This is a genomic window from Oceanospirillum multiglobuliferum, assembly GCF_900167095.1.
In the GTDB taxonomy this organism is placed as follows: Bacteria; Pseudomonadota; Gammaproteobacteria; order Pseudomonadales; family Halomonadaceae; genus Oceanospirillum; species Oceanospirillum multiglobuliferum.
On sequence record NZ_FUXG01000011.1, the window covers coordinates 2,253 to 59,923 of the forward strand.

Consider the following 57,671-nt stretch of genomic DNA (forward strand, 5'->3'; position numbering starts at 1 on the left):
CACAACCCCGTTACGTAGGGTGCATAAGCGTAGCGCCATGCACCATTCGGTGGATTCGGTGGATTCGGTGGATTCGGTGGATTCGGTGGATTCGGTGGATTCGGTGGATTCGGTGGATTCGGTGCATGGTGCATGACGCTTCGCTTATGCACCCTACTAGAAATACCAATCTATACCAAGGCTTGCACGAGTTGCGGTGTAACTGAATAGCACAATGTTACTGCTCTGCTCTATTTGCTGTACGCTGGCTGATACACTCAGCTTATCGGCAATGGGTCGGCGGTACTGTAGGCCATACTGCACGCTGTCAACGTGTCGTGGTCGATTATTATCAAGCAAGGCATTGTAACCATTTTCATCTTGCGTTTGATTTTGCCTAACACTGGCGCTCCACTCGCCTGTGTTGTCAACACTATTGTCACGGTATTTTAAAACGATAAGCGCATCTAATTGCTGTCGATTTCCACCTGTACGCTGACCTGTTGCTTGGTTGACCGCCGCCCCTAGTTGAACAAATAGCCGGCTACTAGGACTAAGATGACAGGCTAGTTTGGGCTGTAAGCTTAACTCGACAGCATCTGAGCTGTTATCTATCAAATAAAACTGACGGCTGAACTGTAGCTCATGTGTAAGCTGACAACTAGAACTTAACGTTTGCCCTAAACCAAATTGTAGTTGTAATGACCGGTATAAACTTTGGCTGTTGTAGTTAAATTGCTTCAAGCCAACTTCCCAACTCCAGTCTGAGAAAAGTGGCACATTTGATTTCAATACACGTGGGCGATAGCTTCGGTTGTAGGTTAAATCGAGTTGTTGCTGGTCATGGCGACTACTGACATTGATACCTGTTCTGCTATATAGGTTGACTTGCCAATACTGCTGTCCATTGCTACGTAGTTTTGTATGACGCGCGCTTAGGCTAACATCACTGGCGTAGCCACTTACGGGCTGATCTTGTTGCGCCACAATTAGTGTGGTGCCTAACCCATCAGTTAAAGTCAGTCGATTCAAATCAGCCGCTGTATTAAGGTTTGTGTCATGACCTAGAGATAAGCTTATGCGGTAGTCTGTGCGCTCAAAAATTTGAGACCATTGCGCTTGACGCATCTGCAAATGGGTGCGAACAGCCTCTGGTAAATCAGTTTGTAATAGCAGTTGTTGATTTAAATCGTAAGCAGCAAAGGGCTGTCTTAATAAGTAAAGCACTTCAGCATAGTCAACCAGCGCTAATCCTTGCTGCGGATTCAGCATTAATGCACGCTCTAAGCTATCCTGCGCATCTGATAACTGCCCTGTACGTAGCTGCACCGAGCCTAAATAAGCTAAAAAATCAGCACTGTTATAACAGGCCATTTGTTGAGATTTAAGCTGTTGATAAAGACGACCACTCTGTTCACGAGGCACAATGCTTTTCAGAGATTCATTGATAGACAATATCAAAGCTTGGCACTGTGTATTACTTAAGAGGATTGCTGATTGATGATTGGCGGATATGTTCGGTCTATTCGCCGAAATATCAGCAATATCTAATAGAAAAACCGGGTTTGAATTAGCCCACGAAACAGTGCCTAACAGAAAGACTGAAAGACTAATAAAAATGAGCATAGGTACTTTTATCAATGACTTGTTACGTATTAAGTCATTTGTAAACCCTGTACGCGTAATTACCCGCAATGCACTTCCACCACTACTTGCTTCACTCACTTTAAAAGGCTCGACATTATGCCTGAATATTAATCAAAACAAACGGCTTTCAATCTTAATTTTTGATAAAGCAAATCAACCTAACAAGGGGCAACATTAATTATGTGAACTGTATCACAATGATACATTGGGGATGTTAGCGGATAAGGCTTTTAGCCTGAGTGTTCGCTTTTATGCTCTGGAAATAACTGCGCCACTTTGCCAGAAGTTTTGAGGCTATACAGTGCTCTAGGTTGTGTTAAGCCCTCTAAAAGATAGCGTCCTACATTTTGTTTTTGGGCAACAGGTAGTAATTTGGCAAAACTGTCATTGCATAAGGTGGGGTACGCTAGTTCTGCGGTCATACTTTGAATGCGCAGTGCAAGGGTGACGGTTTCACCTAATAGCATTTGCGTACGTCGACCTGCTGCACCCAAGGTGCCTTCGGTAACGCTACCTGCTGCAATACCAACGCCTAGTGCCAATGGTTCTAGCGTCTCTGGGAGAGGGCGATCTAATAATGCTTGCAATGATTGATGCAGCTGCTGACTGGCTTGATAAGCATGCTGCCCTTGAGCGACATCAGCAGGATTATTGTTTGAGGGTTGAGGTACAGCTACAAGCGGTGCCTCTAAAGGCCAAACGGCCAGCAGAGAGTCAGCATGTAGTTCATATACAGTGCCTTTATTCTCTTCAATTACCCGCGTGGCAATACTAAAAAAGCAGTGTAGCAATAATGCCGTTTCTTCTGCTGGGCGCTGTTGTTGATAAGCCGAGAAATTACGTAAGTCTGCATTCAGCACTATAAAGTGACGCTCACGGGCTTGCACTTGTTCACTAGGCGCATGAAAGGCAATTTCATTGGCTATAGACTCAGGCAGGTAGCTGCTCAGGTTGTCGTATAACCGTTGACGCTCTTGTCTATTGCGCAAGTACTCTAGCGCTATAATAGACAGTGCTGCGATAGTACCGAATAACGCAGAGGGTAGCCAACCCAGCCAAAGCTGATAGCTGATCATCCATTGGTGCAAGGCTAGTACTAACAATGGCAATACTATCGGTGTGCTCAGCAGGCAGGCTCTAGCAAATGCATAGCGATGCTGGCCAATTAAACTGGCCAAAGCGATGAGTAATACCGCTTGTAACAGGCCCAATACGCCATGATATAAGGACTGAGCAGCAGGCGTGTAAGGTATTTCTTGATCTAATAGGCTGGTGATCAGTCTGGCTTGTATCTCTATACCAGGGGTTAGGCCACTATGGGGGCTAGGCACTAAGTCACCTAGGCTAAAGGCAGTCGCACCAATTAATACCCAGTTGTTTTGCAGCCATTTGGGGTCAATACGTTGTGCTAAAACATCAGCGGCAGATAAGGTGATAAAGCTGCTAGGGCTTTTGGCATAGTTAACCCTCATCTCACCTAGGGTGTTCAAAGGTACTTGCAGCAAGGGGTAGTTGGGTGCCACTAGAGTCCAATCAGGCTCTAGCGAGAACAAGCTTGGTGCTTTTTTCCACTCAAGCTGATCTATTTGTAAGTTATGCAGTAAGGCTGCCAAAGCTAAAGAGGGATAGGCTTGGCCTTGGTAGCATATAAAAGGGGCTTGAAAACGAACCGCTCCATCGCTGTCAACTGTTGGCGTAATATGCCCCGCAGGAATGCTCATATTGTCTTGCAGATTTGAGCGATAACTTAGACTTGAGCTGTTGCCTAAAATACCAGTCGCAACAGGCATTGCTTCGTGGCATTGCGCTGAAAATGCTGTACTGGCAACACCTGTTTGTTGGGTGCTGTTCAGTAGTGGTATTTGGGCGATAAGCGCACGATTCTTTTTAAAGGTCTCTGCAAGCAGTGCATCATCTGTGCGCGCTTCCGGAAAGACTAGGTCATAAATCTGGCTACTTGCACCATAGGCTTGTAGCTGATCAGATAGCTTTGCAAGCGTGGCTCTAGACCAAGGCCAGCTTCCCACTTCTTGCAGGCTCTTCTCGTCAATAGCGACAATAATTAAACGACGCTCTGTCTCTGTATCAGTGTTGAGCTGCCAATTCAAACTACCTAGGCGCTCGTCTAATATATTCAAGGGTGTTTTCAGTAAAAACTGTAGTAAACCCACCAGCAGAGCTACCAGCACAAGCACCACAATGCGCGAACCCAATGGGGTTACGCTTAAGGTGTATACCCGTGAAGCGGGTAGTTTTGATGAGAGGTGCTCGTTTTTTAGGGGCATAATGCTAACTACAGTCGATAGAGAAACAATTCCTTACATATTTGTAGTTTAGCGGATTGATAGCAAGACAACGTGATGAGGGTCACACGGTTAAGCTGACCCTTATATCCAAAGCTGTATTTATTGGTTTATTTTACAATTTTACCTGTTTATTTAACCCAGTACTTTACGCTGTTCTTTAACTGCAAAATTGGTTGTTCACTGCATCTAGCCTTGCAAGCATTGAGCTTCAAAGCAGAGATCACCTAAAATCAGTATCAGCACCCAACATCCAGCAGTGGCCTTTTATTTGCGAGACTAAGGGGACATCTAAGCCTGCTGCGGGCAGTGCCATATAGCCTGCATGCTCAACTATTGACTCACCTTTGCATTGTAAACTTTCTGCATGACGCTGTAGCTCATCTGTTGCGATACGTGTGCCCCATGCAGCGGTTTTACTTAAGCCTACTTTACAACCGTAGTTGATGATGGCTGCAATCAGTTTTTGAGCACTATGTGGATGTCGATCCGTTAAGGCTAAGTCCATTATTTCTATGGTTTCAGCAGTTGTTTGGACAATAGCAACTCCAGCCAGTCGCCCCCAACGAAAAAGACGTACTATTGAATATTTTTTCTCAGTATTTTGAGCAAAGCGCTGCTGCCAGTAGGCACCACTTTTTTCTAGCCAAAAGTAGCCTTCAGGTTGTGCCATAAAGGGTTTTAACCCATCAACCCAGTGCCAGTTTTTTTGTGCGGCACATTTCTGAACACTAACCTGCCAGCCAATACCCAATCGGTTGTATTGATTACTGTATTGCCAATAGGCAAGTTCGTCACCTTGCTGATAAAGCTCCAGCCTTATGCCTAAGTGCAATGCGCGTACTGTAGGAAAGCCAAAGGCCATTTGATAAGTGCGAGCTTGCCCAAGCTGTTCTTGTAAAAATAGTCGACTGACGGAGGCGAAAACACCATGACGCTTTGTAGAAAAGCGATAATGACTGGACACCATCACGTCAGCTTGCTGCGCAACATTTAGGGTTTTGTTCTGCCAAAATGCCCGCCGAGAGAGGGCGCCATAATAGGCAATTATTGCTTGGTTCTCATTTACCGCAACGGTGCCGGGAACTGTTTCTTGACCATATTTACTAGGCCACCAATCAGAGGACGGGGTGTGCTGAAAGACGTCAATAAATAGCTGTCTAAGGGCGTCAGCATCTTGCGCTGTGGCATAACGTACATGGTAACGTTGACGCAAAGATGAATCATATGGACACACTTCACACCAGTCTAAACCGTAAAAAGCTTCAGCATATTCGCCTTGGGCGGCAAGATTACCACTCAGCAGGCTTCTATAGGCGGCAAGTGCTTCTGTTGCCCTTAGGTAGTCGCCGCAGGATAGCGCTGTTTTATGCTGTTCAAGTGCTTTCTGCTTTTTAGGCCAGACCTGACTAATATTTAAGATTAAATTAGCTGTAAGTGGTGTCCATACTTCGTAAAAAAGTACACCTTGGCTTAACGGCCTGTCTTGATGGGCGCGTAAAGCTGCATACCCTGTTGCGGCATGGTCTGGGTGCATATCCTGCATCCAAGGGGCAACTAATACGCTGGGCTGAAAGCGATCAATACTCGCTTGTATTTTAGCCTGCAATCCTTCTACTTGACTCAAGCTGCCGTCGGGCAAGCCTAAGCACTCATAAGTGATGCTTGCACCTAAAACATTAAGAGCCTGAGACAGCTCATGCTGCCTAACCAGTCCTGCACCTTCTGGTAAACCGCCAGCCCCAGAACCGTCACTCACTAAAACAACGTGCACAGGCGTGCCACGCTCAGCTAATAGGGCAAGCAAACCTCCACAACCAATACTCTCATCATCGGGATGAGGAATCAGTACTAGTGCCTTGCGAATATTTTCAATATTTAAAGGCTGTGGTGGTTTAGCTACAGGTTGACTAAAGAGAGAGTAAGAGGCGTTCATAATCTTCTGAGAGTTGGTTCCATGTAGGCCAGTGTTTAGACTCTTCCAGAGCCTTTGTCTGCCAATATTGTTGTTGCCCAGGATTCTGAAGTATATCTGCAATGGCTGCCGCTATGTTGTTGGCACTGAGCGGCTGTAAACACGCGCCTATACCTAACACCTCAGCGCTGCCACCACTAGAGGGGGCTAAGGTTGCTACCCCTGCGGCTACAGCTTCTCTGTTCGCTTGCCCGTAAGACTCATAGGCACAGGTGCTGACATAAAGGTCAGCAGCTGCCAAGGGCCAAGCGATATTAGACTCAAATTGTATAATGGGCTTAAGCTGTAACGTATGCTTCTCTGCCTGCTGCAGAAGAGGTGCAGGATCTCCACCTCCTGCAATCAATATTTGCACAGGCAGCTGGTATTGCTGCTGTAATATCGCAGCAGCATCTATTAATAGGTCAAAGCGCTTCACAGGTGTAAGCCGACCTATTCCTAAAATGATCGGCGCATGAGCTGCCGCCAACCCAAAATGGGCGCAGGCTTCTGATTTATTAGGTAGGTTAATTTCAGGCTTGCCATATCCCATCACATGAAAATGTGCCGGTGTTTGACTTAGGCAAAGATCTCTTACCAGCGCTTTTCTGGCTGTATCAGAGGGTGTAAAAACCGCATCAACCGATAGGAGTATCTTACACTCTTGCTTAAGTAAGGCACGATAGAGTCGATCTGACATGGGCAAACCATCTTGCGTAACTGCCCATGCAAAGCTACCCAAACCATGTTCCGATACAATTAACTTAAAGGGCTGCTCTCGCCAATAACCAAAGCGTTTTAAGCCTAGTTTTACTCCCCAGACTAACCAGGGGTCATGCACCCAAACGTGTGTGCTTTTTTCACTCAGCGCTTTTCTCACCGCAGCAATGCCCTGCACAAGTCTCTCTGCAATTGCAGGGGCTAGGGTAGCATTAAAATAACTGAGTAAATGACTAAAACGCTCATGCCATTTGATATGAGCATCTTGGCAATCCATTTTGCAAAAGTATTCGACCTGATGTCCACGACGACTCAGAGCATCAGCTATTGGCTGTAAAGTTTTACCTAAGCCGTAAGCTCGATCTTGCTCATTCTCCCTTGTAACAATTAGAAGACGCAGCGTCATTTTTTCAGCTCCAGGCTTGGCGCGGAACTCCATTGACGCGCTAAGTGAACAATACCCTGCTCTAACTGAAATGCAGGTGATTGCATTTTAAATCGTGCAGCGGGGATCTGCTGGTCGTAAAACAGTATGCCTTGGTCACATAACAGGTAAATTTCAATCCAGTACTCACCTTTTAACAACGCCAAGTGTGGAAAGCTTAATGTCACAGATCCTTGTCCATTTTCATTCTGGGATATAGATGCTAGATCAATGTGAGACCCTGCACTAGCAACCATCCGACCATCACTTGAATGTAAAGTGGCAGCAAATGATGGGGCAGGCTGCCCTGCGTTACCTTGCCAGCTAGCACTGATACTGAGTGTACTCTCACCTGTTATTCCAACGGGAATTTTGGTCTGTGTTGTTTGCTGCCCATCTAGGCTAATCCAAACACTCTTGAACTGTGGCCGACCTGGATCAGGTGCGATATCAGGCACTGGCGCATCATTTTGTCCCTGTTCTATACCATAAAGAAAGCCTTCATAGCGATGCACAACTTCTGCGGGGCTACCTTGAGCAATAACCTCTCCTTTATGCAGCCAAAGTGCTCGATTACAGATCGCTTCTATCTGGTATAAGTTGTGTGAGCAGAAAAGGATGGTTTTACCCGACTCTTTGAGGCGCATAATACGGTCGAATGATTTCTTAGCAAAAGCGCCATCCCCTACGCTCAGTGCTTCATCAATGATTAATACATCAGGGTCTACGCAGACGGCAACAGCAAAGGCTAATCGCACAAACATACCGCTGGAATAGGTTTTAACAGGCTGCTCTATGGCATCGCCAATTTCTGAGAATTGATGAATCTCTTCAAACCTATCCTCTAGCTCTTGCCTGCTCAACCCTAGTATCGCACCGTTAAGGAATACATTTTCACGCCCAGTAAACTCTGGATTAAAACCAGAGCCTAGTTCTAGCAAAGCTGCAATACGACCATGAATTTTAACTTCACCTTGACTAGGCGGTAATGTGCCACAAATCAGTTGTAGTAATGTTGATTTACCCGCGCCATTTCGTCCGATTAAGCCGACAACCTCGCCTTTTCCAACTGAAAGACTCATCGGCTTTAAGGCATTAAAAACTCTTGAGTTCACTTTTTTAAAAGGGAGAGACTCTAATAACCTATCCGATGGTTTTTGGTAAATTCGATATACTTTAGCGACATCTTTTAGCTCAATGACCGCTTCGCGTGGACTGCTCTGTGCGCTATTTGTCATGAATGGTAATACTCTTTTGGGTAACAACGAGTCGACTATACTTGACGTGTGTCAGGCTATCATAGTGTGTAATATTCCACTGACAACTAGAGCACATCCGCAAATCCTTTACGTAATTTCTGAAAGCCAGATGCCCCCAGAACACCCACTATTAGAGCAGCAAGCACGTAAAACAGCATATTCTCAAGAGAAGGCCAAGAGGTGCCTAAGGCGCTGGCTCTTGTCGCTTCAATAATTAAGGTCAGCGGATTCAAGTTAATCCAGCCTTGCGCCCAGTCAGGCAGCATAGATACCGGATAAAATACTGGCGATAAAAACATTAACGGTGCAGTGGCCATTGCGGTTAGATGCTGGGTGTCTGGCAGATAAACCCCTAACGCCGCCAACCCCCAAGCCATACCTAAAAGCAAAGGTAAGAAAACCAAGATTATCAAAGATATATATATAAATTGTACAGAAATCTCCCCTCTTAGAATCAGAGTGCCCAGCGCCAGTATTCCTAGGCTAATGACGGCTTGAAACAATGCAGAGAGTACAACTACCCAAGATAATAAATGTAATGGAAATACCACTTTTTTTACTAAATTAGGTTGCTGAGTAATGGTGCTTGACGCCCTTGTCATGACGTCACTAAACAAGGTAAAAAAGATTAATCCCGCAAATAGGTTAAGCGCAAACTCCAATCCTTGACCAGTTTCTGCACCAGGCCAACGGGCTTTGAAAACAAACTGAAAAACAAATGTATATACCGATAACATGATAAGAGGCGTGATCAGTGACCAGCCCATGCCCAGCCATGACCCTTTGTAGCGTTGGCGTATATCACGCTGAACAAGTTGATATAGTAAGCCAAAATGCTGTTTCGGCCAGAAATATGCAAGCACTGGTCTCTCCTGAATAAGTTTAACGGCTAAAGCTAATGGGTATTGCCTTTCATTATGAGCTGCATGCTCAACAACCTCATGCACCTACTACTTTTCACTGGTATTGGAGAGTGCATATAACTTCTCTGGTTGCTTAATAATCAAGCTGTTTGTACCGTTACGCTGCACGATATCCTCAGCTAATAAGGTTTGAAAAACCCTAGTAACCGTTTCTCGACTGGTATTAAGCATGATGGCAATTTCTTGATGAGTCGGCGGATAAATAATTTCTATCTCATTACTAGGTATGTTATCTGCTTTTAGTCCTGTTAACTGCCACAATTGACGATGTATACGCTGAGGAATACTAGGCAATGAGAGAATAGATCGTTGCTCAGTCAACTCACGCACCCTATACGCAAGACGCTGACTCAGCGCCTTTATGAGCGATTTGGATTCGTACATCACTGACTCCAAAGCACTATAGGGTAATATCACAACCTGAGACTTAGAAAGTGCAATCACAAACTCTGGATTAGCGCCTGCATCAAAAAGAGCAACCTCGCCACAAAAATCTCCAGGGCGAACAAAATACAAACCCACTTCTCGACCGTCTAAAGTAAAGTCAACGCCCTGTAAACTTCCTTCAAAAAGAAAGCACAGAGCAGACTTCTGCTCACTTGGGTCAACAACTATTTCTCGACGCGAAAACTTTCGCAGCACAGCCTGAGACGCCAAGAGTAACAAGGTGGGTTCTGGCAAGTCGCGCAATATGCTAAAGCGTTTTAACAGTTCAACTGTAATGGCCATTGCTATACTGGTTCACTGCTTAAGCACATAAAATATCTTTCTCATTCCTTTGCAGACAGAAATTAATGTGAATTCAAATATTACAGTTTCACATTTAAGCATAAAAAGCTGGCATAACATGTGACTGTCATCACGTAAAATTGACCCTGATTTGTTATTATAACCAACCTAGCATGCAGATATGCTAGGCAATTACGGCAATAGACTTTTTTTGGCGCGTTATTTTGCCAGAATTTCGCCAAGATAAATATTTGAGTTTCATCAGTATAGCGCTCGATAATATGCGTCTAAGGGTCAGCTTATGCTAAATCAGCCGGAACAACTTTCCAACTCAAAGCCTTTCGACAAGCAAACTATTGAAGGTTCAGCACATTTGGTTATAAGCCCTAAACAATTGTATTTGAGCCTTCTCATTTTTTTGTTGGTCATTTGGCAAGCTAGTTTTGCGGTGCATGCGAACACCTCAGCCGCCAAAGTCGGAAGCATCACTCTTGCATTAGGTGATGGCGAAATACACCGACAAGATGGCAGCAGCATAGCGATAGAAGCAGGCTCTCCGCTATACATTGGCGATAAAATAATCACCTATACCAGTGGCTATGTGCACCTGCGCTTTGTTGATGACGCCTTGCTCAGCATGAGACCCAATAGCCATCTAGTGATTAACACTTATGAGTACTATCCTGATAGCCCACAAAAAAGTGCCGTGCACTTTACTTTAAAAGAAGGCATGGCTAGATCTGTTTCCGGCGGTGCTGCAAAACAAGATCACTCTCGTTTTCGCCTGAACACACCTATAGCTGCCATAGGTGTAAGAGGGACAGATTTTACAGTACTTGCTGACGAAAAGACCGTTCGGACTATTGTTAGCGAGGGTGCTATTGTTGTATCTGCGTTTTCAGATAAATGTGAAGCACAGTCTCTTGGGCCTTGCGCAAGCGAAGGTATTGAGCTCGCCAGTGGTAACAATCAACTTTTAGAGCTTGATGACATTTCGGTTAGCCCACGTCTCTTACAACTTGCTTTAGAGATGAATATTAGCTCGAACTTATTATTCAACGATCAGCTATTGACACAGCTTGACAGCCCTAACAGGCTCAATAGCCAACCTGCTAGCACAGCGTACATAGCAAAAGCTGACCAAAAAGAACCTACAAGCCAACCCTCCCCTTATAAAAGTGAGAGCAAGGATGTAGCTGTAGTTTCTACAGTAAATACGGCGGAACCAAGCTATGTAATTGCAGAAAATACCGTTACGCAACCTAAGCTTAACAGTACTTATACGCCACCAGCTCAGAGACCAGAGGCACTTCCAGTAGCACCCTACAAACCTGAAAGTAGGCCAAACAGTAGCAATACCACCACAAACATTCCAACTCAGGTTACCCCTATTATTGAACAAAAACTACCTACTGAGGTTACTGTGGCGGCACAGGTAAATCGACCTTCTGTAATTGAAACAGTACAAGTTGAAACGCCGATCACTCCCCCGTCGTTAGACCTATCAGATAACGTAACCTCTGACAGTTATTTTGAACCCATTAGCAGTCCCAGCCTGAACGATTTACTACCTAAGTTCAGCATGCAGGGCCAGCAGCAGTTACTGTGGTCATACACGTTAGATAAGGATTTCGAGGCTCCAAGCTTTACTTATCCAGATATGCAAGTGCAGCAAGCAACAAGCACAGGAAAACTTGATAAACACAATATTGTTAGCGCTGAAGGCTTTACGCTCTACCGTCCAAATGAGCTATTTTTACAGGTCAATCCATACATTGGCAAAGTCAGTTTCGAGCTACAACAAGCAGCTGCTTTTTATTACGCCAAAGGCAAGCAGTTCAATCTTGAAGTTGATAGCAGCATGCTTCAGATAGACTTTAGCAAAAGCAAATTCTCTACAGCATTGCAGTTAGAACATGAAGAAACAGGCTCCATTAGCTTTAGTGCATCCGGTGACTTGCTGCCTAACGGGCAGTTTTCAAGCATTACCGCCAACCAAAAGCTTGAAGGCGCAACCAGTTTAGACACTAACGCAGCTGGCTATTATTTCAAACAAAATGTTCCACACTTAGATAACAGCATTGATGGGATTACTGTTTGGAAAGCACCTGAAAAGTAATCACTTTTAAAATTTATTTATCAAATAAGAGGATGACATGGCTAAGTTTGCTCCACTCATGCACAACGTACACCAATACTCAGGCTGGGAAAAAACCCAAAGCTATGACTTTACAGCAGCAGATGCGCTTGCGCCTATTTCTGTCGCAGAACTATCTCAATTAGTCCCTCGCTATGCTACTGCCTTTTATCGAGCAGACTCAGATCAAAGCTTTCAATATGTGGCTATTTTAGGTCTATACCCAGGACATAACCTTTACGTAGCTCCAAATGGCCAATGGATTGGTGGCTATGTGCCTGCTGTTTACCGCGGCTATCCATTTCGAATCTTGCCTGTTCAAGAAAGCGATAAGCTAGCACTTTGCATTGATGAAGAGAGCACTAATTTTCAAACAGAAATCAGCGACACAAGCGAGCGCTTTTTTAACAATGAAGGCGAGCTAAGCGAACTGATGGTACAGGTTAAAGCTTTTTTACAAGCTCAATACAGTAGTCGTGCGCTAACAGAGGGGCTGATAGATCTATTAAATGAATACGGCCTACTCTCTCCTTGGTCCATCAAAATCGAAGGCTTACCTGAACATATTCCACCACACACTAATTTATATCACATCAATGAAAAAGCGCTTAAAGAGCTTGATGCAGATAAGCTAAAAGTATTGAATTTACGCGGAGCATTGAGCCTTGCTTATGGCCAAATGTTTTCTGAACACCGAATGAAAGAGCTAATAGCCTTGTATGATATTCGTGCAAAGCAAAGCTCAAAGTCTGAAGAGATCAATTTGGACGATGTGTTTGGTGAGCAAGAGGATGACTTGTTCAAATTCTAAGCTCAACTGAAGGGTTATAAAACGAATATCTGCTTAATCATGACAGGCTCAATGGAATAGTTTTAGCCTAAGCAATATTGCTTATTATTTAATTATTATATTGAGCCTAAAAACATTGTTGACGCTCTTGAGTTTTACTTGATTAGCCCCATTATTCCTTATCTGCCTTCATCTTCTTTGCTGCGTTCAATTTATCTAGGCGAACATGCAAAGAGCCAATGAACACGGGTTCAGACCTACTATATCTTTAAGAGAATGTTTATGAATACCGAAAGTTTAGCCAGCGATTTGAAAGATGCGCTGCGTACCAGTAGAAAAGGTTTTATTGCAGCTGGCGTGTTTAGCTTATTCATCAATATTTTGATGCTGACAGCACCTATATACATGCTTCAAGTTTATGATCGTGTTGTAGCAGCTCGAAGCTTTGATACGTTGTTTTATTTAACACTTATCATGGTAGGTATGTTTACCGTCATAGGTTTACTGGAGTGGGTCAGGTCTCGTGTTTTAGTGCGCATAGGAAACCAACTTGATCACTCGCTAAGTCCTAGGGTTTACTCTGCCATGTTTGAGCAAGGCGTAAACAACCCTTCTAAGCGTAACGCTCAAGCTTTGTCAGATCTAACCTCGTTACGTCAGTTTATGACTGGAAACGGTCTATTTGCTTTTTTTGACGCGCCTTGGATGCCAATTTATATCGGCTTATTGTTTGTATTCCACCCTGCTTTCGGTTGGTTTTCCGTTGGCGCTGGTGTGATTCTTTTATTAGTTGCGATACTCAACGAAAAAGGTACTCGCAAGCCAATTACTGAAGCCAGTACAGAAAATATCATTGCTCAAAATCTTGCTAACAGCAATATTAACAATACTGAAGTGCTACATGCCATGGGCATGCTGCCTAATATTCTCAGACGCTGGCACCAGAAGCATCAAGACTTTCTTGAAAAGCAAACTATTGCCAGCGATAAAGCAGGGGTTTATTCAAACCTCAGTAAAATTTTACGTATGATGTTCCAGTCTCTCATTCTAGGATTAGGGGCTTTCTATGTAATTCAAAATGAAATGAGCCCTGGAATGATGATTGCCGGCTCTATTTTAATGGGACGGGCTTTAGCTCCTCTTGATTTACTTATTGGTACTTGGAGTGGCTTTAACAATGCTCGCTCAGCCTATGGCCGTTTAAATCAGCTTCTTCTTAACAACCCTCAGAATCAGCGTAAGATGTCTCTGCCAGAACCTAAGGGTACACTGAGCCTAGAGAATGTGCATGCTATCCCTCCAGGTTCTAAAACACTGGCTCTTAAGGCTATTAACATCAGTATTCCCGCAGGTTCTCATGTAGGTGTAGTTGGTCCTAGTGCGGCAGGTAAGTCAACACTAGCACGTGTAGCGCTTGGTTTATGGCCTATTGCCAATGGCGTAGTACGATTGGATGGCGCAGATATTAATCATTACAACCGTGATGAATTAGGCCCTCATATTGGCTATCTACCACAAGATATTGAGTTGTTTGAAGGCACTATAAGTGAAAATATTGCTCGTTTTGGCCATGTTGATTCCTTGAAGGTAGTAGGTGCAGCTCAAAAGGCAGGCGTACATGAGCTAATTCTTGCGTTACCAGACGGTTATGATACTCGCATTGGTAGCACAACAGGCGCGCTTTCCGGCGGGCAAAGACAACGTATTGGTTTAGCTAGAGCCTTATACGGCAACCCTAAATTCATTGTACTAGATGAACCAAACTCAAACTTAGACGATCACGGTGAAATGGCGCTAGCGAACACGATGCAGCTACTTAAGGCTGAAGGCACTACCGTACTAGTTGTCAGTCACCGTCCTTCTATTCTGAGAAATATTGATCTGTTGCTCGTGCTAAAAGAGGGTGCTGTGCAGATGTTTGGCAGTAAAGAAGATGTTATGCAAGCACTTGCTCAGCAGAAGCAACAACAGCAAGCATCTTAAAATATAGCGTCTATTAGCCAGAGATTCATGATGAAACCAAATATTGATAATCAAAAAAAAGAGCCTAAAGATACTAAGTCAGTATCTAAGGCTGCCGCTATAGCTACACCTCAAAATAACAGTAAAAGCGCAGCGGATAAGCCAGTTAATAAGCTACCGTCATCTGTGCCTATGAATGATCGTTTCTACATTATCGTAGGTACTTTGATACTCCTACTTAGCCTAGGTACTTTTACTATCTGGGCAGCCTTTGCACCTCTGAGCAGTGCAGTTATGGCTCAAGGAGAGGTTATGGTTGACTCCTACAGAAAGTCGATTCAACACCTTGAAGGCGGCTTAGTGGCAAACATTTATGTTCGAAATGGCGATTTAGTACAGGCTGGTGATGCACTAGTCCAGCTGGATACGACAGTTTGGACAGGGGAAACCGAAAGCAATCGCAAGAGAATGTTCAGTACTCTGATGCAGCTAGAGCGCTTACGCAGCGAACAGATTTCAAGCCAAGATGTGATTTTTAGCGAAACCGTGCTCTCTGCGTCAGAAAATGATAGTGATTTGAAAGGGGTACTAGAGCAAAATCGTCAACTATACCATGCAAGAGTTAAAGCTCATAAACAAGAGCAGGAAGCACTTCGATCACGCGCGGCACAAGCTAGAGAACAAATTGAAGGTCTAACTGACCAACAAAAGATCATCAGCGAACAAATTGCACTGCTAGAAAGTGAATACGAAGCCTATACAACACTATTAAATGAGAAGCTTGGCGATGGGCAAAGAGCACGTGAGCTTAACAGGCAGATACTTTCATCTAAAAATGAATATGCTCGCTTACGCTCTGAGATTGCACGTACAGAGTTAGTTGCATCTGAATACGATGTACAGTTAATCAACAGTCAACAAAACTATCTAAAAGATATTGGTGAGCGTATTCAGGCCGCACAGGCGGACTATTTTGACACTCAAGAGCGCTATAGAATTTCTCTTAATCGCTTAAACCGTGCTGTGATTCGCGCACCAGAATCTGGCTATATTGTGGGCATGAAGATACATACTATTGGTAGCGTCATTCGCCCAGGAGACACACTAATGGACTTGGTACCAGAAAAAGACAAGTTCGTAGTAGAAACACGCGTTGCCACAAATGACATCAATAGCCTACATCAAGGACAAAAAGCAGATATTCGCTTCTCTGCCTTCAACCAGCGTACAACCAAAGTTATCGAAGGTGAAGTTGTCAGCATTTCAGCCGACCGCCTTATAAATGAAAAAACGGGTGAAGCGTATTACTTAACTCGTATCAAAGTCACTGAGAAGGGGCGCGCTGATATGGACAAAGATATGAATTTAATCCCAGGTATGCCTGCTGAAGTTATGATTCGCAGGGAAGATCGCACTATGTTTAGCTACCTGTTGAAACCTATAGCAGACAGTTTTGCTAGAAGCTTCAGGGAAAAATAGAACAGTCTTGTACGAAACAGTATAAAGATGAACAACAAGATACGCAGAGCTTAACCTAAAAGCTCTGCGTCAACGTTTACTACTTTAGGAAATAAGATGCCTCATAGTACCTTAATGCATAAAGCAATTTTAACCGCTGTGCTTTCATGGGGGCTATCATTCACGCCTGCTTATGCTGCTAAAGAGCTGACATTTCAGGAGGCGGTGAAGACAGCTTTGCAAAACGATGCAGAGTATCGTGCATCACAAAAAATATTTGAAGCAGAGCAAGAAGAAACGTCTATAGCTAAAAGTCGCCTTTTACCTCAAATATCATTGTCTGCTAACTATAGCTACGAAGACTCGGATAATATTTATACTGATAGAGACAGTGGTTTCTATGACCCCAAACAACCAAGGTCCAATGGTGAGTTAACAGATACTGCTTGGCAGGTTTCTTTAAACCAACCCCTGCTTGATTACTCTGCAACCTTTAGTTTAGATGCTGCTCGTGCTTCAGTTGAGGCATCAAGCTATCGTTTCAGAAAAGCAGAGCAGGATCTTGTGTACAAAACAACCGAGCTTTATTTAAGAGTGCTATATAAAGCCCAACTTGTGTATCTAAATCAAAATATTTTAGATGCTCTAAGTCTAAAGCTTGAACAATCACAACGCCGATCTGAACTAGGTGTTGGCGATAATTTAGAGCTACTTGAAGTACAGGCTAGGAAAGATCTTGCTCACACGGATTTATTACAGGCTAAAAGCGAATTAGAAGATGAGCAAACAAAACTAAGCATTATAACAGGCGTGCAATTTACTCCTCCTCTAGCTTGGGTTAAAAATGCTCACAATATAATACCTCCTAAGCAGGTGCATACCGAGGAGAAAATATTAGAGTTAGCACGTAATAACAACGACTATCAAGAACGGCTATCTAAAGCCAGTCAATCAAGTTTCACTCGAAAAGCCAATAATGCTGAGCACTATCCAACCTTGTATTTAGGGTTAAGATATAGTGATCGGAATTCTGATGATCCACTTAGAGAAAGTGAAACGATGAGTGCATCACTCAATCTCAATGTACCTATTTATAGTGGCGGTAAAACAAGTGCGTCTATCAGACAATCACTTGCTAGATTTTACGCTGAACAATATATGGCAGAGAGTATCCTGCTGGATACTCAACAAAAAATAAGTTTAGCTTACGCAAAGAAACGTAATACAAACGAAAGATTGCAAGCATTAAAGCATTCAGCATTTTCTAGTGAACGCTATCTAAATGCAGCAGAGCGTGGAGTAGAGCTTAACCTAAGAAGCCAAGTTGATGTACTAGATGCACGCACTCAGATGCTAGATGTACAACTGCGTTTAGCAGATGCTCTAAATCAATACCTGCTTGCTGACTTAACTTTGCAATACCAGGTTAGTGAATTGACACCTGAGTATACTCATTTTTATGATGAACTTTTTAAACAAACTACTGCACCATAATAGTCTATGACTTTTATGTAAAAAATATAAAATCAAAGTGTACAATAGAAACCAACAACACTCTGATTAAAAACACTATTTGACAAATTCAAATAAGTATAAACAAGCCAATTAAGTTAACGATGAGTCCCATGATAAGCGAGCCTAAAAAAGCGATTAAAGCGCCATTAGTCAGTGTCTTGACCCGAACAAAAGATCGTACCTCTTTATTAAAAAGAGCGGCCTTATCTGTGGCAGAGCAGACTTATGAAAATATTGAGCTAGTTATCGTAAATGATGGGGGAGTTAATGTCTCTGAAAAAGAAATTATCACTCATATCACAAAACACAAGAGAGCAGAGGATATAAAATTAACTGTTATCAACTTATCTGAAAATATTGGGCGCAGTGCTGCTGCAAATAAGGCTTTAGATTTAGCAAAAGGCCAATACTTAATCTTCTTAGATGATGATGACTGGATCAACCCAGATCATATTTCAAAGCTTGTAAATAAATTAGAAAGCAATAAAAGTTATATTGCAGCCTACAGCGATACTGCTTGCGTACCGTCATACCAAGAAAAAGATAATATTATTAGGATTTACAGTACTCCTTATTCTGAAAATGCGTTGCTCGCGAGTAACTTTATGCCGATACATTCTGTTCTATTTAGATCAGAGGCTATTAAGCTCGGCTGTCAGTTTGATAGTGAATTATCAACCTATGAAGACTGGCACTTTTGGTTACAAATTGCAAATCATGGCCTATTCTTGCATGTCCCTGGCGTAAGTGCATTCTATTCTGGAGAGCACAGTGGTATTGGCTTTTTGGATAACAAAAAAGACTACTTTCTAGAAAATGCTCTTTTTTTCAAAAAATCTATCCCATTTTTGTCTCCCCAGCAGATTGCAAGCCTACAGTATAGCTACAGAGAGTTTAATAAACTTTCAACTTATAACAATAAGTTAGAAGCGGAAATCGACCAATACAAGAGCATGAAGGACATTATAGCTCAAAAACACGCCGAGCTGATAGAACTAAACAATACACTAAAAAAAGAACACAATAGAATAATTTCAATTATAGAAAGAATAGAATTATCTGCAATAAACAACACTGACAGCATAAACAAAGCCATCGGAATAAATTCAGATATAGTAAACAGAAATTCCAGTATAAATACAGAAAGCATACACAAAATCATACACAATCAATCGACAGATATAAAAAAATCTCTATTATCATTAGAAAACAGCAATACAGAAAAGACAAACGCAACAATATCAAAAATTGAAAGCCTTATATTAGAACAGGCCGAGCTGTCACACAAAAATACTACCGAAAGACTAGAAAGCCAAAAAGCTCTATTAGACAGTTTATTCCATATACTAAGAACAACAAACCAAAGAATAGAAGGAATTGACTATAAAATTTCAGCATTAGAAAAAAAGGGGTTAATTCAGATTACCAAACGCCTTATATCAAAGACAAAGACACTTATAAAGCTTGCGATAAATGGCGACCTGAAGTCTATAAAAGAAAGAACAGCACGTAATTTTCCTAAATTTTCAGGCTTAATTAGAAAGATAAAAAACCGCAATAAAAGCATATTAAAATCAACAGAGAATAACATAGTAAAAACCTTTGAACCAGTTCAGGAAGCCACTGGTAACACTGAAATAGAACAGAAAAGACCTTGTATTAATATTGTGACACCTAGACACACATTATACATTGCAAATCTATTGAAAAAGCACTTAGATTTCTTCGGGTTCAATGTAGAGCATATTGTTGATAGTAGCGAAACAAATTTCACCGACGACCTATATATTGTAATTGCACCGCAGATATGTGAAAAACTACCTGGTACTTATATTGCCTATCAGTTAGAGCAAACAGTTAGCACACGCTGGTTTACAGAAAAATACTACAATATTCTTGAGCATTCTTTTGCTATATTGGATTATTCAAAAGACAACATAAAGTACATACAAGAAAACTCAAATATACATTATAAACAAATGTATTACGTCCCTATTTCAAACAATTCTGACCAATATTTGTATTCAACGGAAGAAAAAGAGTATGACGTAGTATTTTATGGAGACCCAAATAATGAAAGACGACGCCAGTTTCTAGATGCAATATCAGGTAAATATCGTACGTTGATTATTAGTGAAGTTTTTGGGGAAGAGCTTTATGACAAACTGTCTAAAGGCAAAATACTTGTTAATATTCACTACTATGAAAATGCGTTATTAGAAACAACAAGACTATATGAAGCACTGTCTCTAGGTATGACTATTGTTTCAGAGTCAAGTTCAGACATTGGTAGACATCAGAATATAGCCAACAACATCACCATTACACCTATTGGTGATATAGACTCCATGATTGATGCTATTCAAGGATTGTTAGAAAACTATAATAAAAAGACAGTTTGCTTACCAGATGATATTGAAAACTTTCGTTTTTATTTAGGTCGAATGCTTATTGGAACAGGATTAATAGATTCAAGCTTTTCACCCTTGCTACCTAGCCCTGTATCAAAACAAGACTTAGCTTCTGGAGTTGGCTTATCACTACCTGAGTCTTGGGAAAGAAATGAAAGTTTTTGTGTAGACTTTCCAGAGAAGGTCGCTTTTCCTGGACTCAGACATCTTGATGGCTGGAAAGGCTGTGCTTTAAGCTATAAGTATTTAGCCCAGCAAGCAATTAGCCATCAACTGCAGCATATTGAAATTTTTGAAGATGATGTATCTTTAACCCAAGAAAATCGAACCAGCTGGGAGAAGGCTAAACTTATTTTCCACAAGTTAGAGTTTACTGAACAGCACTGTGACTTACTAAGTGGTATTCTTGCTGATGTTTCTGACAACACAAAAGTAATTGCCGTACTCTCTGTTGATAACAAAGAGTATGCCGTTATTGACAGAATGATCAGTGCTGTTTGCAACTACTATGGTGAACATCCAATTAAACTTATGTCTAATTGGGATGATAAAAATGACAATATTAATACTAATACGATGGACCGTTACTTAGAAAGCTCACAATTCAGAGTTCTAGTACCACTTCCATTTATTGCTGGCCATAAGCCAGAAAAAAGCTCTACTTTATGGAACTTTAAAAACAACACATACGATGAGATGATAGCAAAAAGTGAGAAAAAACTTTTAAACAAAGTAAAGATTTATAAAGAGAGCAACTCTGTCAAAGAAATTAAGTTATGAAAAATAGCCCTGCCCACCTAAAATAGGCAGGGCACACCCTACTATAAACGTCATATGACCTAAACAGTAGAAAGGATACCAAACTATTAGGCGGCTATATTTTTGAGAAGCATAAAATCGAAAATAATATTAAATTTTTCTAGTACTGTATTACCTATGGCGGCGGGCTTAGTCACCATCCCGCACCTTATTGAGGCAATAGGTGTAGAAATGTTTGGTATATTATCTATTGCATGGATGGTTGTAGGATATTTTGGCATTCTAGATATGGGGCTTGGCAGGGCTCTAACTCAAAGGCTTGCTTACAACCTTGGTATGGATCGCACTCAATATATTAAACCTCTAGTTAATACCGCAATTTTAATCCTATTACTATTAGGTGGGCTAGGTAGTATCATCGTTCATTATTTTTCCGAGGATCTTATTTACAGCATACTTAATATATCAGAACAATACAAGTCAGAAGTATTAAAAGGTACTTTTTGGATTATAATAACAATACCTATTGTTATTATATCCACTGCTCTCTTTGGCGTTCTTGAAGGACAACAATATTTCGGCTGGACAGCAATTGTTCGCACTCCTTTGAATTTACTTATGTTTTTTTCACCCCTCTTTATAATTCAGTGGTCATCAAAACTAGATCATATTCTACTATCACTGTTTTTAGTTCGCCTTTTTGGGCTTCTATCACTAATCACTATAGTATTTAACACATTAAGACCCTATCCTAAAGGGGTGTATGAAAAAACTGAGTTGCTAGCTCTTTTACACTATGGCAGCTGGATCACAATTAGTAATATTATCAGCCCTATTATGGTCTATTTTGACCGATTTTACATCGCAGCAGCGCTAAGCGCTTCTATAGTCGCATTTTATACAACTCCCTTAGACTTTTTAACCAAAATGCTATTATTACCATCTGCGTTAGTAGGTGTTATGTTCACCAGTTTTTCTAATGAATGGAGTTCAAAGAGAAAGTCAGCTATTGATAAATATAGAAAAAGCATTTTGGCAATATTTTTATCCATGTTGCCAACATCTATTATTATCTTCTTATATGCTGATACAGGTCTGTCTATATGGCTAGGGGCAGAATTTGCTAATCAGAGCTATATGTACGCTCAAATACTTATAATTGGCATATTTTTCAATTCGATGGCAATGGTCCCTCATGCATTGATACAAGGCGCTGGACGCTCTGACATAACGGCTAAGTTTCACTTATTAGAGCTGCCTATTTTTATTCTTTCTCTTTGGTTTTTCATTGAGCATTACGGCCTAATGGGGGCAGCAATTGCTTGGGCAATCAGAACATTTATTGATTCTGTACTGCTATTTATATATGCAGAAAGGTTAATTCGTACTAAGTAATTATCCCTATCTGAATATTTTTATTATCTATAAACTAAGATAACAGCACCCAAATAGAGTAGACAATAACACTCAGTATGGCGCTGCGTTGCAACAGATCAGCCAAGTTTTTGAGCCCCTCTTCTTTCTGCTCAGAAAAGCGTGATTTTAGGTAGAGCGCATCTCCGGAGTCTTGGTACTGCAATTTTTCACCTAAGACACAAAGCACCATACGATAAAGCGGCTTTTCTTCGGTTTTATTTTGCAGAGAAGACTTGAACATCAAAAGCTGTTTTAACCATTCATTAAGACCTCTAAATGACTGGCTTAGTATGACCATAACCAGACCCAATAAACGTGCAGGAAGCCACTCTATAAGCACCACAAAAAGTTGAGCATTGCCGCTTAGCTTATTACCGTCATCCGCTACGGGTTGACTAAAAAGCTGGGTCAAACGTGCCAACATTGCGCCTTCTGCGCCCAACAGTACAAACCAAAATATCACTGTAAAATATTGTGTGAAATTGACATATAAAAGGCGGGCATAAATACGGTTATAAAGCTCTGTCTCTGTATTAGGGTGGTGCTCCGGTAAAATTTCATTGGCATAACGGTAAGCACCTTGTATATCGCCTTGCCGCCACGCTATTTGAAAGCGTTTGAACCAATGGCAGTGCTCTTTTCGCCCTAAGCTATAGAGCAAAATTGCCACTGATAGGAAAAATGCAGGTATACCCAAAATAAGCTGCTCAAGCCAACTAATCAGCAGGCTTAAGCCCACAACAGGTAGGATAACCGATACACCCAGCACAATAAGCCCGAGCGGCTTGGAGCCTGAGGGAAATTCAGCTTTTTCTCCTCTTTTACTTTGAAACCATTGCTGGGATTTGCTCTTAAGCCCATAAAACCAGCCGTCATAATGAGTAGACGGCATTACACCCACCAAAAAGTAGGCTATTAAAGCCAATATCAGTACCACAAAGTCCATAATAGATATCCTTTATCTAAAATTATCGCTGCGTTAGTTGCTTGAAATAGTATGCCCAGTTAAAGCTATCACCAGGATCAGTTTTACGCTCAGGGGCGATGTGGCAATGCCCAACTACTTGCTCATCTGTGATCATCGGATAATGGTGCTGTATCTGCTGAGTCACTGCAACCAGTTGCTGATATTGTTCTTCAGTGTAAGGCAGGTGATCAGCTCCCTCTAGCTCAATGCCTATGGAAAAATCATTACAGTTCTCTCGATTTTGGTGACATGATCTTCCTGCATGCCACGCACGCTTATTAAGCGGAACAAATTGTATCAGCTCACCATTTCGGCGTATAAAAAGGTGTGCAGAAACCTCTAAATGGGTAATTTCTGCAAAATAAGGATGCTCGTCAGGAGAAAGTTGATTTGTAAAAAACTGTTCGACATAAGTGCCTCCAAACTGATTGGGAGGCAAGCTAATATTATGAATCACCAATAGATTAACCTGCTGATCAGGCCTTTCATTAAAATTGGGTGATTTAACAATTCGAGCTTGCGTTAGCCAAATATCGTCTAATGTCTGCGTCATATGGAGCTTTTTTAAAATAGGGCTGATCTTTTTGCTTTAAGCATTCTAGCGGGAAGAAAATTCACTGGCTATGGCTTATAATGCGCCAAACTGTTTCTCTGTTTGTTATTCCTTTATCTGCCATTGAGGTTGTTTATGCCAATGCATCCACTGTTAGAACAAGATATCCCTGTTCAGGTCGCCCGTGCGATTGCTGAGGATGTGGGTAACGGTGATATTACTGCTCAGCTTATTCCTGCTGACCGGATGGCGCGCGCTCGTGTGATCACCCGCAATGATGCCGTGGTTTGTGGTACTGCATGGGTAGATGAGGTCTTTAAACAGATTGATCCTGCGGTTAAAGTGATCTGGCAAGTGAAAGACGGCGAGACGGTTATTCGCAATCAGGTCTTGTTCTATTTAGAAGGGGCTGCACGCTCACTATTAACGGGCGAACGCTGTGCTTTAAATTTTTTACAAACTTTGTCAGGCACTGCTACTACCTGCCACGAATATGCTGGCCTTGTTGCAGACACTGATGTCAAACTGCTGGATACCCGCAAAACTCTGCCGGGCTTACGTTTGGCGCAAAAGTATGCCGTGACTTGTGGTGGCTGTTATAACCATCGTATTGGTTTGTATGATGCGTTCCTGATCAAAGAAAATCATATCACGGCTTGTGGTTCTATTGAGGCATCGGTAGTACGCGCCCACGAAATTGCACCGGGTAAGTTAGTTGAGGTTGAAGTTGAAAGCCTTGATGAGTTACAACAAGCGCTCAATGCAGGCGCTGACATTATCATGATCGACAATTTTACTTTGGATGAAATGCGTGCTGCGGTCAAAATCAACAATGGCCAAGCTAAGCTTGAAGCTTCTGGTGGTGTGACTCATGAAACCTTACGGGATATCGCACTGACGGGTGTAGATTATATTTCTATAGGTGCATTGACCAAAGACTGTATCGCGGTTGACCTATCAATGCGATTGGTTGAGGTTTAATCCAAATAGCAACCTCTGTCAGTCCACAGAGGTTGCTCCTGCCTATTTATTTCTACCTTTTATTTTCGCTACTGTCGTTGTTACGCTTTCGCCAACTAAGCGTAAAGTTAAGTTAATTCTGCTTATTTCCCCTGCTCAAACACAGCCTCAGATGCTAAAAAACTTTATGATAGTGTCCTGCCCGTGACTGAGGAGCCTTTATGTCCAGCGAAAACATTCTATTGGTCGATGATGATATTGAGCTATGTGCATTGCTCAAAGACTACCTTCAAGCGGAAGGCTATCAAATCGAAGTAGCACACAATGCCCATCAAGCATTAGAGCGCTTACAAGGCAACGGCAATCTGAGTTTGATGATATTGGATATCATGATGCCAGGCATCAGCGGTTTAGAGCTATTACAACAAATTAGGCCGCGCTATCCGTTACCTATCATTATGCTAACGGGACGGGGTGATGAAGTAGACCGTATTATAGGCTTAGAAATGGGTGCAGATGACTATCTGTCTAAACCTTGTAATCCCCGTGAATTACTGGCACGTATTAGAGCTATTTTTAGGCGGGCAAATCCTCAAACATCCCTCGAAGGTACACTACAAGATCAAGTACTACGCTATAACGGTATTGAGCTAAATCCTGCAACACGGGAAGTTCGAGTACAAGGCCAACTCATTGAGTTAACCAGTGCAGAATTTAATGCCCTTGGTTATTTAATGCAGCATTCAGGACGGGTATTGAGCAAGGAACAGCTGACGCGTTGGGTCTTACATCGAGAGTTTACGCTCTATGATCGAGCTATAGATGTACATATCAGCCGAGTACGGCAAAAATTAGGTCAAGCTTTAGAAAACCCCGCAGAGATCATTAAAACAGTCAGGGGGCAAGGTTATATTTTTGTCCAACAGCCAATGAGTGACAGTAACAGTTAACCCATTATGATTAAGCTACCCCGCCAACTGCACCAGTTATTCTGGAAAATATTCGCCACAATATGGGCTGTCAGCATTATCAGTATGACGCTGGTTTTCTTGTTATTGGCAAACCGTAATGAGGAATCTCGCTGGCGTGAAGTGATGCAAGCAAGGCTGTCAGAGCGCGCTAAAACTATTGTTGAGTATTATGAAACTGAAGGTCGCCTTTCCAAACGAGACTTAAGATATTTATTGCCAACTAAGCCTTGGGAGCAAGAAAGAAATGATCGACACCCTAGGGATGACGGTGATCATCATAAACCTGAGGATAGACCAGCACCACTGCCTCCAATTTGGATTGATAAGCTTATTTTCGATCAGACAACACGCCAGTTAGTATCGACTGAACAGATCCTTACCAACCCCAGAAGCAAACCCAAAAATACGCTGCAACTCGATATCCAGTCTCAATCTGGTGGGCAATATAGATTTTCCATAGCCCTTCCGCCAACGCTCAAGCATTACACCGGATGGGTTACGCATATTTTTTCCATTCAAATGGTACTGATTTTAACCGTCGCAGTGCTATCTGCTCTGCTACTGAGCTTTTTGATTGTACGCCCTATTCGCGCGCTCAGTTGTCATGTGAAAAAGATCTATCATGAACAAGACTTCAGCACCCGCGCTGATCGAGCACTCAGCCAGCGCCAGGATGAATTAGGGGAGTTGACCCGAGAGTTTGATCTAATGGCCAGCTATGTTGAGCGCACGTTGCTTAGCCAACAGCGCTTACTGCAGGATGTATCTCACGAATTTCGCGCGCCGCTTGCTCGCTTACAGATTTGTGCAGGTCTAGCAGAGCAACAACTGGGTAACGACAATCCTTTAGTTGAGCGTATCGACCGAGAATGTAACCGTTTAGATCAGCTGATCTCTGAGGTGCTATCTTATAGCCGCTTAGACACAGCATCAGACGAAGGGGAAAGCTTTAAGGTTGTAGATTTATTTGAAGAACTGCTGCTTGATGTGCAATTCAGTCAGCCAGAGCGGCCATTAAAAATAACGATTCAACCTGAAGCACTCGGCCTGTTAACTAATAGAGACTTACTGACAAGGGCTTTGCGTAATGGCTTAGAAAATGCCCTAAAATATACTGCCCCAAACAGTTTGATAGAGCTGACTGCTTACGAAAGTGAGCAACAGATCAATATTGTTTTACGTGACCATGGCACTGGCATAGATGAAACTCTGCTGTCGTCTATCTTCACGCCTTTTGTGCGCGGGCATAATGAACAGTGGCAGGGCTACGGGTTAGGCATGAGCATCGCCCAGCGGGCAATGTCCCGACTTAAAGGCAGTATCAAAGCGGAGAACCACAGGGAGGGCGGTTTGCAGCTTAGCTATTCATTGCCGAAAAAAAACGCAGCGAGTTAACGCTACGTTTTCAATACGGCCAGCCAAAAGCAAGCACGCTATATTGAGTGTCTGATCGACTTACTTAACCAACGTCAGCCACTCAGGGTGCTCCGCACGCTTGCCTGTGACTTGATCAAAGTACAAAGTTTGTAGCTTTTCAGTGATAGGGCCTCGACGACCTGTACCAATTAGGCGACCATCTAGTTCACGAATCGGCAATACCTCTGCGGCTGTACCCGTAAAGAAAGCTTCATCAGCAATATAAACTTCATCGCGGGTGATACGTTTTTCGATGATATCCAGACCTAGCTCTTCTTTAGCCAGCTCAATCACGGTGCGACGGGTAATACCGTCTAGGCAGGAGGTCAGCTCAGGGGTGTAAAGTTTGCCATCACGAATTACGAAGATGTTTTCGCCGGAGCCTTCAGCCACATAACCTTCGTTGTCCAGCAACAGTGCCTCTTCACAACCGCTACGCAGTGCTTCGCTCAGCGCCAGCATCGAGTTCATGTAGTTACCATTGGCTTTGGCTTTACACATGGTGATGTTGACATGGTGACGAGTATAAGAAGAGGTTTGCACCTTGATGCCAATCTCTTTCGCCTCAGGAGACATATAAGATGGCCACTCCCAAGCTGCCACCATGACATGCACTTTCAAGTTATCGGCACGTAAACCCATGCCCTCTGAGCCAAAAAATACCATTGGACGCAGATAAGCATGTGGCAAATTATTATCACGTACTGCGGCAATTTGCGCGGCGTTAATTTCGTCTTTGCTGAAAGGCATTGGCATATTCAGGATATGGGCAGAGCGGAACAAGCGATCGGTGTGCTCTTGTAGACGGAAGATCTGTGCGCCCTTGTCTGTTTCATAAGCGCGCACGCCCTCAAAACAGCCCATACCGTAATGCAGGGTATGCGTTAGGACGTGAACTTTAGCGTCTTTCCAATCCACCATTTTTCCATCTAGCCAAATTAAACCTTCACGATCGGCCATCGACATAGGGGTAATTCCTTAAACTGATCTATCTTATTTTCTACGGACTAGACACTAAGCCTAGTCCGCGCGTGATTAGGGTTCGAGATTATTTTCTAAGCGCCAGATCAGATCCAGCGCGTCTAACCAATTAGGATTCGAGCAAATTATGCCAAATATTGCTGACCGCTTCCCGATAGTCAACAAACTGGCTAGAGGGTACTTGGCTTGGTGTCATCTGCATTGATGCCTCATGGGCGGCTTGGCGATACGCCAAATAGGCCGCACTTAGTTGTGCAATCTGCTCAGTCGGTAAAATATTCACCTGCTGCATAGTCTCAAGAATGCGCATATTATCGGTCCACTGTAGCAGTTCAGGATGCTGTGCACCGTAGCGTAGTACGCTGTATTGCGCGATAAATTCAATATCCACCATGCCTCCTGCATCTTGTTTCAGATGAAAGAGAGGCCGTTCGCCACCGGCTTCAGGCTTAGAACCTAAGTTGTCGCGCATTTTAATGCGCATAGAAACCACATCTTGACGCAACGTCTCAATATCACGAGGTTCTGACAATATTTCAGCCCGCGCCTGTTCAAACTTTTCTGTTAATTCAGAACAGCCTGCCACTACCCGTGCGCGGACAAGGGCTTGTTTTTCCCAAGTCCAAGCTTCTTTTTGCTGATAGTCTTTAAATGATTTTAAGGAGCTGACCAACAGCCCTGAGTTACCGGAGGGGCGTAAACGCATGTCCACTTCATAGAGCTGACCGGAAGAGGTCATCGTGTTCAAGATATGAATAATGCGCTGACCTAAACGCGCAAAAAACACCGCGTTATCAATGCTGCGCTCACCATCGGTCACCCCTTGAGGCGCCGCATCATGCAGGAAAACCAAATCAAGGTCAGAGCCATAACCCAGTTCAATACCGCCCAGCTTGCCATAACCGACAATAATGAAAGCAGGATCACAAGCTGTACCATCCTCTTTGGCGGGACGGCCATGTTTGTCAGTGAGTTTCTTCCATGCCATCTGTAGCACTTGCTCTAAGATGGTTTCAGCAATAAAGGTTAAATAATCGCTAACCTTCATTAACTGGCGTGTACCCATAATGTCAGAAGCGGCCACCCGTAAGACATGGGCACGCTTGAAGTAACGCAACGCTTCCATTTGCGCCTCTTCGTCCTCTTCTGGCAAGCGCAACAACTGCTGACGTAACTCATCCCGCAGCGGTTCACGCTCTGCGGGAGTGTAGAGTGTAGCGGTATTTAATAATTCATCTAACAAAATAGGGGTACGGGCTAAATGTTCGGCAATCCAAGGGCTAGCAGCACACAGCTTGACGAGCTGTTTCAATGCCGCAGGATTTTCCATCAAAAGTACAAAATAAGCACTTCGACGTAATACCGATTCAACCAACTGTAAAATGCGCTCAAGAGTACGCGAAGGCGTTTCAGACTCAGTAACCGCACTGAGCAAGATAGGCATAAAGGCTTCTAAACGATCACGCCCTTCCCGCTGCATACTTTGTACCACTCGCCCTTCACGCAGGCGTGTGATTCGTTCAAAGGTAGCGCTTGCATCCTCGTAGCCCTGTGCGCTTAATAACTCTGCACCAGACTCTGCGTCGTATTGGCCCTGCCATAAGGCTGCCAGCTCAGCACTGATATTCAGCCCGCCTGCCTCCTCATCCTCTGGGGCTGCAATCACATTGGCAAAATGAAAGCTAACTTTAGCACGTTGACGCTCCAACTCCGCTTCAAAAGCAGACCAGTCAGGGAAGTTCATAATGTGCGCCATGCGTGCTTGAGCAAAGGCTGCATCAGGCAGGGTTTGTGTCTGCTGATCAGCGACCCCTTGTAGGGCATGCTCTGCATTACGTAGGAATAAGTAAGCCGCCAATAGTTCATCGGTCACTTGCTGTGGCAGCAAACCTAGGCCGCTGATAATGGGCAATACTTTGCGAATCGAACGCTCTTGCAGCTCGGTATCCCGTCCACCGCGAATCAGTTGGAAAACCTGAGTGATAAACTCAACCTCGCGAATACCACCAGAACCCAGCTTAACGTTATTGCTTAAGCCTTTGCGGCGCACTTCGCGGTTGATCATCTCTTTCATATCGCGCAGTGAGTCAATGGCGCTGAAATCGACATATTTGCGATAAACAAATGGCCGCAGCTTTTCTAATAAGCTGTTGCCAGCCTCAAGATCACCTGCAATCACCCGCGCTTTGATCATGGCGTAGCGTTCCCAGTCGCGTCCCTGATCATGGTAATAGTCGATCATGGCAGGGAAACTCAGTGACAGCGCTCCGCTTTGACCATAGGGACGCAAGCGCATATCCACACGAAAAACAAAACCATCTGCGGTGTTATTATCTAAAGCCGCAATCAGCTTTTGGCCAAGACGCACAAAGAAATCTTGGTTATCTAAACTGCGTTTGCCACCTTGGGTTTGGCCGTGTCTAGGAAAGCAGAACATCAGGTCAATATCTGATGATAAGTTCAGCTCATAAGCCCCTAGCTTACCCATACCAATCACGATCATGCGTTGCGGCTGTGGTTCTTTATTGGCTTCTGCTCTGGAGTAAGGCGTCCCCCACTGTGGGCAGTAAAAGTCATATAGCCAGTTCAGTGCTTCATCGACGCAAATATCTGCTAAGTGGCTCAATTCTGCAGTGGTTTGCCACATGTTGGCTTGAAAGGAAAAATCTCGCCAAATGATGCGTGTCATCATCTGGCGGCGGAACTGACGCAATACACGGTGTAGGTCATTTTCAGTACTTACTACACTCAGTTTTTCTTTCAGGATTACACGTAGCTGCGCAGCGCTCAATGGAGACTCAAGCCAGTTGTTTTCCAATAGCTCAGTGAGCAAAACCGGAAAGCGCGACAGACTATCAGTAACATAGTCACTACAGGGGATAATTTTCTCAGCCGCAGGTAAGGCTTTCAGTTGTGCAAGTAGCTCGACAGGCAGCTGATCCTCAAGGCGTTGCCAGTTTTTTGTTGCGGTGTCTTGCAATAAATCAGGTAAAGGCAGAGAGGTGGGCAGAGTCATAGGGCATCCTTATCGCATATCAGCAGCTAAGCATTCAACAAACATAAAGGCAAAATATGTAGAGTAGGCCTGATTAAGGCCTAATCAGAAAAAACGACTATACGCCAGCGTAATCCAAGTGATCCCCGCAAGCGCTAAGGCGATAAATACGGCGGCTGAGCCAATGTCTTTAGCACGACCTGATAGCTCATGAAACTCGGGGCCGATACGATCTACCACCGCTTCTACCGCAGAGTTCATCAACTCCGTAATAAGCACTAAGAAACAGCAGCCAATTAACAACAAACGCTCTATCGCTGTTTGTCCCAGCCAAAGGGCTGTTGGAATTAGAATTAAGCATAACACCAGCTCTTGGCGAAAAGCAGCCTCGTGCTGAAAAGCAGCCTTTAAACCTTTAATTGAATAACCTGTAGAGTGAATAAGGTGCTTAAAGCCAGTGTGTCCGGGTTTCATGCTGAGCATCCAAGTCAAAGGGTCAATAAGCCTGTCCGCTATTACGAACATAGCTGGAAAATAAGTCGCAAAATAATATCAGATTTCCCCCCCATAATTCAGAGCCAATCAGGATTAAATAATTTGGTAGGCTTTCATCTCTTTAAACAATGTCTCGATAACCACTTTAACAATAACAATCACAGGTACGGCAAACAGCATACCGATGAAGCCCAATAAGATAGAGCCGCCCATCACGCCAATAATCACAACCAGTGGATGCAAACTCACGGCATTACCCAAAACAATGGGTTGATACACGGCATTATCCAACAGCTGTGTAACGGCTACGACAATGCAAACCCAAAGCACCATATTGTCAGCGTCAATTATGCTGAAAAAAGGCGTGAAGGTTTCAACAATTAAGGCATAGCCTGCACCAATCAACAAACCAATGGCGGGGCCAAGAAAAGGAATGGCATTGGCTAGACCTGCAATAGTGCCAATGACAAAAGCCCACTTAGCTCCCAAGCCAATCAGGTACAGGCCAAGCATTAAGGTAAAGCCCACTAAGGTGCACTCTAAAAAAGTACCACGTAAATACTTGCCAAGGGCATCATCCACATTGTTCAAAACTGTTAGCACCATCTCAAAATAGTGATTAGGCACTAACTGCACCACACTGCGCTTAATCTCACCTTCATCTAATAGCAGGAATAAAAAAACAAAAGGTGCGGCCATCCAAAGCGAGATCACGCCACCTATCACCCCCAGCAAGCTCTTTTGCTCAGTATTGAGATTAGTGGAGGCGTTAATCTCGGATACGGCAGCCTTTGCCTGCGAGCCTGTGTTAGGCTCACCCTCATCCATAGTCAGGTCACCCCCCCTCTTTTGGTATTGCGCTAAGTTATGTAAGAAATAGCGATAAAAGGTTTGATCAAAACGCTGAACAGAATAGTGATCAACGTAGTAACGCTCAAAACTGGCTCTCTCTTCTGGATTGAGCATAAGCAAGCGGTTCAGGCGATCATAAAACGGCTCAATTTCAGCACCAACCAAGCGGTGCAACAGGTTGCCTTTTCCCTGCTCGTCAATCTGCATAAGGGCCTGATACTTATCATCAAGCTTGTACTGAATACGTACCCGTAATTCGAGTTTGCCTTGTTCATCAGGTATTGCATCTCGAATCTGTGAGGACGCCAAACTGATCAGAAAGAAAAAGCCTGCAAACAAAGTCAAAATGGCCAAACCTTTAGGAATACGCCAGCGACGCATTAACGCTAACAAAGGGTGGCAAAGATAAGCTGCCAAGGCACCCACAATTGCGGGCAAGGTCAACTCTCTTAACGTCCATATCAGAACGATAAATAGCGAAAAACCAAGCAGCCCTGTAACAACATAAAAACGCTGGCGTCGTTTAGCCCGTGATAAAGCGTCGTAAGCAAAATTCAAAATAAAACTCTCTTTCTGTCGACTGACAGCCGTCCTGTGTCAATTCTAAAAGCAGCCTCTAAAAAGACAGCTGGATTTATTATGCAGATTTTGACATCTGCGCCTGTGCAAGCTGCTGATTAGTCAGTTTTAAGCGTTGACCAATGATTAACGCCAGTGACTTTAGAATTTTACTACCCAAGCTAGCCTCTGTTTCTAAAAGCTTATTTAGGTCCGAACGAAATAAAGCGATAGCTTGCGTATCTTCAACCGCAATAGCAGAGGCTGAACGTGGGCTATCATCCAACAAGGCCAACTCCCCCATAAAAGCACCGGCACTCAAAGTAGCCAAAACCAAGCCATCAGACTCACTGGGTATCACAATATTGACCCGACCTGTGCGAATAATAAACATTGCAGCGCCTGGGTGACCCATATGAAAAATTTTTTCACCCTGAGCATAATGTCGTTGATGAGTGATTCGCGCGACACGCTTTAATTCTCGATGATTAAGATCTGCAAATAGCGGTACTTGAGCCAATATATTGACTAAGTCCTGCTTGCTAGGGTCTCTTGACCGATCAAAGATGTTGTCCCATAACGCGCTCAGTTGCTTCTGAAGAGGTAATGTCATACGTAGCTACTCTCAGGCTAAAAGGTCAAGTGCTTGTAGGTACTGGCAATAAATGTGGCGAATATCGAAAAACAATGAAAGATTCTATTTCAATAAGCCTTTTCTTGTTAAGAAAAGCTCAGAAAACCTACCAAAAATTGAGCTGACATTAAAAAATCACTTCATAAGTAGAACATACAACCGATATAACAGCGGCAACAATCACCAGACCAGAGACTGTGTTTTTATAGCATCTGTGTATAATGCCTGCGCTTGACCCTGTAGTGCAGGGTATCCCGTGAATAATAAGCACACTCAAACAACACGGGATTTGTCAGCAGTCTTGAAACCTTGACCTTACTCTCTTGATGTAAAAAGGACCTAAAAAATGGCTCAGACCATGACCCAAGGCTTTTTGCGTAACTTTCTTGGTAACTCACCGTTGTGGTACAAGAAAGTCATCCTCGCATTTTTGATTATTAATCCTATCGTATTTTTTATGCCCGGTGCTGGCCCCTTTGTTGCGGGTTGGTTACTGATTCTTGAATTTATCTTCACATTAGCAATGGCGCTGAAGTGCTATCCATTACAACCCGGTGGCTTATTGGCAATTGAAGCCATCGCCATTGGATTAGCATCACCTCAAACGGTAATGCATGAGGTTGAAGGTAACTTAGAAGTAATTCTGCTACTGGTCTTTATGGTGGCAGGTATTTATTTTATGAAACAGTTGCTACTACTGACCTTTACCAAAATTCTGCTAGGTGTGCGCTCTAAGACGATGCTGTCACTGCTGTTTTCTATCACAGCAGCGGCCTTATCAGCATTTTTGGATGCCTTAACAGTAACAGCTGTAATCATCAGTATTGGTGTGGGCTTCTATTCGGTTTATCACAAGGTGGCCTCTGGTAAGAGCTTTTCACACGACCACGACCATGGTGATGATGCGTCATTAGCCGAGCAGATGCTGAATGACTTAGAGCAATTCCGCGCCTTTTTACGTAGCCTGTTAATGCACGCTGCGGTAGGTACTGCTCTGGGTGGTGTTTGTACTTTAGTAGGTGAGCCACAAAATTTATTGATAGCCAAAGTTGCAGGCTGGCAGTTTGGTGAGTTCTTTATGCGTATGGCTCCTGTCACAATGCCAGTGCTTGTAGCAGGCTTACTCACGTGTATCGCATTAGAGAAAACCAAACTCTTCGGTTACGGCTCATTGTTACCTGATTCTGTACGCCAAATTTTAGAAGATTTTGATGCCCACCAATCAGAAAAAAGAACCATGCGCGACCGTGCGGCCTTATTAGTACAGGCTCTAACCGCATTTTTCTTGATTTTTGCTTTAGCCTTCCATATCGCGGAAGTGGGCCTGATTGGTTTAACCATTATCGTGCTACAAACTGCCTTTAACGGGATTACTGAAGAGCACCAAATAGGTAAAGCCTTTGAAGAGGCACTGCCTTTTACCGCTTTATTAGTAGTATTTTTCTCCGTGGTTGCGGTAATCCATGAACAGCATTTGTTCCAGCCCTTCATTCAGATGGTGCTACACATGGAAACCAGCCGCCAGCCCGCTATGCTATTTATCGCTAACGGTTTATTGTCCGCCATCAGTGATAACGTATTCGTAGCAACGGTATATATCTCTGAAATAAAAGCGGCTTTAGACGCTGGTGAGATCACTCGTGAGCACTTTGACGTGCTAGCAGTGGCTGTTAACACAGGAACTAACTTACCAAGTGTTGCAACACCTAATGGCCAAGCAGCCTTCTTATTTTTGCTAACCTCTGCTTTGGCGCCTTTAATTCGTCTCTCTTATGGTCGAATGGTCGTTATGGCACTGCCTTACACTATTGTGATGTCTGCAGTAGGTTTGTACGCTGTTGTTAACTGGGTACATTGAGAGCCATTCTTAAAGTCAAACCCAATACATTAGGTTTTTAAATAAGCGCTAAGGTATTGAGTTAAAAACAATTACTGTTTTGGGCGAGCATTATGCTCGCCTTTTTTCTTGTCAATCAATCATTCAGATCTACAGCACTCTTGCTAGCACTAAGCTCCCACCACCGCCATTACTGATTCTCAATAGTTTGCTTTTACTTTTGTCTAACGCTTGAATGATTCAAACGTATGTTTTAAATTCCATCACCACCTATACAAACATCACTCTCGCACTTGGCACTAACAACAGCGTTAATAACAACAATAGGAGCTGCACAATGAGCCTTTCCAATCTGGCTGAATGGTTTATACCCGACAGCGTTCGGCAAGACCCAACAGGATTAATTCATGCCCGCACCGTGGTAACAGTTGCACTACTGGCAAGTGTAATTGCACCCATTTTTGCCATGAGTTACTTCAAACATCAGCACCCTGCTATGGGCTGGGGCATTATCCTTGGTAGCGCGGGAATGTTACTGGCTCCCTTGTTAGTCAAAACATTCGCTCAAGTGCGACTAGCAGCAGAGTTTGCAGTCAGCTGTATGTACCTGATGGTAGCTTGGATGCTGTACGTTAACGGCGGTATTATGTCTACTAGCCTACCTTGGCTTGCCAGCATTCCTTTTGCTGCAATTTTTATTGCAGGTCGCGTATCAGGCTATATCTGGTCTGTTATCAGTATTAGTACTGTAGGGCTATTCTTATGGATTCAACAGCAAGGGATTCACTTGCCCCCCTCTCCCATTGCTGAGTCGATGATTCCCGTTCAACAAGCCAAATCTTTAGTAGGTATGAGTTTGATTGTCATTGTGTTGGCACTTGCTTTTGATCGAGCTAAAACTAGAGGCTTTGCTCAGCTTGAGCAGGCCAAAGAGCAAAGTGAACAAAACCAGAAGCAAATTGAAGATATTTTACTACGTGTTAGCGAGTCTATTCGCAGTGCAAAAACAGTCAGTCAAGAAGTAACCGATAGCGCTCAGCGTATTGCAGATACCATGCAGCAGCAAAGCCAAGCTGTCAGCCTAATGGTGACAGGAGCCGATCAAATCTCATCAGAAATACAACATCATGCTCAAAGTGCCCATGATGCAGCACAAACAGCCACACGTGCAGGAGAGCAAGCAACCTCTGGTGGAAAGGTTATGAGCGTTGCTGTGGATAAGCTGAACCAAGCCTCACAGGTGATACTAAATGCCGCCGAACGTTTAGAAGTGTTAGAGCAAAACAGCACTGAAGTTGGCTCTATCGTGGTGATGATTCACGATATTGCAGAGCAAACTAATCTTTTAGCTTTAAACGCGGCTATTGAGGCTGCCCGAGCAGGCGAAATGGGACGAGGTTTTGCCGTAGTCGCAGATGAAGTACGTAATTTAGCCGAACGCACCCGCAGTGCTACCCAAGAAATTGGTGGCAAAATAAAGCTGATTCTTGATGGTACAGAGCAAGCGATTACGACTATGCGCATTGGCTGTACAGAAGTACAAGAAGGACAGTCCCAAGCTCAAGATGCTCAAGCCCAGATGCAGGCCATTATTAGCGATGCTTGCGACCTAGCCCAGCAGATGGAGCAAATTTCTAATGTCGGCAGTACCCAACAAACAACCTTTTTACATTATGCAGGTGAAATCAAACTAATCGGCCAACAGGTATTACAACTGAGCGAAGAAACAACCCATATATTAAGCTATATCAAGCAATTAGATAATATTATGGGAGAGCTAAACAGTGTTGCAGGGCAGCTAGAGCCGATTAACAGCTAACCAATAGTCTTGTGAAATAACAAAGCTTCTTTCATTCACATGATATATAAGCCAAAATTAATCGTATTCGTTCAACGCTTTATTTGAGTATATCAATGCGTTTTTTTTGGCCTATTATCACCAGTGTTTTCTTAGTTGCCTGCGGCGAAGGGGATCCTGTTAACCTCCAGTCTGCCATAAGCACTACTAACTCAACCCAATCAACAGCAGTGCAAACAAGTACAGCCTGCCAGAAAGTGAGCTACAGCAGTACCCTATTCGAGAGTACTGAACCCGACAGAATAGCAGAACAGTGGTACTTAGAGCGCTTAGGTATAGTCGATACTGCGTTCAACCGGAGTACTAACAAAACCAACACTAATCCGGTCACTGTAGCGGTCTTAGATCAAAAGATTGACTACAATCACCCTGACCTCCGTAGAAACCTAGACCTCAATAATTCTTGCCACTTCTCAGAAAGCAGTAATATCTATCAATCGGTTGAACATGCAACAGAAGTCTCTGGCATTATTGCTGCTGATAATAGCAACAATGCAGGTATTAATGGTATTGCAACTCACACTCTGATTCGTGGCTTTAATATTCTCAATAGTAAGGGCAGTAACACCGAATGGGGTGTTGCACTCGGAGCAGCAGACAGTACTCAAGCCGATGGCGTTGACATTTTTAATCAAAGCTATGGTTACCCTATACCTGACGATAATGGGTTTGTTAACTATCAAGACAATAGTGTGCTAGCAGAGGGTATTTTAAGCGAGGCGGTACAATCAAGACGATCAGGCAAAGGTGCGTTGTACTTTAAGGCTGCAGGCAACTTCTACGAATCAACAACTCCTTGCTCTACCTATAACCGTAAACTGCCTTACCAAAGCGCAAATATGGATCCTGATAACAATATCCCCTATAACATTGTTGTCGGCTCAGTTGATGAACAAGATAAACGTGCTTGCTATTCAGCCAGTGGTTCTAGCTTATTCTTCGTTGCACCCGGTAACCAACTACTGGCCACATCATCTAATAATCAATATGAGTTGTTCTCTGGCACTTCAGCTGCGACCCCTGTTGCAAGCGGTATTGCAGCTTTGATTTTAGAGCGCCACCCAAACTTAGGCTGGCGTGATGTACGCCATATTATGTTGGCATCGGCAGAGCAAGTAGATGAAAAAATTCAACCAGTGAGCTTAAGCTTATCTGATGGCACCTATATCGCAGAACCTCAGTGGCAAACCAACGGGGCAGAGTATCAATATCATAACTGGTATGGCTTTGGACGCTTGAATGCTAGCAAAGCTTTAGCCATGGCAGGTAATTATGGCGGGCTATTACCAACACAACAGATCAAAACTAGCAGCCTTATTACCCCTAGCCAATCTATTCCAGATAACAGTGTTAAGGGGGCGCAATCTGTATATTCTGATAACAATAACCTGCGTGTCGAATCAGTACAGTTATCGATTAACTTAACTCATGCCCGCTTAGCTGATTTATCTATTGAGCTAATATCGCCCAGTGGCATGCGTAGCATTTTACTAACCCCTAGAAATGGCTATGCAGTACCCTCATCACAAACTCGCTTTGACTTTGTACTTCTCAGTCAAGCCTTCTACGGTGAAACTAGTCAAGGTGAATGGACATTAAAAGTAGTGGATACCAAATCAGGGGTTATAGGCACATTGAATGATTGGACTATGACCTTATACGGCCATACCCTTAACTAATAGGTAAACGAGAGTGGTTATGAAAAACTGGTTTTTAGTATTGTTATTTTTTTTACCGCTAAGCGCCTGTGCTAACAACACATCTATCACTAATATCTCAGCACACTCAGAGCAACGGTCACTACCTGAGCACTTACAGACAGGACAGCAAATTCGTATCGGTAATAGCCATTACCTGATTTTGGATCAGGTACAGGCCTTTGATCAGAACAGTACAAAGGGTCAGCAACGTATCGCAGCCAGCACCGCACAGAGCCTTGGGCAAAAGGGGCCTTATAATTTACAGGCCAGCCAAGCAGACCCTGAAGGCAAGCCTGTGGTATGGAATCAAAGCACACAACAATATGCTGTATTATTAGATGAGATAGGTTTAGTACTGAATAATATTGAGCAAGCAGAACAAGTTGCTCAAGATTACCAACTCAACTTGAGCTTACGAATAGCACGTTTAAAGCGAGCCTATTATAAAGTTGATGCTAACTTGATCCCCGAGCTGATGCGACGCTTACAACAGGATGAGCGAGTTAAAGAGGTACTGCCCACATTGTTTGAGCATCGCCGACAACCGATGTAATAGTGCATTTGAAAGTGTGCAAAAATGGGAGAAGCTTAAATCAATAAGCTTCTCGTTTGCTTAGTCTAAATTTTTTGTTGCTCTGCCTTCCAATCCTGAGCAGCTTGAAAGCGAGCTTTAAGATAGACCATCAGCTCGTCCAAAGCCTGTTCAGCAGCAGGCCCATTGGCATCTTTAATAGCCTGATAAAGCTTTTGATGTGTTTGCACGACATTCTGACGATCACGAAAACGATAGACCACCATATTAGTGACAGGCTGCATCGCCTCAATCACTGCATACATCAGAAACTGCAACATCGCATTTTGTGCACCATCAACCAATGCTCGATGAAAGCGTACATCAGAGGCGCAAAACTCCTGATCGGTAAGACCTTCTTGCCCTTGCAACTCAAGCTCTTCAGCCATCAGAGCCAATAATTCAGCATTAGGCTGCAAAGCCGCTAACCGACAACAAATACGCTCCATCTCATGACGTGCATCAGCAATTTCAGTCAAACTGAACTGGTTCATACTAGCTAACAGTGTTGCAGAAGAGGTTAGGCTTAAACTGGCCTCCTCCAACGAGGGACGGTTGACGAAAGTTCCTCCCGTTGGTCCACGGCGTGAACGAATCATGTTTTGCGCAGCGAGACGTTTTAGCGCTTCTCTAATAGTAGGGCGCGACACCTGATAACGACTGGCAAGCTCCTCTTCTGTAGGCAAGCGGTCATCTGCTTTTAGCTGCCCTGACATAATAGCTTCTCGCAGCTGCTCAGAGATCTGCTTTGCCAAACTTTGCGTCACCAATGGCTCGATTTCAATCTTCAAAATATACCCCACCTAAAAAAAATGCTGCAAAGTCATCATAGCAGAAAGTATCGTCTTATTCACCAAACCTCTATTTGTTTGACAAATAGAGGAATCAACCATTATGCTGAATAGATCAAATAGAAATCCCGATAAAACCGAGGTTGCAATGAACAAGGCACTGGTATTAGAGCAAGAAGATAAAAAAACTTTAGCAGCAGTACGCGAGCTAACCCCAGATGAGCTACCGGAAGGTGATGTGCTGGTGAGCATTGAGTACAGCTCATTGAATTATAAAGATGGGCTAGCCGTAACAGGTATTGGCAAAATTGTGCATCAATTTCCAATGGTACCCGGAGTTGATTTTGCAGGCCGTGTAGCTGAATCCAGTAATCCTGCGTATCAAGTGGGTGACTCGGTTGTACTGACAGGCTGGAGTGTGGGTGAGCGTTATTGGGGTGGCTACGCTCAACAAATGCGTGTGAAGTCAGAGTGGTTAGTACCACTTGCTGAAGGCTTAACCAGCCAGCAGGCAATGGTGATCGGTACGGCTGGATTAACCTCAATGCTCTGCGTGATGCGCCTACAAGAAAGCGGCTTAAAACCAGAGGATGGGCCAGTACTGGTGACTGGTGCAACAGGTGGAGTTGGTAGCTTAGCGGTTGCCCTATTAGCCAAGAATGGTTATGAGGTCGTCGCGGTCAGTGGCAAAGCCGATAGCCATGACTATTTAAAACAGCTCGGTGCTAAAGAAGTACTCTCAAGAGCAGAGTTTGAAGAAAAAGCACGCCCATTAGACAAGTCTCGCTGGGCAGGCGCAGTTGATACTGTCGGTGGCGATGTATTGGCTAAAGTACTATCACAAATGCACTACAACGGGCGTGTCGCCGCAGTTGGTTTAGCGGGTAGTGCCATGCTGAACACCACTGTGATGCCATTTATCTTGCGCGGTGTTGATTTACTTGGCGTGGATAGTGTGATGATTCCTTACGAACGTCGTGTCCAAGCTTGGCAACGTATCGCTAAAGAGTTACCACAAGAGATCATGACGCAGGTGGTAGAAGAGGTGAGTTTAGAGCAAGTACCTGAGCACGCTAAGAATATTATTGAAGGTAAAGTACGTGGCCGTGTATTGGTTAACCCTAATCTTTAATCCACGTCATCTTTAAATAAAAAGGGCGCAGATGTGATAACTACATCCGCGCCCTTTTTATTCGCGAATCCCTCCGCAGCTATTTTTAGTCTAGTGCCAGATTAACCCAGCAGTAAACGAGACCAGAAAATAGTAGCAGGTAAGCAGTTCATTCCCACTAGGATAGCTAGTGCAGGAACGAACCAAAGAATACCTGATTCATCGCGGAAGTTTTCGTCATGATGTGCCATTACGCACCCTCGTAGATTGATTTTTAAAGTAGCTGAGACATTATAATTTTTTTGATTTGCATCAAATGCGCTGAGCATTTTACGTACAACGCTGAGTCTGTCTAGTGCAACTTTAGGTTCACAACCTTTTGGAGGTGCTTTCTAACGCTCTTCTCGAATAGATATCATCAAATTTGAGCCTTTGTTCGGCTGCTCTTGTTGATAAGCTAAACCTACGGAGAAGCTGTCATTAATGTAAACTCTCAATTCACCACCAAACTCATTCACATTGGTATCAGTATAGCGAGTATGACCAGCATAGAGTTCAAGCTGACGTTTGGAGCCTAAGTTTATCGCCCAATCGGGTAGATCCCATAACAATTCACCCGCAAAGAAATTACCATTCGCACTCACAGTTGAAGTACTACTAACTTGGCTACGGACATATTCATAACGGGCACCTAGTGCAATACCGGCTCCCAAACCAAAGCGGTAATCAGCCCCTAAACCAAAGTCTTTTCGGCTTAGATCATTACTAGAATCAAAGCCAACTGCATCATAGTGTCCCACTAGGCGAAGACGTGTGTTTAAAGCCATAGCACCTTTTACACGTACCCCCGACCCTGAATACTGTTGGCCTGCTAGCTCTAGGTCTGAGATCAAATAGCCTAATTCAAGATAACTGGGCGCACGCTCTGCGGCCAAAACAGATGCAGAGCACAAAGAGATTGTAGGAAGAGCTAACAAGGCAATTAGCCTGTTGAAAGATTGTGCTTGAGCGAAGGGCTTTACATGATGATACATCGTCTCATCCTTGAAGATAGTAGGCAGAGGCCAGCCTATGGCCTCTGCCTAGAAAAAGTTTATTTTCTTGGCGCGTAAGCAAATACATCGGAGAAAACACAGCCTTCATCAAGACCATACTGGATTAAAGTATCTGTTACTGAATACACCATCGTTGGTGATCCACTGGCATAAACCGTTGCATCGTCAAATTTCCCATGATCTTTGATCATTGCGTCGTGCAACATCCCCACATGTCCATGCCACTCTTGATCAGGCAGAAGATCACCAATTACAGGCACAAAATGGAAGTTATCATAAGTTTTCTCCCATTGCTGCGGTAACTCTGCCATATACAAGTCTTGTAAACGACGTGCCCCCCAATACAAATAAAGCTGCTGAGTGGAACCCTGCTCAAAAGCTTCTTCCAGCAATGCCTTCATCTGTGTAAAACCTGTGCCGGCCGCAACGAAAAATGCTCGATCAGTACCTGTATCAGCTAATACGCAACTGCCTTTGGGTAATTCAACTTGTACCGTGCTGTCTTTTTGCAAGCTTTGTAGCAGCATGCGCGAGTTATCGCGGTCTGGTAGATGCTGAATATGCAGTTCAATCAGTCGGCCGTCTGGACGATTGGCAATGGAAAAAGCGTTACGCTCACCATTAGGCAAAATCACTTCCAAGTATTGCCCTGCATCGTAGTCTAGCACTTGCCCTGCGGGCGCTAGCAACTCAACTCGATACACATCTGATGATCCTAGTAGTTCAACACTTTTTATCTGACAGGCCAATGTCTTCACAGTAAACTCTCCTGGCGCAAGCACTCGTTGTAATTCAACATCTAAATCGCTTAGCGCATATGCAGTACAAAATAAAAAAGTCTCACCCTGTTGCGCATGTTGTACGCCATAACGATCTGAATATGCCAGCTGGCCTTTTAATAAGGTGCACTGACAATATTCACACACGCCATTTCGACAACCTTTTAGCAGACGAAATCCTTGTTGTGTTGCGACTTCAAGCAGCTTTTGCCCTGTGGATATATTGAATACCACTCCACTGGGTAAGCAATGTACCTGATAGCCAGCTGGCGGATTATCCTCTTGCCGATTCATCGCTAGTGCTCAACTTGGTGCTTCAAGTCTGAATTAATCAAAGATGCCCAGTTTATCCCAAATTTCGTCAACACGAGCTTTTATCGCGTCATCCATTTGGATAGGCTCTCCCCACTCTCGATCTGTTTCACCGGGCATTTTATTCGTTGCATCTAAACCCATTTTTGAGCCTAAACGCGGAATAGGTGAGGCAAAATCTAAGTAATCAATTGGTGTATTTTCAATTAAGACGGTATCACGGGCAGGATCCATACGCGTTGTAATCGCCCAAATCACATCATTCCAGTCACGAGCGTTAATATCATCATCGGTCACGATGACAAATTTGGTGTACATAAACTGGCGCAGAAATGACCAAACCCCCATCATCACGCGTTTGGCATGACCGGGATATTGTTTCTTCATGGTGACCACCGCCATCCGATAAGAGCAGCCTTCTGGTGGCAGATAGAAATCAACAATCTCTGGAAACTGCTTTTGTAAAATCGGCACAAATACTTCGTTTAGCGCCACACCTAACACAGCAGGCTCATCAGGTGGTCGACCTGTATAAGTACTATGATAAATTGGATCTTTACGATGGGTGATACGCTCTACGGTAAATACAGGGAAGCTTTCCACCTCATTGTAATACCCCGTGTGATCACCAAAAGGTCCTTCTGGAGCCAGCTCATCAGGATAAATATGCCCCTCTAACACAATTTCTGCACTGGCAGGCACTTGCAAATTGCTACCTAAACATTGCGCCAGCTCTGTTTTAGAACCACGTAACAGGCCCGCAAAAGCGTATTCTGACAAAGTATCAGGAACAGGGGTCACTGCACCTAAAATAGTGGCGGGATCAGCACCCAATGCCACGGCAACCGGAAAAGGCTCTCCCGGATGAGTTTGTTGCCACTCGCGAAAATCTAACGCACCGCCACGATGAGACAACCAACGCATGATCAACTTATTCTTGCCAATCAATTGCTGACGGTAGATCCCTAAGTTCTGGCGCTCTTTGTGTGGACCACGAGTAATCACCAAAGGCCAAGTTACCAAAGGACCTGCATCCCCTGGCCAGCAGGTTTGAATCGGCAATTTGTAAAGATCAACTTGGTCGCCTTCAATCACTACTTTTTGGCATTCAGGGTTACGTACTTTTTTAGCCCCCATATTGAGCACCTGCTTGAAGATCGGCAGCTTTTCAATGGCATCTTTAAAGCCTTTAGGAGGTTCCGGCTCTTTCAAGTAGGCCAGTAGTTTACCCACATCACGCAGCGCTTCAACAGAGTCTTGTCCCATGCCTAAAGCGACACGGCGAGGTGTACCAAAAAGATTACCCAAAACAGGCATGTCATAGCCAATAGGGTTTTCAAACAACAGCGCTGGCCCGCCTTTTTTCAAGGTACGGTCACAGATTTCTGTCATTTCTAGGCGAGGGTCTACGGGTTGAGAGATTCTTTTCAGCTCGCCCATCGCTTCTAGCTGGCTGATAAATTCTCGTAGGTCTTTATAACGCATCTATCAATTCCATAGGTAAAACGAGGAGATTGATCAATCATTCAGGCATGAAAAAGGGCAAGCAATGCTTACCCTTTTCAAGATGAGGACGAATTACTTACGCTTCATCGCCTCAAAAAATTCATCGTTGGTTTTAGTATCTTTCAAACGGTCAATCAAGAACTCTACTGCAGATGTATCTTCCATAGGATTCAACAGCTTACGCAGAATCCATACCCGTTGTAATTCTTCTTCTGACGCCAACAGATCTTCACGACGAGTACCAGAACGACGAATATTAATCGCAGGATAAACACGCTTTTCTGCAATCTTACGATCAAGATGCAGCTCCATGTTACCTGTGCCTTTAAACTCTTCGAAGATCACTTCGTCCATCTTAGAACCAGTATCGACCAATGCGGTTGCAATAATGGTTAAGCTACCACCATGCTCGATATTACGTGCAGCACCAAAGAAACGTTTTGGTTTCTCTAGGGCATGAGCATCAACACCACCTGTCAGTACTTTGCCTGATGAAGGAATCACGGTGTTGTAGGCACGTGCCAAACGCGTGATCGAATCAAGTAAAATCACAACATCTTTCTTATGCTCAACCAAACGTTTAGCACGCTCAATTACCATTTCAGCCACTTGTACGTGACGGGCTGGTGGTTCATCAAAGGTTGAGGCTACCACTTCACCACGCACAGAACGGGTCATCTCGGTTACTTCTTCAGGACGCTCGTCAATCAGAAGCACGATCATGTGGCATTCAGGGTTGTTACGGGTAATCGAGGAGGCGATGTTTTGCAACATCAAGGTCTTACCAGCTTTCGGAGGGGAAACAATCAGACCACGCTGACCTTTACCAATCGGGGCGACTAAGTCGATAACCCGTGCCGTAACATCCTCAGTTGAACCATTACCAATTTCCATTACCAAACGGTCATCAGGGAATAATGGCGTTAAGTTTTCAAACAGGATCTTGTGTTTTGAGTTTTCAGGTCTGTCGAAATTGATTTCATTAACTTTTAACAGGGCAAAATAACGCTCGCCTTCTTTTGGCGGTCTAATTTTACCTGCAATATGATCACCCTTACGCAGGTTAAAACGACGGATCTGACTTGGAGAAACATAAATATCATCAGGTCCGGCAAGATAAGAGCTGTCTGCTGAGCGCAGAAAACCAAAACCATCCTGAAGAATTTCAAGTACGCCATCGCCATAAATATCTTCACCGCTTTTGGCATGCTTTTTCAAAATGCCAAAAATGATATCTTGCTTGCGTGAGCGTGCTACGTTCTCTACGCCCATTTCTTGGGCAAGATCCAGCAATTCGGAAACAGATTTTTGCTTTAATTCGGTAAGATTCATGGGTCTTTGAAATTTTGATTATTCAGATTATTTCTGGCGAAAGGCTTCGTTCAGATTGGGACTTACCAGCTGTAAGGCCAGCAGCATTAAATGGAGACAGTATGCAGATCGCGATACGTGGGACGACAATACCACCAAAACTCATTCTATACCAGCTTTTATACTGGTATATCTTGTACGGATACTCATAGCACTTATGGCACCCGTACAAGATCAGACAACAGTATAACTATATATTATAAATTGCCGTCAAGGAACGCTGCTAGTTGCGACTTAGATAGCGCCCCAACTTTAGTGGCTTCAACATTACCGCTCTTAAATAGCATTAATGTTGGAATACCACGGATACCAAACTTAGGTGGTGTATCCGTATTTTCATCGATGTTTAACTTGCAAACTTTAACCTTGCCTGCGTACTCTTCAGCGATTTCAGCAAGTATAGGCGCGATCATTTTGCAAGGCCCGCACCATTCCGCCCAGTAATCAACTAATACTGGCAGGTCTGCATTTAATACATCATCTTCAAAAGAAGCGTCTGTAACATTAATAATATTTTCGCTCATCGAACGGCCTCCAAAGGCAAAACAGGTTATATTCAAACCTGATTTAGGTTTATCTTTTCACCTATGATAGCACTCTAATAGCCTAGGGTAAAAGTCGGAGATTAGATTACACTAATAGACCTACAATTTATCAGGGGTTAACAAAGGAGTACTCCTTCATACAAATTGCTGAGCTATTACAACTTTGTCACTGATTCGTCATGTGACAGTTTTATGATCATGCCATAATCAAGGCATCATTTGATATTTGCAGGCGCTAACCTATGAGCGATACGGAAATTTCCCCATTACAAGACCCAACACAAGAAGCACAAGAGACTGCCAACGAAAACCCGCTATTAGCAGCAATAGACTTAGGCTCAAATAGCTTTCACATCATTGTTGCACGCATGGCACAAGGTGAAATTAGAACGGTAGAGCGCCTCGGTGAAAAAGTTCAGCTTGCTGCTGGTTTAGATGAACAACAAAACTTAACCGAAGAAGCGCAAGAGCGTGCCTTAAACTGCTTAAGTCGCTTCGCCCCATTCTTGACGGGCATTCAACACGATAATATTCGTATTGTTGGCACCAACGCTTTACGAGCAGCCCACAATAGTCAGCAGTTTCTCAATAAAGCAGAAGCAATCTTAGGCTTTCCTTTAGAAGTGATCAGTGGCCGAGAAGAGGCACGTTTAATTTACGTTGGCGCAGCCCACAGCTTAGCAACACAGAAAGGCCGTCGTTTAGTCGTTGATATTGGTGGTGGCAGCACCGAATTTATCATTGGTGAAGGATTTGAGCCTTTAGCCTTAGAAAGCCTACATATGGGCTGTGTAGCTTATACTCAGCGCTTTTTTAATGATGGACAGATTACGGCCAAACGCTTCCAACAAGCAGTGCTTGCGGCTAAAAATGAACTCCTCAACATTGTTAAACCTTATAAAAAATTGGGTTGGCAACAAATTGTAGGTACGTCTGGCACCATAAAAGCCGCTGCAACTGTTTTACAGCAGCAGGGCTGGTCAGAGCATAACATCACCCGCGAAGGCTTGGTAAAGCTGAGCCGAGAGTTAGTCAAATTCAAACAACTCGACCAAGTCGAGATTGAAGGCTTAAAAGCAGACCGTGCCAAGGTATTTCCAGCAGGTATTGCCATTTTGCTGGCAATATTTGAGCTACTTGACTTAGATGAAATGGAATACACAGAAGGCGCTTTGCGTGAGGGTATTTTATATGATCTAGTTGGTCGGTTTTCCCATCAGGATATTCGCGAGCAAACAGTAAATGCGCTAATTGAGCGCTATCAAGTTGATGCTCAGCACGGCCAAAACATCAGCACTACGGCATTGCATTTATATCAGCAGGTTAAAAAGCAATGGCAGCTACAAGGGGACGACTTTAATTTACTTTTGCGCTGGGCAGCTCAGCTCCATGAGATAGGTTTAGCCATTGCCCATAGTCAGTTCCATAAGCATGGTGCTTACTTGCTACAGCATTCAGATTTATCTGGCTTTTCTCGGCAACAGCAGAGCGTATTAGCCGTGCTGGTACGTAGCCATCGCCGTAAGTTTCCAATGATAGAGTTCCGCTTACTGCCAGACTCACTTCAACAACCACTGATCTATCTGGCTATACTGATTCGTTTATCGGTATTACTGAATCACAGCCGCCCAGATGAAGCGATTACCTGTGTAGAGATCAAAGTAGAAGAAAAGCAGATTAATTTGCAGTTTCCCGAAAACTGGCTGGAAGAAAACCCATTAATGCAAACTGATTTAGAGCTTGAAAGCCAGTATATCAGTGGCTCAGGGTTAACATTAGCCTTTAGCTGATAAGCCAAATACAAAAGCCCTTAACTTGAAGCAATACTCCAAAACTGGACACTTCAAACGTTAAGGGCTTTTTTTATAGCTTATCGCTAGGACTCGATCTTTCTATGCCTTCTTGCCTTTAAATACGGCACGAAAAGGACCAGAACAACCATAACCTAAGAAAAACACCAACAATACAGTTGCTGGATCATAAGCAATTACCACAAAAACCAGTGCAATAACAAACAGAGTCAGGAAAGGCACACGCCCTTTGAAGTCAATCTCTTTAAAACTGTTATAACGCACATTACTGACCATCAACACGCCAATTGCAGCCACTAAAAATGCCAATACATATTTGTAGCCTGGCGCACTTAGATCTAAATCGCTGAACGTCCAGACAATACCCGCAACAATTGCTGCGGCTGCGGGGCTTGGTAAACCAATAAACCAGCGCTTGTCTGCCGAACCAATTTGAGTATTAAAACGCGCTAAGCGTAAGGCTGCACCAGCCACATAGATAAATGCGGCAAACCAGCCTAGCTTGCCTATATCAGAAAGCATCCAGCTAAAAGCAACCAATGCAGGAGCAACACCGAAAGATACCATATCTGCTAAGCTGTCGTACTCTGCACCAAAGTCACTTTGAGTGTTAGTCATACGGGCAACACGGCCATCTAAACCATCAAGCACCATTGAGATAAAGATCGCAATTGCAGCATTGTCAAAAGCGCCATTCATCGCAGAAACAATGGCATAAAAACCTGAAAATAGCGCAGCGGTTGTAAATAAATTGGGTAGTAGATAGATACCTCGACGTCTCACTTTCTGTCCGGCCTCTACCGTTTCCTCAACCACTTCATCTTCTCCTAGAGACAACATGCGGGTTTCTTCCACAAGATCGTCGTCACCATGCTGAGAATGTTTCTCTTGCTCGTTCATCTAATAAACCTATAGCAGAAAATTGAAGCGGTTATTCTACACATAGAAGCCTATCCGACACTATCGCGTTACAGTATTTTTTCTAGTCCACTTAAACAGCCTGACTCAACCAACGTACCAACAAAACCAGTAGCAAAACAAAAATTAATGTTAAGACAACCCCTACTAGGATATAGGGCCAAGGGCTTTGTTGAGAAAAATCTTGCTCTCGCTTAGCCTCGCTTTGCACACCAATAAAAGCAGCTAAGACACTTCGTATCACAGCAAAAAATGATGACATGATAAAGCTCTCCTAGAATTATTTGCCATAATGAACAAAGATATAGTCGTGGCAGCCGATATTACGTGCGCTGAGTTCATTACCGAGCATAGCGGCCAAGCACTTTGTTTTACGCTCCAAATACTTTGCACCGCTCTCGTTATTACCAGTAGGTTGTTTATGTTTCTGATCAGTCGTCTCTCTTTTTATGATCACCACCGTTCTATTGGCATTAAGGTCAATATTATTTTATTGCTCTTGTTCAGCTCATATTCACGAACTGTATTTGCAGACAACCAACTTGATAGCCTAGTGCATAACACTGAATTCTGGCGCTTTATGGCGATATTTTTAGGTTTAATACAGTTTTTAATTATTATTGGCTTGCTGGTTTTCTCATACAAAAAAGCTAAGCAAACTCAAAAAGTAAAAGATCTACACCAAGGTTTAACAGAGAAAACAGAGCAGCTCTCACAAGAGCACCAACTATTGCGCTCCTTAATGGATAACCTGCCCCATCTGATCAGCTTTAAAAACAGGCAAGGTGAATATATCGAATTTAACAGTGCCTTTTCCGCTTTTGTGGGTAAAACGCGCAGCCAAATAGAAATGCACAATGAGTCCGATATATTTAAGGGTAAAGAGGCTGATAGCGTTAAAGAGCAAGACAAGCTGGTAATGAACTCTGGTGTGCGTCAACAAGCTTCAAGCTGGATGCATAATGCTACAGGTCAAATACGTTTAATGAGCATCTCAAAAATCCCTCTGCGCACGCACAAAGGGGGCAGCACTGGCATTTTAAGTATCAGCCAAGATATTACCGAGCAACACCAAAAGGAAACCATCTACCAACATCGCAACAAAATGTTAGAGCAAATTGCAGAGGCAACTCCCCTAACCGAAGTGTTTAATAGCTTGATACAGTTTACCGAGGAGGCTTTTCCCGGTTTGCTTTGCTCAATCCTACTGTTAGATAAAACGGGGCGTTTGTTACAAATCGGTGCCGCGCCAAGCTTGCCTGACTTTTACAATGAAGCGGTTCATAATCTCGCCATAGGTAATCAAGTGGGTTCTTGTGGTACAGCCGCGTTTACTGGTCGTCCGATTATAGTGACCGACATCGACACGCACCCTTACTGGCAAGACTACAAAGCGCTTGCCCTAAAAGCTGGCTTAAAATCCTGTTGGTCAATTCCAATTAAGAATCGCCAAGCCAAAGTGCTTGGCACCTTCGCCCTTTACTACCGTGAAATCGCCGAGCCTAATTCACGCCAGCTTGAGCTGATGCACGCTAACGCCCAACTAGCGTCTATAGCGATTGAAGCTGATCGTATGGATCAACAGTTGCACAAACTGTCACTTGCCGTTGAGTCCTCTGCTAGCTCCGTTATGATCACAGATGCAGAGCTTAATATTGAGTATGTGAACCCCAGCCTAGTACAAACCTCTGGCTATGGTGCTGAAGAATTAATAGGCCGAAAGGCGGGCTTTCTCTCAGGAGAGGAAAAAGAAGCCGAGATTATCCGAGATATTTGGTCAACGGTTTTCACGGGTAAAATTTGGCGTGGTGAGCGTATGCTACGCAAGAAAAACGGTGACTGCTTTTGGGTTATGAGCTCTACCTCGCCTATTAAAAATCAAGCTGGTGAAATCACACACTTGGTCAGCGTAAGCGAGGATATTACCTTGCTAAAACAAGATCACGAACGTATGGAGATGCTAGCCTTTTACGACCCCTTAACGGGTTTAGCTAATCGCCGTCTGTTTAAAGACCGCTTAGATATGGCGCTTAAAAAAGCCATACGCCAACAAAGTCATGTTGCACTACTCTATCTGGACCTTGATCACTTTAAAGCAGTGAATGACCAATATGGTCATGATGCAGGAGACAACTTATTAAAAGAGGTAGCAGAACGCTTGCGTGTAGCAGTACGTGACAGCGATATTGTTTCTCGTATCGGTGGGGACGAGTTCAACATTATATTGCATGATTTGCAAAATGCTGAAGACTCAGAATTAGTTGCCAATAAAATCCTATCTTCAGTCATTAGACCTATTGATATAGGTAATGGTATATCGGTAACCGTCTCAGCAAGTATCGGCATCACACTTGCGCCAGACGATGGTATTGATGCCAAAAAGCTCATCAAGAATGCAGATGTTGCGATGTATCAAAGCAAACAACTCGGCCGCAATCAATTTATGCGCTACAAACCACCAATTACGGCTGAGGGCTAAGCAGTTTCTTAATATACTGGGTAAAATTAAGTAGGCGGTGCGTTAGAGCTGATAATGACCAGTTCGCTATCACCAATATTGCGGAAACGATGAGGAAAGCTGCTTTCAAAATAATAAGCATCGCCCTCTTTTAAGGTGTAAAGCTCAAAACCAACGGTAAGCTCAAGCTCACCTTGCAGCACAATACCACCTTCCTCGCCATCATGGCGTAGTAGCTCTTCTCCTGTATCGGCCCCTGGTGGATAAACCTCTCGGTAAATATCCATCATACGGTTTTTCTTGTTGGCACCAATAAGCTGCAAAGCAACACCACGGGTTCCAACATCAGGTAGCTCACCCGCACGATAGACAGGCTCTTGTTTGATTTCAAAATCAACGGTGAAGAAATCAGCAATTGAGATGGGAATGCCTGATAGCACTTTCTTTAAGGAGCTGATAGAGGGGCTGACTTCATCTTTCTCAATCATGGAGATGGTACTATTGGTTACGCCAGAGCGCTTAGCCAACTCTCGTTGAGATAAACCACGCATTTTACGTAGTTGTTGCAATCTTTGACCCACATCCACTGAATAATCCTCTTATAAACATTGGCGCGCTAATACCGCTAAGTTGAGGCCATACTGTTTAGAGACCCCAACCTAACGGCGCGCCTATTTTACTGAGTTAACTCTGCCAAGCTAGCAGTAATCAGCTCTAAACCTTCTCTGATTAATGCATCTGGCGCAGTAAGAGGCACTAACACCCTGATTGTATTAGCATAAATACCACAAGACAGCAGAATTAAACCTTTTTGCTGTGCTTTTACCGTTAGAGCTTTTGCCATATCTGGATCAGGTGTACGGCTGTCACGGTCTTTAACCAACTCCATTGCCACCATTGCACCCTGATTACGCACGTTGTCTACACAGGCAAACTGAGACTTTAAGCCCTCAAAGTGCTCTGCAATCAACTTACCAACCTGTTCACTGCGTTGTAGTAGATTTTCTTCTTCAATCACTTCAATAACAGCCAGTGCTGCGGCGCAAGCCATTGGGCTACCGCCATAAGTACTACCGATACTGCCCGGAACGGGTGCATCTAATAGCTCTGCACGACCTACAACACCTGCCAGAGTCATACCACCTGCCATACTTTTCGCCATGGTCATTAGGTCAGGCACAACCCCTGAATGCTCCATCGCAAATAGCTTGCCTGTACGACCAAAACCACTTTGCACCTCATCAGCAATCATCACTATGCCATGCTGATCACACAATGCACGCACCGCTTCAAGCAGCTCTTTTGGTGCCGCGTAGAAACCACCCTCACCTTGCACAGGTTCAATAATGATTGCAGCAACTGTGCTAGCTTCAATATCGTTTTTCAGCACGTTATGCAGTGCTGTTAACGAGTCTTGAACGGAGATTTTGTGGTACTCATTAGGATAAGGCACATGGTAAACGCCACCAGGGAAAGGGCCGAAACCTACTTTATATGGCACCACTTTACCCGTTAATGCCATACCCATCATGGTACGGCCATGAAAACCACCATTAAAGGCAATCACCGCTGAACGCTTAGTTGCCGCACGGGCGATTTTGATCGCGTTTTCAACGGCTTCAGCTCCGGTGTTCACCAAGAAGGCTTTTTTAGCCATAGTGCCTGGGGTCAGTTCACAGAGTTTTTTTGCCAAACGGATATAAGGCTCGTAAGGCATAACGTGGAAGCAGGTGTGCATCAGTTTTTGCATTTGAGCTTCAACAGCCGCCACAACTTTTGGATGACGATGGCCTACGTTGAGTACACCGATACCGCCTGCGAAGTCGATAAAGCGACGCCCTTCGATATCGAAAATTTCGCCATTTTCAGCACGATCCGCAAAGTGTGTGCTCATGTTAGCCGCGCCGAGTGGAACATATTGTTCGCGCAGGGCTTGAAGTTCAGCATTTGTTGTCATAATGGTTCCTGCTACAGGTTAAGTCGCGTCAGCCTAAACGGGCTGACGCCATATTCAGTGTGGAAAATTGGGGTTATTCTGCGCAGACTAGCGAATGCCACCGATGCAGATGTATTTCATTTCAAGATATTCTTCGATGCCATAACGGGAGCCTTCACGACCAATACCAGACTCTTTTACACCGCCAAAAGGCGCGACTTCGGTCGACAAAATACCTTCGTTAACAGCCACCATGCCGTACTCCAAACCTTCGCTAACACGATAGATTCGAGCGTAATCACGGGTATAGAAGTAAGCCGCCAGACCAAACTCTGTATCGTTTGCCATGGCGACGGCTTGCTCTTCGGTTTCAAACTTGAAAACGGGTGCTAATGGGCCAAACGTTTCTTCGCGTGCGCACAGCATCTCTGGTGTAACGTCTGCAATAATGGTCGGTTCGAAGAATGTACCGCCTAGGGCATGAGGTTGACCGCCGCAGATCAAGCGCCCCCCTTTGGCCAGTGCATCTTCGATGTGGCTGCTGATTTTGTTCACTGCGGCTTGGTTGATCAGCGGGCCTTGTTCAAACGCCCCCTCTAGACCATGACCTACCGTCAGTTTTTGTACGGCTTCTGCCAGTTTTTCAACGAACTTGTCATAGATCCCCGCTTGTACTAACAAACGGTTAGCACAAACACAGGTTTGGCCTGCGTTGCGGTACTTAGAGGCCATTGCGCCTTCAATTGCGGCATCAAGATCGGCATCATCAAAAACGATAAACGGCGCATTTCCGCCCAGTTCAAGAGAGACTTTTTTCACATTGTCAGCACACTGACGCATTAACAACTTGCCCGTCTGTGTTGAGCCAGTGAAAGATAACTTACGAACTTTGCCATTACTGGTCAGTTCGCCACCTACGGCTACAGGCTGCTTTGAAGTGATGATGTTGAAGATGCCCGCAGGAATACCTGCACGGTCAGCCAGTTCAGCTAATGCCAGTGCAGAAAGTGGCGTGTCTTCTGCGGGTTTAACAATAACAGGACAGCCTGCTGCCATTGCTGGTGCACACTTACGTGTGATCATGGCGTTTGGAAAATTCCACGGCGTAATGGCAGCGGCAATACCAATAGGCTCACGAATCACTTGGATACGCTTATCAGTGCCGTGTGCAGGAATAATATCGCCATAAATACGCTTGGCTTCTTCCGCAAACCACTCAATAAAAGAGGCACCATAGGCAATTTCACCGCGAGACTCTTTCAAGGGTTTACCTTGTTCAGCAGTCATCAGCACCGCCAAGTCTTCTTGGTTCGCCATTACTAACTCATACCAACGACGTAAAGTATTGGCACGATCTTTTGCGGTGCGCTTTCTCCATGCACCCCAAGCTTGCTCTGCGGCCTCAATTGCTTGCTGAGTTTCAGCTTGACCTAGGTCAGGCACATGGGCAATCACCTCTCCGGTGGCTGGATTGGTCACGGCAAACTGTTGGTCGCCACTGATCCACTGCCCATTAATATAGGCCTGTTGTTTTAGCAAAGTTGGGTCGTTTAACTGCATGTGATACCTCAAGTGTTCTTTATTTAATAAAGAGATGGCAGCAAGTGTTCGTGATTTTTTACAACTTCAGCGATCACTTTGCAATCATATTGTGCATTATTGTGGACAAAACACTCTATTAGCCAGTGATAAAACACCTAATAATCAAGCAAAAAAATATCATCCTCTGCCTACCAGCGCACTAACTCTTGCCTTTCAACGCCCATAACAACAGATCAAAAATCAGCTCACCTGAAAAGAAAAAATCACAACCTATTGATTAAAAAGAACTTTTGTATAGCGGTTACTAATTATTGCAAAAAACGCTTGCAGCTTTACCACAAGTGTTAGAAATTATGGACAAAATAAAAACAACATAAATCGCTAAGAACCTGCATGTCCATAATAAGAAACACAATGTACCCAGGAGGTCAGAGTGTCAGCAGTCGATCCTATCGTCCGTTTTGAAAACATTCAGAAAAGTTATGATGGTGAAGTGAATATCGTCAAAAACTTAAATCTGGATATTGAAAGAGGTGAGTTTCTCACCTTGTTGGGCCCATCTGGCTCCGGCAAAAGTACCTGTTTGATGATGTTGGCGGGCTTTGAGTCACCAACACAGGGCACCATCTATTTAGATGGCCAAGCTTTAAACAAGATTCCTCCTTATAAACGTGATATTGGCGTTGTTTTTCAAAACTATGCCTTGTTTCCCCATATGAGCGTGGCGGAAAACATCGCGTTTCCTCTAGGTGTGAGAAAAGTTCCTAAAAGTGAAATTGAGCAGCGCACAAAAAAAGCGCTGGACATGGTAAGACTTGGACATCTGGCAGATCGTAAGCCGATTCAACTGTCAGGTGGTCAACAACAACGTATTGCATTAGCACGCGCACTGGTGTTTGAACCTAAGCTGGTTTTGCTAGATGAGCCATTGGGCGCTCTGGATAAAAACCTGCGCGAGCAGATGCAGATTGAACTGAAGCATCTTCATGAAAACCTAGGTGTGACCATGGTATTCGTGACTCATGATCAATCTGAAGCGCTGACCATGTCTGATCGTATTGCCGTTTTTAACGATGGCATTATTCAGCAAATCGACTCACCAACTGCCCTCTATGAACGTCCTGCCAATGAGTTTGTGGCCACCTTTATTGGTGAAACCAATGTCATGCGCGGCACCGTTGAGCAACTGATCAACAATACTTGCCAACTGCGTTTAAACAGCGGTGCGTTGATTCATGCTGAGGCTGGCGCAGGCTTACAGATAGGGCAACCGGCCTGTTTGTCTGTACGTCCTGAGCGAATCGATTTCACTTTAGCTTCAGATGCCGAATGTAACCGAATTAATGGCCACCTTGCAGAATATATCTACCACGGTGATCACATTCGTTTACGTCTGACATTGGCAGAAAACGACGACTTTATGATCAAAGTACCCGCCAATCACTGGCAAGGCAGCTTTACCCCTGGTCAAGCTACCGAACTTTGCTTTAGAGCTTCAGATTGTCGTGCCGTGCCTGTCGCATAGCTTGTTTCACTTTTCAGAAAACAGCTTAACTTTTCATCACCCAGAAGGAATGCTCAATGAACTACCGCAAATTTTTCGTGACCGCATTAGCCGCAGGAACGGCCCTAGCCATGCAGAGCGCACAAGCACGCCCACTGACGGTTGTCGGCTGGGGCGGCGCAGCACAAGAAGTTCAAAATAAAGTGTACTTCCAACCTTTCGAGCAGCAAACAGACTCAAAAATGAGCCAAGATAGCTACTCTGGCGGCTTGGCAAAAGTTAAAGCAATGGTAGACAG

The 57,671-nt window shown here is 43.8% G+C and carries 45 protein-coding genes (1 of these 45 only partly in view); 19 read left to right on the forward strand and 26 right to left on the reverse strand.

Translation table 11 applies throughout. The features are described 5' to 3' along the window. Positions 1 to 156: 156 nt before the first annotated feature. The 7 genes from B5D26_RS08760 to B5D26_RS08795 all read right to left on the reverse strand — a co-directional run bounded on the left by B5D26_RS08760 (position 157) and on the right by B5D26_RS08795 (position 9,938). Positions 157 to 1,434, reverse strand: coding sequence for a tetratricopeptide repeat protein (locus B5D26_RS08760; protein WP_078745363.1), 1,278 nt, complete (start codon positions 1,432 to 1,434; stop codon positions 157 to 159). A gap of 422 nt (positions 1,435 to 1,856) precedes the next feature. Then, complete coding sequence (locus B5D26_RS08770; protein ID WP_078745365.1) at positions 1,857 to 3,911, reverse strand: CHASE2 domain-containing protein; 2,055 nt, start codon at positions 3,909 to 3,911, stop codon at positions 1,857 to 1,859. Between the two features lie 241 nt (positions 3,912 to 4,152). Continuing rightward, positions 4,153 to 5,865 (reverse strand): GNAT family N-acetyltransferase, encoded by a 1,713-nt coding sequence (locus B5D26_RS08775; protein WP_078745366.1) that lies wholly within the window; start codon positions 5,863 to 5,865, stop codon positions 4,153 to 4,155. Beyond that, positions 5,840 to 7,009 (reverse strand): glycosyltransferase family 4 protein, encoded by a 1,170-nt coding sequence (locus B5D26_RS08780; protein ID WP_159445629.1) that lies wholly within the window; start codon positions 7,007 to 7,009, stop codon positions 5,840 to 5,842. The genes B5D26_RS08775 and B5D26_RS08780 overlap by 26 nt, the downstream gene beginning before the upstream one ends. After that, positions 7,006 to 8,265 carry an ABC transporter ATP-binding protein gene (locus B5D26_RS08785; RefSeq protein ID WP_078745368.1) on the reverse strand — a complete coding sequence of 420 codons (1,260 nt, stop codon included), beginning with the start codon at positions 8,263 to 8,265 and terminating at the stop codon, positions 7,006 to 7,008. The genes B5D26_RS08780 and B5D26_RS08785 overlap by 4 nt, the downstream gene beginning before the upstream one ends. An 86-nt stretch (positions 8,266 to 8,351) precedes the next feature. Further along, positions 8,352 to 9,149 carry an ABC transporter permease gene (locus B5D26_RS08790; protein ID WP_159445630.1) on the reverse strand — a complete coding sequence of 266 codons (798 nt, stop codon included), beginning with the start codon at positions 9,147 to 9,149 and terminating at the stop codon, positions 8,352 to 8,354. An 87-nt stretch (positions 9,150 to 9,236) separates the two neighbouring features. Then, positions 9,237 to 9,938 (reverse strand): Crp/Fnr family transcriptional regulator, encoded by a 702-nt coding sequence (locus B5D26_RS08795; protein WP_078745370.1) that lies wholly within the window; start codon positions 9,936 to 9,938, stop codon positions 9,237 to 9,239. 301 nt (positions 9,939 to 10,239) lie between these two features. Here B5D26_RS08795 and B5D26_RS08800 point away from each other — a divergent pair, with 301 nt between their 5' ends. From B5D26_RS08800 to B5D26_RS08830, 7 genes are all read left to right on the forward strand, one after another. Further along, positions 10,240 to 12,057 carry a FecR family protein gene (locus B5D26_RS08800; RefSeq protein ID WP_078745371.1) on the forward strand — a complete coding sequence of 606 codons (1,818 nt, stop codon included), beginning with the start codon at positions 10,240 to 10,242 and terminating at the stop codon, positions 12,055 to 12,057. Between the two features lie 37 nt (positions 12,058 to 12,094). Beyond that, complete coding sequence (locus B5D26_RS08805) at positions 12,095 to 12,886, forward strand: SapC family protein (protein ID WP_078745372.1); 792 nt, start codon at positions 12,095 to 12,097, stop codon at positions 12,884 to 12,886. A 261-nt stretch (positions 12,887 to 13,147) separates the two neighbouring features. Next, positions 13,148 to 14,848, forward strand: coding sequence for a type I secretion system permease/ATPase (locus B5D26_RS08810; protein WP_078745373.1), 1,701 nt, complete (start codon positions 13,148 to 13,150; stop codon positions 14,846 to 14,848). 27 nt (positions 14,849 to 14,875) lie between these two features. Further along, positions 14,876 to 16,306, forward strand: coding sequence for an HlyD family type I secretion periplasmic adaptor subunit (locus tag B5D26_RS08815; RefSeq protein WP_078745374.1), 1,431 nt, complete (start codon positions 14,876 to 14,878; stop codon positions 16,304 to 16,306). Between the two features lie 96 nt (positions 16,307 to 16,402). Then, positions 16,403 to 17,779 carry a TolC family protein gene (locus B5D26_RS08820; protein WP_078745375.1) on the forward strand — a complete coding sequence of 459 codons (1,377 nt, stop codon included), beginning with the start codon at positions 16,403 to 16,405 and terminating at the stop codon, positions 17,777 to 17,779. A gap of 131 nt (positions 17,780 to 17,910) precedes the next feature. Beyond that, positions 17,911 to 20,991, forward strand: coding sequence for a glycosyltransferase (locus B5D26_RS08825; protein ID WP_159445631.1), 3,081 nt, complete (start codon positions 17,911 to 17,913; stop codon positions 20,989 to 20,991). 102 nt (positions 20,992 to 21,093) lie between these two features. Continuing rightward, on the forward strand, positions 21,094 to 22,365 hold the full coding sequence (locus tag B5D26_RS08830) for a flippase (protein ID WP_080051858.1): 1,272 nt from the start codon (positions 21,094 to 21,096) through the stop codon (positions 22,363 to 22,365). Positions 22,366 to 22,399: 34 nt separating this feature from the next. Here the strand turns inward: B5D26_RS08830 and ampE are convergent, their stop codons facing one another. After that, a complete protein-coding gene (gene ampE / locus B5D26_RS08835; protein WP_078745378.1) occupies positions 22,400 to 23,332 on the reverse strand; it encodes a regulatory signaling modulator protein AmpE in 933 nt (310 codons plus the stop codon). 22 nt (positions 23,333 to 23,354) lie between these two features. Further along, positions 23,355 to 23,906: a 1,6-anhydro-N-acetylmuramyl-L-alanine amidase AmpD gene (gene ampD / locus B5D26_RS08840; protein ID WP_078745379.1), complete on the reverse strand. Its 552-nt coding sequence runs from the start codon at positions 23,904 to 23,906 to the stop codon at positions 23,355 to 23,357. A gap of 135 nt (positions 23,907 to 24,041) precedes the next feature. On the opposite strand from ampD, the gene nadC reads away from it, so the two are divergent. The 3 genes from nadC to B5D26_RS08855 all read left to right on the forward strand — a co-directional run bounded on the left by nadC (position 24,042) and on the right by B5D26_RS08855 (position 27,232). After that, a complete protein-coding gene (gene nadC / locus B5D26_RS08845; protein WP_078745380.1) occupies positions 24,042 to 24,887 on the forward strand; it encodes a carboxylating nicotinate-nucleotide diphosphorylase in 846 nt (281 codons plus the stop codon). A gap of 200 nt (positions 24,888 to 25,087) precedes the next feature. Next, positions 25,088 to 25,816, forward strand: coding sequence for a response regulator transcription factor (locus tag B5D26_RS08850; RefSeq protein WP_078745381.1), 729 nt, complete (start codon positions 25,088 to 25,090; stop codon positions 25,814 to 25,816). Positions 25,817 to 25,822: 6 nt separating this feature from the next. Further along, positions 25,823 to 27,232 carry a sensor histidine kinase gene (locus tag B5D26_RS08855; protein ID WP_078745382.1) on the forward strand — a complete coding sequence of 470 codons (1,410 nt, stop codon included), beginning with the start codon at positions 25,823 to 25,825 and terminating at the stop codon, positions 27,230 to 27,232. A 60-nt stretch (positions 27,233 to 27,292) separates the two neighbouring features. Here B5D26_RS08855 and B5D26_RS08860 read toward each other — a convergent pair whose 3' ends face one another. From B5D26_RS08860 to B5D26_RS08880, 5 genes are all read right to left on the reverse strand, one after another. Beyond that, positions 27,293 to 28,219, reverse strand: coding sequence for a branched-chain amino acid transaminase (locus B5D26_RS08860; RefSeq protein ID WP_078745383.1), 927 nt, complete (start codon positions 28,217 to 28,219; stop codon positions 27,293 to 27,295). 124 nt (positions 28,220 to 28,343) lie between these two features. Next, positions 28,344 to 31,250 (reverse strand): bifunctional [glutamate--ammonia ligase]-adenylyl-L-tyrosine phosphorylase/[glutamate--ammonia-ligase] adenylyltransferase, encoded by a 2,907-nt coding sequence (gene glnE / locus B5D26_RS08865; RefSeq protein WP_078745384.1) that lies wholly within the window; start codon positions 31,248 to 31,250, stop codon positions 28,344 to 28,346. Positions 31,251 to 31,334: 84 nt separating this feature from the next. Further along, the gene (locus tag B5D26_RS08870) at positions 31,335 to 31,703 is read right to left on the reverse strand and encodes a diacylglycerol kinase (protein WP_078745385.1); all 369 of its coding nucleotides are present in this window, start codon (positions 31,701 to 31,703) and stop codon (positions 31,335 to 31,337) included. A 114-nt stretch (positions 31,704 to 31,817) separates the two neighbouring features. Further along, positions 31,818 to 33,134, reverse strand: a complete 1,317-nt coding sequence (locus B5D26_RS08875; protein ID WP_078745386.1) for an AI-2E family transporter — start codon at positions 33,132 to 33,134, stop codon at positions 31,818 to 31,820. Between the two features lie 79 nt (positions 33,135 to 33,213). Continuing rightward, positions 33,214 to 33,747 carry a cyclic nucleotide-binding domain-containing protein gene (locus B5D26_RS08880; RefSeq protein WP_078745387.1) on the reverse strand — a complete coding sequence of 178 codons (534 nt, stop codon included), beginning with the start codon at positions 33,745 to 33,747 and terminating at the stop codon, positions 33,214 to 33,216. A gap of 367 nt (positions 33,748 to 34,114) precedes the next feature. Between B5D26_RS08880 and nhaB the strand changes: the two genes are divergently transcribed. From nhaB to B5D26_RS08900, 4 genes are all read left to right on the forward strand, one after another. After that, on the forward strand, positions 34,115 to 35,626 hold the full coding sequence (gene nhaB, locus B5D26_RS08885; RefSeq protein ID WP_078745388.1) for a sodium/proton antiporter NhaB: 1,512 nt from the start codon (positions 34,115 to 34,117) through the stop codon (positions 35,624 to 35,626). Positions 35,627 to 35,942: 316 nt separating this feature from the next. Continuing rightward, positions 35,943 to 37,424 carry a methyl-accepting chemotaxis protein gene (locus B5D26_RS08890; protein WP_234985253.1) on the forward strand — a complete coding sequence of 494 codons (1,482 nt, stop codon included), beginning with the start codon at positions 35,943 to 35,945 and terminating at the stop codon, positions 37,422 to 37,424. Positions 37,425 to 37,519: 95 nt separating this feature from the next. After that, a complete protein-coding gene (locus B5D26_RS08895; RefSeq protein WP_078745390.1) occupies positions 37,520 to 39,142 on the forward strand; it encodes a S8 family serine peptidase in 1,623 nt (540 codons plus the stop codon). A 19-nt stretch (positions 39,143 to 39,161) separates the two neighbouring features. Then, on the forward strand, positions 39,162 to 39,716 hold the full coding sequence (locus B5D26_RS08900; RefSeq protein ID WP_139776581.1) for a hypothetical protein: 555 nt from the start codon (positions 39,162 to 39,164) through the stop codon (positions 39,714 to 39,716). 65 nt (positions 39,717 to 39,781) lie between these two features. On the opposite strand, the gene B5D26_RS08905 is transcribed toward B5D26_RS08900, so the two are convergent. Further along, on the reverse strand, positions 39,782 to 40,525 hold the full coding sequence (locus B5D26_RS08905) for a FadR/GntR family transcriptional regulator (protein ID WP_078745392.1): 744 nt from the start codon (positions 40,523 to 40,525) through the stop codon (positions 39,782 to 39,784). A 103-nt stretch (positions 40,526 to 40,628) separates the two neighbouring features. Between B5D26_RS08905 and acuI the strand changes: the two genes are divergently transcribed. Then, positions 40,629 to 41,657, forward strand: a complete 1,029-nt coding sequence (gene acuI, locus B5D26_RS08910; protein WP_327196254.1) for an acrylyl-CoA reductase (NADPH) — start codon at positions 40,629 to 40,631, stop codon at positions 41,655 to 41,657. A 101-nt stretch (positions 41,658 to 41,758) separates the two neighbouring features. On the opposite strand, the gene B5D26_RS16545 is transcribed toward acuI, so the two are convergent. The 6 genes from B5D26_RS16545 to trxA all read right to left on the reverse strand — a co-directional run bounded on the left by B5D26_RS16545 (position 41,759) and on the right by trxA (position 47,183). After that, positions 41,759 to 41,887 (reverse strand): hypothetical protein, encoded by a 129-nt coding sequence (locus tag B5D26_RS16545; protein WP_268808404.1) that lies wholly within the window; start codon positions 41,885 to 41,887, stop codon positions 41,759 to 41,761. 141 nt (positions 41,888 to 42,028) lie between these two features. Beyond that, the gene (locus tag B5D26_RS08920; RefSeq protein WP_078745394.1) at positions 42,029 to 42,670 is read right to left on the reverse strand and encodes a hypothetical protein; all 642 of its coding nucleotides are present in this window, start codon (positions 42,668 to 42,670) and stop codon (positions 42,029 to 42,031) included. A 59-nt stretch (positions 42,671 to 42,729) separates the two neighbouring features. Continuing rightward, positions 42,730 to 43,764: a 2Fe-2S iron-sulfur cluster-binding protein gene (locus B5D26_RS08925; RefSeq protein WP_078745395.1), complete on the reverse strand. Its 1,035-nt coding sequence runs from the start codon at positions 43,762 to 43,764 to the stop codon at positions 42,730 to 42,732. Positions 43,765 to 43,797: 33 nt separating this feature from the next. Continuing rightward, a complete protein-coding gene (gene ubiD / locus B5D26_RS08930; protein WP_078745396.1) occupies positions 43,798 to 45,267 on the reverse strand; it encodes a 4-hydroxy-3-polyprenylbenzoate decarboxylase in 1,470 nt (489 codons plus the stop codon). Between the two features lie 93 nt (positions 45,268 to 45,360). Next, on the reverse strand, positions 45,361 to 46,620 hold the full coding sequence (gene rho, locus B5D26_RS08935) for a transcription termination factor Rho (protein WP_078745397.1): 1,260 nt from the start codon (positions 46,618 to 46,620) through the stop codon (positions 45,361 to 45,363). A 236-nt stretch (positions 46,621 to 46,856) separates the two neighbouring features. Then, complete coding sequence (gene trxA, locus B5D26_RS08940; RefSeq protein WP_078745398.1) at positions 46,857 to 47,183, reverse strand: thioredoxin TrxA; 327 nt, start codon at positions 47,181 to 47,183, stop codon at positions 46,857 to 46,859. 263 nt (positions 47,184 to 47,446) lie between these two features. Between trxA and ppx the strand changes: the two genes are divergently transcribed. Continuing rightward, on the forward strand, positions 47,447 to 48,994 hold the full coding sequence (gene ppx / locus B5D26_RS08945) for an exopolyphosphatase (protein ID WP_078745399.1): 1,548 nt from the start codon (positions 47,447 to 47,449) through the stop codon (positions 48,992 to 48,994). Between the two features lie 102 nt (positions 48,995 to 49,096). Here the strand turns inward: ppx and pssA are convergent, their stop codons facing one another. Beyond that, the gene (gene pssA, locus B5D26_RS08950) at positions 49,097 to 49,915 is read right to left on the reverse strand and encodes a CDP-diacylglycerol--serine O-phosphatidyltransferase (RefSeq protein ID WP_078745400.1); all 819 of its coding nucleotides are present in this window, start codon (positions 49,913 to 49,915) and stop codon (positions 49,097 to 49,099) included. A 91-nt stretch (positions 49,916 to 50,006) separates the two neighbouring features. Next, complete coding sequence (locus B5D26_RS08955; protein WP_078745401.1) at positions 50,007 to 50,195, reverse strand: DUF2970 domain-containing protein; 189 nt, start codon at positions 50,193 to 50,195, stop codon at positions 50,007 to 50,009. Between the two features lie 159 nt (positions 50,196 to 50,354). Between B5D26_RS08955 and B5D26_RS08960 the strand changes: the two genes are divergently transcribed. Next, positions 50,355 to 52,412 carry a sensor domain-containing protein gene (locus B5D26_RS08960; RefSeq protein WP_159445632.1) on the forward strand — a complete coding sequence of 686 codons (2,058 nt, stop codon included), beginning with the start codon at positions 50,355 to 50,357 and terminating at the stop codon, positions 52,410 to 52,412. Positions 52,413 to 52,438: 26 nt separating this feature from the next. Here B5D26_RS08960 and B5D26_RS08965 read toward each other — a convergent pair whose 3' ends face one another. From B5D26_RS08965 to B5D26_RS08975, 3 genes are all read right to left on the reverse strand, one after another. Further along, positions 52,439 to 52,978 (reverse strand): cupin domain-containing protein, encoded by a 540-nt coding sequence (locus B5D26_RS08965; RefSeq protein ID WP_078745403.1) that lies wholly within the window; start codon positions 52,976 to 52,978, stop codon positions 52,439 to 52,441. Positions 52,979 to 53,067: 89 nt separating this feature from the next. Then, on the reverse strand, positions 53,068 to 54,348 hold the full coding sequence (gene gabT / locus B5D26_RS08970; protein WP_078745404.1) for a 4-aminobutyrate--2-oxoglutarate transaminase: 1,281 nt from the start codon (positions 54,346 to 54,348) through the stop codon (positions 53,068 to 53,070). A gap of 87 nt (positions 54,349 to 54,435) precedes the next feature. Next, positions 54,436 to 55,887 carry an NAD-dependent succinate-semialdehyde dehydrogenase gene (locus B5D26_RS08975; protein WP_078745405.1) on the reverse strand — a complete coding sequence of 484 codons (1,452 nt, stop codon included), beginning with the start codon at positions 55,885 to 55,887 and terminating at the stop codon, positions 54,436 to 54,438. A 415-nt stretch (positions 55,888 to 56,302) separates the two neighbouring features. On the opposite strand from B5D26_RS08975, the gene B5D26_RS08980 reads away from it, so the two are divergent. After that, positions 56,303 to 57,394, forward strand: a complete 1,092-nt coding sequence (locus tag B5D26_RS08980) for an ABC transporter ATP-binding protein (protein ID WP_078745406.1) — start codon at positions 56,303 to 56,305, stop codon at positions 57,392 to 57,394. A gap of 56 nt (positions 57,395 to 57,450) precedes the next feature. After that, positions 57,451 to 57,671, forward strand: the 5' end (the start) of a protein-coding gene (locus tag B5D26_RS08985; RefSeq protein ID WP_078745407.1) for an ABC transporter substrate-binding protein. It continues 820 nt past the right edge of the window; only the first 221 of its 1,041 coding nucleotides appear in the window; the start codon lies at positions 57,451 to 57,453; the stop codon falls past the right edge of the window.

Bases quoted from the DNA above. Each gene is read 5' to 3' on its own strand.
- B5D26_RS08855 (WP_078745382.1), top strand. From the start codon at position 25,823: ATGATTAAGCTACCCCGCCAACTGCACCAGTTATTCTGGAAAATATTC.
- B5D26_RS08870 (WP_078745385.1), bottom strand. From the start codon at position 31,703: ATGAAACCCGGACACACTGGCTTTAAGCACCTTATTCACTCTACAGGT.
- B5D26_RS08850 (WP_078745381.1), top strand. From the start codon at position 25,088: ATGTCCAGCGAAAACATTCTATTGGTCGATGATGATATTGAGCTATGT.
- B5D26_RS08825 (WP_159445631.1), top strand. From the start codon at position 17,911: ATGATAAGCGAGCCTAAAAAAGCGATTAAAGCGCCATTAGTCAGTGTC.
- B5D26_RS16545 (WP_268808404.1), bottom strand. From the start codon at position 41,887: ATGGCACATCATGACGAAAACTTCCGCGATGAATCAGGTATTCTTTGG.
- B5D26_RS08820 (WP_078745375.1), top strand. From the start codon at position 16,403: ATGCCTCATAGTACCTTAATGCATAAAGCAATTTTAACCGCTGTGCTT.
- B5D26_RS08880 (WP_078745387.1), bottom strand. From the start codon at position 33,747: ATGACATTACCTCTTCAGAAGCAACTGAGCGCGTTATGGGACAACATC.
- B5D26_RS08795 (WP_078745370.1), bottom strand. From the start codon at position 9,938: ATGGCCATTACAGTTGAACTGTTAAAACGCTTTAGCATATTGCGCGAC.
- B5D26_RS08815 (WP_078745374.1), top strand. From the start codon at position 14,876: ATGATGAAACCAAATATTGATAATCAAAAAAAAGAGCCTAAAGATACT.
- ppx (WP_078745399.1), top strand. From the start codon at position 47,447: ATGAGCGATACGGAAATTTCCCCATTACAAGACCCAACACAAGAAGCA.
- pssA (WP_078745400.1), bottom strand. From the start codon at position 49,915: ATGAACGAGCAAGAGAAACATTCTCAGCATGGTGACGACGATCTTGTG.
- B5D26_RS08895 (WP_078745390.1), top strand. From the start codon at position 37,520: ATGCGTTTTTTTTGGCCTATTATCACCAGTGTTTTCTTAGTTGCCTGC.
- B5D26_RS08800 (WP_078745371.1), top strand. From the start codon at position 10,240: ATGCTAAATCAGCCGGAACAACTTTCCAACTCAAAGCCTTTCGACAAG.
- nhaB (WP_078745388.1), top strand. From the start codon at position 34,115: ATGGCTCAGACCATGACCCAAGGCTTTTTGCGTAACTTTCTTGGTAAC.
- B5D26_RS08920 (WP_078745394.1), bottom strand. From the start codon at position 42,670: ATGTATCATCATGTAAAGCCCTTCGCTCAAGCACAATCTTTCAACAGG.
- B5D26_RS08775 (WP_078745366.1), bottom strand. From the start codon at position 5,865: ATGAACGCCTCTTACTCTCTCTTTAGTCAACCTGTAGCTAAACCACCA.
- B5D26_RS08810 (WP_078745373.1), top strand. From the start codon at position 13,148: ATGAATACCGAAAGTTTAGCCAGCGATTTGAAAGATGCGCTGCGTACC.
- B5D26_RS08975 (WP_078745405.1), bottom strand. From the start codon at position 55,887: ATGCAGTTAAACGACCCAACTTTGCTAAAACAACAGGCCTATATTAAT.
- ampE (WP_078745378.1), bottom strand. From the start codon at position 23,332: ATGGACTTTGTGGTACTGATATTGGCTTTAATAGCCTACTTTTTGGTG.
- nadC (WP_078745380.1), top strand. From the start codon at position 24,042: ATGCCAATGCATCCACTGTTAGAACAAGATATCCCTGTTCAGGTCGCC.
- trxA (WP_078745398.1), bottom strand. From the start codon at position 47,183: ATGAGCGAAAATATTATTAATGTTACAGACGCTTCTTTTGAAGATGAT.
- B5D26_RS08780 (WP_159445629.1), bottom strand. From the start codon at position 7,009: ATGACGCTGCGTCTTCTAATTGTTACAAGGGAGAATGAGCAAGATCGA.
- B5D26_RS08890 (WP_234985253.1), top strand. From the start codon at position 35,943: ATGAGCCTTTCCAATCTGGCTGAATGGTTTATACCCGACAGCGTTCGG.
- ampD (WP_078745379.1), bottom strand. From the start codon at position 23,906: ATGACGCAGACATTAGACGATATTTGGCTAACGCAAGCTCGAATTGTT.
- B5D26_RS08805 (WP_078745372.1), top strand. From the start codon at position 12,095: ATGGCTAAGTTTGCTCCACTCATGCACAACGTACACCAATACTCAGGC.
- rho (WP_078745397.1), bottom strand. From the start codon at position 46,620: ATGAATCTTACCGAATTAAAGCAAAAATCTGTTTCCGAATTGCTGGAT.
- B5D26_RS08770 (WP_078745365.1), bottom strand. From the start codon at position 3,911: ATGCCCCTAAAAAACGAGCACCTCTCATCAAAACTACCCGCTTCACGG.
- B5D26_RS08955 (WP_078745401.1), bottom strand. From the start codon at position 50,195: ATGTCATCATTTTTTGCTGTGATACGAAGTGTCTTAGCTGCTTTTATT.
- B5D26_RS08900 (WP_139776581.1), top strand. From the start codon at position 39,162: ATGAAAAACTGGTTTTTAGTATTGTTATTTTTTTTACCGCTAAGCGCC.
- B5D26_RS08925 (WP_078745395.1), bottom strand. From the start codon at position 43,764: ATGAATCGGCAAGAGGATAATCCGCCAGCTGGCTATCAGGTACATTGC.
- B5D26_RS08860 (WP_078745383.1), bottom strand. From the start codon at position 28,219: ATGTCGATGGCCGATCGTGAAGGTTTAATTTGGCTAGATGGAAAAATG.
- B5D26_RS08960 (WP_159445632.1), top strand. From the start codon at position 50,355: ATGTTTCTGATCAGTCGTCTCTCTTTTTATGATCACCACCGTTCTATT.
- acuI (WP_327196254.1), top strand. From the start codon at position 40,629: ATGCTGAATAGATCAAATAGAAATCCCGATAAAACCGAGGTTGCAATG.
- glnE (WP_078745384.1), bottom strand. From the start codon at position 31,250: ATGACTCTGCCCACCTCTCTGCCTTTACCTGATTTATTGCAAGACACC.
- B5D26_RS08785 (WP_078745368.1), bottom strand. From the start codon at position 8,265: ATGACAAATAGCGCACAGAGCAGTCCACGCGAAGCGGTCATTGAGCTA.
- gabT (WP_078745404.1), bottom strand. From the start codon at position 54,348: ATGACAACAAATGCTGAACTTCAAGCCCTGCGCGAACAATATGTTCCA.
- ubiD (WP_078745396.1), bottom strand. From the start codon at position 45,267: ATGCGTTATAAAGACCTACGAGAATTTATCAGCCAGCTAGAAGCGATG.